Here is a 57671-nt window from a genome sequence, read left to right on the forward strand (position 1 = left end):
AAAGATTACCCGCAACAATCGGGTTAATGGGATCATCTTTACTCGTCTCATTTGTAATCGCAATACCGCTTGGATTATTTACAGGTGTGAAAAAGAACTCGTTCTTTGATCGCATTGTGAACTTCATCTCCTATGTGGGAATCTCAATGCCAGTCTTTTGGTTCGCGTTACTATTAATCTACTTATTCTCTTTAAAGTTGAACATGCTTCCGAGTATGGGTATGCGCACAGTCGGTCAAGATTCCTTCTGGGATATTGTCCAGCACGGCATTTTACCTTGCATGGTGCTAGCGTTCCAAAACATCTCTGTCTATATGAGATATATTCGCTCAAGTACAATTCAGCAATTAGAAGAAGATTACGTACAAATTCAATATGCGTACGGTGCTTCACAGAAAACAGTTTTATTTAATCACGTACTTCGAAACGTATTAATACCGATCATTACAATTTTCGGATTATCCATTCCAAGTTTAGTAGGCGGAGCGTTCATTACGGAAACAGTATTCTCATGGCCGGGACTTGGTTCACTCGGGGTGAATGCTATTTTTAGATTTGATTATCCAATTATTATGGCAATCACATTATTATCATCGTTCATGTTAATTCTCGGTAATTTAATTGCTGATATTTTATATGGCGTAGTAGATCCACGCATTCGAATGAGGGGGTGATTTGGAATGAACAATAGGAGATTTCAAACGATAAAAAATAGTTTTACAAAAAATAAGTTTGTAGTAATGGGAGTTATTATACTGGGTGTTTTAACAATCGCGTCTCTTTTCGCATTCATATCACCGTACGATCCTAGTAAAATGTCGATTCCAGATCGTTTACAAGAACCAAGTATGAGTCATCCGTTCGGCACAGATGATTACGGAAGGGATTACTTAACGAGAGCGTTATATGGCGGACGAGTTTCCCTTGCGGTTGGTTTTCTAGCGATGGTCGTTTCCATTACAATCGGAACCGCAGTCGGAACAATAAGTGGATACTTTGGCGGAAAGTTAGACAACTTCTTAATGCGAATTGTTGAAGTTCTTATGTCAATTCCATCATTCTTTTTAATGCTGTTATTAAATGCTTATTTAAAACCAGGAATTACAACGCTTGTTCTTATTATCGGACTATTAACGTGGATGGATACCGCGCGTATCGTAAGGGCAGAAACGTTATCTGTAAAAGAGCGTGAGTACGTTTTATATGCAAAAGTATCTGGACAAAAATCATTGATGATTATTGTAAGGCACATCATTCCTAACATTTTATCAACTATTATAATCGCAGCGACATTAACAATTGCGACATCGATTTTAATGGAATCATCACTTAGCTTCTTAGGATTAGGTATTAGAGAACCAGATTCTTCTTGGGGCAGCATGCTAAATAATGCGCAAGGATACATAGGTGAAGCTTGGTATTTAACACTCTTCCCAGGGTTCCTTATTTTATTAACAGTACTAAGTTTTAACGTAATCGGTGAAGCGTTGAAAAAAGCTTTCGCGCCAAAAGGGGCTCATCATGAGAACTAATGCTTTAAGTGAGGGGGAGTGAAAAGCGTGTCTGAAAAACTATTAGAAGTGAAAAACTTAAAGACTTCTTTTTTCATAGAAGACGGCGAAGTAGAAGCGGTTCGCGGCGTTTCATTTAGCTTGAAAAAGGGTGAAGTCGTTGGGATTGTTGGCGAATCGGGAAGCGGAAAGAGCGTTATGGCGAAATCCGTTATGGCCCTCGTTACGCCTCCGGGGAAAGTGAAAGAAGGAGAGATTCTTTTTCAAAATGAAAACGTGCTTTCTAAATCGGAGAAAGAATTACGCTCTATTAGAGGAAATCAAATTTCACTTATCTCCCAAGATCCAATGTCGGCATTAAACCCAGTTGTGAAAATTGGTAAGCAAATGACAGAAGTAATTATAAGGCATCAAAAAGTGAAAAAGAAAGAAGCACAAAATATCGCGGTCAACTTACTAAAACAAGTCGGTCTTTCTTCACCGGAAGAAAGAGTAAAACAATATCCGCATGAACTAAGCGGCGGAATGAAACAACGGGTTATGATTGCGATGGCGATGTCTTGTAACCCAGACCTTCTCATTGCGGACGAACCGACGACAGCACTTGATGTAACGATACAAGCGCAAATACTAGACTTAATGAAAAACTTAAAAACGAAACGAATATGTCGTTACTTCTTATTACGCATGATCTTGGAATTGTTGCGCAAAACTGTACACGCGTCATCGTTATGTACGGTGGGCTTATTATGGAAGAAGGACATGTACTTGATATTTTCCAATCACCGAATCATCCATATACGAAAGGGCTATTAAACTCTCTGCCAAAAATATCGAACGGCGTAAAAGAAAGACTAGCGCCAATTCAAGGTGTAACGCCAAACTTACTACACCCGCCGAAAGGTTGCCCATTCGCAGAGCGTTGCCCACATAAAATGGACATTTGTGAAAAAGAACGTCCACCATATTTTGAAGTCGGAAACGGAAGACGCTCCATGTGCTGGCTAAACGATAGGGCGGTAGGTGATTCACATGCATGAAGAAAACTTAATTGAAGTTCGGAAATTAAAAAAGTATTTTCCTATTAAAAAAGGACTATTCGGCAGAAAAACAGAGCAATTAAAAGCAGTTGACGACCTAAGCTTCACAATTAAAAAGGGTGAAACATTCGGACTAGTAGGAGAATCAGGCTGCGGGAAATCAACGACAGGAAGAAGTATCATTCGCTTACACGATGTAACTTCAGGTAACATTCTATTCGACGGAAAAGATATCGCAGATCTAAAAGAAAATGAACTAAAAGAATATAGAAAAAGAATGCAAATCATTTTCCAAGACCCATACGCATCATTAAACCCGACAATGAACGTATTCCAAATTATTAGCGAACCGATGAACATTCATGGCTCTTACACAGCCGAAGAAAGAAAAGAAATCATTCTAGACCTTCTCAAAAAAGTAGGACTAAAAGAAGAACACCTATATCGCTACCCGCACGAATTTAGCGGAGGCCAAAGACAGCGCATTAGCATCGCACGCGCACTATCTGTAAAACCGGACTTCATCCTATGTGACGAACCAATCTCAGCACTAGATGTCTCAGTCCAAGCACAAGTCGTAAACATGCTGCAGGATATTCAAGAAGAAACAGGCGTCACATACTTATTCATCGCACATGACCTATCCATGGTAAGACACATATCAGATAGAATCGGAGTCATGTACTTAGGAAACATAGTAGAAATTGCCGACAGCGAAGACCTATACACAAAACCGGCACATCCATACACACAAGCACTACTCTCATCCATGCCAGAACCAGATCCAACAAAGACAGGCAAAGAACGGATTATTCTGCAAGGGGAAGTACCAAGCCCACTCAACTCACCATCCGGCTGCAAATTCAGAACGCGCTGCAAATTCGCCACTGAAAAATGCGCGCAGGAAGTACCGAAGATGGTGGAGATTGCGAAGGGGCATGAGGTGGCTTGTCATTTGTTTTAGATTTGAAGAAAAGCATTGGGGGAACCTGGTGGTATTTCAGTTGGTAATATGATAGCTGGTATAGCTTGTAGCGTTAAATAATTTATATAATAAACAATATCCTTTCAAAAAAATATTTAAGTCTATATTTATCCCGCTATTTGCCGGGCAGTAAAACTCCCACCCCAAAATTCAGGTGGAGCAAAGAAGTTAGGTGGGAGATCGACTGCCCGTAAACGCCCGATTGGTGAAGGCTAATAATCAGTGGGGGATGAACAAAACCCCCACTGATTAAAGTTTCACTTTATAATTTTTTCTATCTTAATGCATAAAGACAAGGAAGGATTATATTTAATTCCCTTCCATACTTCTGATGGGGTGGACATCAATGAGATGTGGTTTTTTGTTCACGGATTTTTAACATCTTTATTTACAGTGTTTTGAATGTAATAATAAAAAGTTTGCTTTCATATTAGAAAAGGTTAGTCCCTCACTTCACTCCAGTTAAAAACCTCACACCCAAAAACAAAGGGGAACTCAATTGTTCAAACTCATATAAAGTTTCAATCTTGTCTAAGCATCCATTAGGATATACAATTGATCATCTATTTTTCTTTACATAATCTCCAGATACAGTCCATATCAACTATAGATTCTTGTCTTATGCTAAATGTAATCAAAAAGCAAGTAGATAAAGATAATGACTAAAACATTAACTCTAGATACTTTTTTGATGAATATTACAAATAAACAGGAGGTAATGAAAAATGATTAAAACATTATTAGCGGGAGCACTTTTAAGTACAGGATTGGTAGCGGGAGGTGCAGTAGGTGCAGATGATGCGAAAATGGACAATTTAAAGTCAAATGAAAATAGTTCCAATCAAGTAATTACACAGAGTGCAGATGGAACAACGTCTTTCTCACAAAACTTTGATTTACCTAAAGATGCAGTGCCAGCAACTCCTAAAGGAGACGCAAAAACTGTTGAAAGAACAGAAGGTACAGGTTCTCAAGAAGGAAAAATGGTACCAGCAAAAGAAGGTGCAGATTCTCAATCTGGATTTGAAATGGGAGCCCCTGAAAAACCAGAGCATGCAAAAACTGTTGAAAGAACAGAGGGCACAGACTCTCAAGAAGGAAAAATGGTACCAACAAAAGAAGGTACAGATTCTCAGCCTGGATTTGAAATGGGAGCCCCTGAAAAACCAGAACATGCAAAAACTGTTGAAAGAACAGAGGGCACAGACTCTCAAGAAGGAAAAATGGTACCAACAAAAGAAGGAAATTAAATAATATATAGTTATAACGAAGAGCATCCAAAAAGTGGTGCTCTTTTTATATTATAGGGATCAACTGGTTTTACTGAATATAGAACTATAGGAGGAATTCAAGCTAGAATAGGGGTGACTGTCTCTTCAAATCATGGTGTTGGAAGCACTAGTTTTGGTGGTAACGTTACAACATAAACATTTTATTAGAGATTTTCTAAATTTACATACACTCTAGATAAACTACATATCAACTTCAGATACTTGTTTTATGATACAAGTAATCAAACAAAAGGAGGGCAATACAAAATGATTACAACAGTATTAACAGGGCACTCTTTTAAGTACAGGAGATTATTAACAGGTGGAGAAAATGTTGAAGATGTACAGACAGATAAACATATTCCATATGAACAAAATGAATTGCAGCAAACTCTAGAAAAGTACGATTCGAAGAAATTTGAGTTATAAAAAGAAAATAGATAAATATAGTGAAAATAGATAAATTGACAAGAGAAAAGCACTTTGTGTATATCACAGGTGCTTTTTATTTTCATTTTGATATAGGGCTTGAATTAAATTTTTACACTAAAATATATACGGCAAAAAGGGGGGAGTTCATTGCACAAAGTTATTTATGGAATATTAATTTTAATTTATACTTTGTATTCATTTTTTGTAAGTGATGGAAGTGAAGTAAGGTTTATTATGGTGTTAACTATAGTACTTATCTTTTCTGTAGTTTTAGAAAAAGGAAATGCAAACAAAACGACTGATTAAAGGTCTTTTTGTTTGCATTTTTTAGTTGGCTATTAAAGTCCAGATGTTTTAGGGACACTATCAAATTTTTATTTGATGAAAACACCCGCCTAAAATAGAAAACTTTTAACCTATTATCATTTATTCCGTAGCTTTTAAGGTATTTAACACGACTTTGGTTGCATCTGCAATAAGTTTATCATCGTATTTAGCATCTTCTTTATCATGATTAGAAAGTATAGCAAGAACAATCGGCTTTTTATTTGGTGGCCAAATAATTGCGATATCATTTCTTGTTCCGTAAGATCCCGCGCCTGTTTTATCAGCTACTTCCCAGCCTGTTGGTACGCCCGCACGAATCAATTTATCTCCAGTTGTATTTCTCTTCATCCAATCTACTAATAGTTCACGTTTTTCTATTGGAAGTGCAGTTCCTAATGTAAATGATTGAAGTGTCTTAGCTATCGCTTCTGGTGTACTGGTATCGTGTGTTTCTCCTGGATGCACTTCATTTAATTCAGGTTCAAATCGTTCTGAAGTAGTAACAGTATCTCCCATTTCTCTCAAGATTTTTTCAAATTCAGAGGGGCCCCCTAACTGTTTAAGAATCAAATTATGTGCTGTGCTGTCACTATATCGAACAGAAGCATCTGCAAGTTCTTTTAAAGTCATTCCTGTATCAACATGCTTTTCAGTAATTGGATTATAATTAGAAAGATCTTCATGAGTATACGTAATCCTTTGATCAAGAGCTTCTAATGAGTTCTTGCGTAAAAGAGCGCCCACAGCTAATGATTTGGATGTAGATGCAAATGCAAAACGATCATCTGAATGATAAGCAACAGTTTGATTCGTACCTGTGTCCAGTGCATAAATACCAAGCTTAGCATCATATTCTTTTTCAAGTTTAGCGAAAGATTGATTACCTGTATTTTCTTGTTTAATTTGATTAGCTTGATTCGTTTGTTTAGGTGGTTCAGATTGAGTGTTACTATTGGAACAACCTATAAGTGATACACATGAAAGTAATACTACAGGCACAATCTTTTTGTAATGTAAAATGTTAAAGAACTTGTTTAAAACGAACATAAATTTTCAACCTCTTTCAAGAATATATGGATTTTGTCTAGGTATTCTAAATACCAATGCAATTAAAGATGGCATAGGGTAACAATACTACTGTAGCTAAAATTTCACAGGTTAAAGGACATCCAAAACGTTTATCCCGCATCAACGGGCAGTAAGACCCCCACCTCAAAATTCAGCGGAAGCAAAGAAGTTAGGTAGGGATCGGGCTGCCCGTAAAAGCCCGATTGGAGAAGGCTAATAATCAGTGGGGGATGAACAAAACCCCCACTGATTAAAGTTTCACTTTATATGATTGATAAGTCACGGTTTGGGTTGTTTCTTTTTTGTTTTCACTTGTAATGGTTCACCTGTGAAAGTATTAAACTTGTAATACTTAACCGTAGTATTACAATACATATTTTTACTTTTGGGAATAATAAGTCCTTTCTTTTTTTTTGTAATACATAAAAATAGATGTCAAACGGGATATGTTGTATCCAATCTGGACAACTAATGTTAGAAATACACTTATTAGACACTCTAAGTAATAAATTTGTTCCACTTTAAGATGAGGAAGAATTTGGGGTTTGTAAAATAACGATGGAACTACGTGTTTTTTCGTCATACAAAAACCTCTACATATAAGTAGAGGTTTTTAAATTGCGTATTAGTGAATTATGCTTTTTCAGATAAACGAAGATCATAGAATACATAATTTTAACTAGATTTATTATTAGCTAGTTTATCCTCGCCACCAAGCTCCGCCTCAATTTGCGAAGTCTTCGATGACTCATCCATACGCCAATACGTAATAAAGCTTATCGCGATACATCCAGCTACGTAGAAATAGAATAGTGATTCCATTCCGATACTTTTTAGCCATAATGCGATGAACTCGGCTGTTCCGCCAAATATCGCAACAGTTAGTGCATATGGTAAACCTACGCCAAGTGCGCGAATTTCAGTTGGAAAGAGTTCGGCTTTTACAATCGCATTAATGGAAGTGTAACCAGTAACGATAATGAGGCCGACCATCATGAGTAAAAATGCTACCATTGGTTCTGTCGTTTTTTCCATAAAGAAGAAGATTGGTGCTGTTAGTAACGTTCCGAGAATACCGAAAGCCATTAATAGTGGGCGGCGTCCAATTTTATCGGATAATAGCCCTGCAATTGGTTGAAGTACAACGAATATAAGTAGTGCGGCAAAGTTAATCCAGCTTACAACTTCTTTCGGGAGACCAACTGTGTTTACCATGAACTTTTGTAAATATGTTGTGTACGTATAGAATGCAACAGTGCCTCCTAGTGTTAGGCCGACTACTGTTAATACTGCTTTCGGGTGTTTCATAAGAGCGCGAACGGTACCTGCGTTTTCGCGGTTTTTAGATTCCATTTTTGAGAACTGCTCCGATTCATCCATTGTGCGGCGAAGCCATAATACAGCTACTGCTCCCATTGCTCCAATAATGAATGGAATACGCCATCCCCAAGCTTTCATATCTGGTTCGCTTAGTAATTGCTGAAGAACAATTTGAACACCTAACGCAACCATCTGTCCAGCAACGAGCGTTACATATTGAAAACTTGAATAAAAACCACGGCGTCCACTACTAGCCATCTCAGATAAATATGTTGCGGAAGTTCCATACTCTCCGCCAAGTGATAACCCTTGAAGTAAACGAGCAAGAACTAAAATAATTGGCGCCATAATACCGATGCTTTCGTAACTAGGTGTACAGGCGATAATTAAAGAACCACCGGCCATAACTGTAATGGAAAGCGTTAATGCTGCCCGGCGACCGTGCCGATCTGCATAGCGTCCCATTAATAAACTTCCGATAGGGCGCATTAAAAATCCGACTGCGAAAATAGCTGCTGTGTTCAGTAACTGACTCGTTGGATCTCCTTTAGGAAAGAACTCTGCTGAGAAGTAAACAGCGAAAGCAGAGTAAACGTACCAGTCGTACCATTCAATTAGATTACCGACAGAACCTTTGAAGATATTGCCGGCGACTCGGTTAGATTTTGCTTGAGCCATAATAATTCCTCCTCTTGCTTATAAATAAAAGGTATATATGAAAGCGTGTTCAATGTAGTTGAATTGTACTGTTCTTTGATTAAAATCTCAATATTACGACAATTTTATTCTTTTTGTACTTTATGTACATGGAGAGTTTTAATAGTTGCTTCATTATTAGTTTTGTCATAATAATAGAAAAAGGAGATTGATAGTTTCGAATATTTTATCAAAGGATATGGAGTATGAAGAAATCACGTAAAGTGTCATTACAAACGAAAATAGTAAGCTTAATAATTACGTTAATTTTATTTGTTGTTCTTCTATTAGCGGGAATATTTGTTTACATTCAGTCCGTTGATACGAAGCGCCAAGTAGAACAGTTAGCTCTGCAAACGGCTAAATCTCTTTCTTTTATGCCAGCTATAAAAGATGCTTTTCAATACAACGAGCATAAAAGTACGATTCAATCCATTGCGGAACAAGTTCGTGAGCAAGCTGGTGCAGATTATGTAATTGTGGAAGATCGTTATGGGGTTATGTATTCGCATTCTAATTCGGATTTGATTGGTACAAAGAGTAACAATCCATATAACTATGAAGCACTTACTTTTGGAGGATATTATACGCTTGAAGGAAATGGTGAAAGTGGTCCAGCTTTAATGGCGAAAGCACCCATTATTGTTCATAACGGAGACTACGATCAAGTCGTAGGTGTTGTGACAGTAGAGTTTTTAATAAAAGGTATTGAATCTAACATACTGAGTAGAACGAAAGAAATCATACTCTTTTCTTTAGCGGTGTTACTAGTTGGAATTGTTGGCGGCATTCTTTTAGCGCGTAGTATTCGTAAAGATACACTCGGTTTAGAACCGAATGAAATTGCAGCGTTATACCGGGAACGAAGTGCGATACTACTATCCATAAAAGAAGGGATTATCGCTATTGATCAAAACGGTTTTATTACGATGATGAATACGTCGGCAGAAGAAATGCTGTATGTAAGTGATGACTATATGCAGCAGCACATTTCAAAAGTTTTACCGGGTTTTGATATGGAAAGAGTGTTAGAAAACGATCAAGAAATCGGGTTTCAAGATAAAGTGTTTATTTTAAACATGACACCGATACTTGAAAATAACAGTACGGTAGGCGTTGTATGTAGTTTTAGAGATAAAACAGAACTGCAAAACCTTGTTAATACAATATCTGAGGTAAGAAAGTATTCAGAGGACTTACGCGCTCAAACACATGAATTTACAAATAAGCTGTTCGTCTTATCAGGATTACTTCAGTTAGGGCATTACAAAGAAGCGATTGAATTTATTCAACAAGAATCTAATATTCATCAAAGCCAAAACCATATTTTATTCCATCAAATTCATGATGCGAAAGTACAAGCTATTTTATTAGGGAAAATTGGAACAGCATCTGAGAAGAAAATTGATTTTCATATTGAAGGAGATAGTGCGCTTCATCCATTACCAGACCATATAAAAGTTTCGCACCTTATTACGATCCTTGGAAACATAATCGACAATGCATTTGATGCGGTGAGTGAACGAGAGGGAAAGAGTGTTTCCTTCTTTGTTACGGATATTGGACACGATATTGTGTTTGAAGTGATAGATAGTGGAGCGGGAGTACCGGCAGAAAAAATCACGACCATTTTTCAAAAAGGGTTTTCAACGAAAGGAAATGATCGTGGTTACGGACTAGCAAACGTGAAAGAAATGGTAGATCTACTAGAAGGAACAATTGAAATTCAAAACGAGAAAAATGGAGGAGCTATTTTTACAATTTACCTTCCGAAAACATTGAAATAAAGTACATGACAAACAGGGGGATGGGCATATGTTGAAGGTTGCAATTGCAGAAGATGATTTCCGCGTAGCGCAAATTCAAGAGGAGTTTTTATCAAAAATAAAGGACGTAAAAGTGATCGGAAAAGCATTGAACGCAAAAGAAACGATGGAACTACTACAAAAGGAAGAAATCGATTTACTTCTATTAGATAATTATTTACCAGATGGAATTGGTACAGACTTATTGCCGAAAATCCATGCTGACTTTCCAAACGTCGACGTCATTATGGTTACAGCGGCGAATGAAAACCATATGTTAGAAAAAGCAATTCGAAACGGCGTAAGCAACTATCTTATAAAACCGGTCACGTTAGATAAATTTGTTCGCACAATTGAAGACTATAAAAGAAAGAAGCAACTGTTACATAGTAACAATGAAGTAAATCAAGCACTAATCGATAATTTTTTCGGCACTTCGCAAATACAAGACATGAAAAACTTACCGACAGGTGTTGATCCACTAACACTTCAAAAGGTGAAAGGGATTATAAAAGGATTCGAGGAGGGAATTACAATAGAAGAAATGGGAGAACAAATGGGAGCCTCCAGAACAACCGCAAGAAGATATTTAGAATACTTAGTAGCGACAAACGAATGTACAGTAGAGTACACATACGGCATTATCGGACGACCAGAACGAAAATATCGCATAGGACGAGGACTATGAAAAAAAGATTATTACTAAGTATATGGATCATGACAGGAGTAATAGCTGGTTGTTCCGTAGAAAAAACGCACACAAATAAAGTGAACATAGAAGAAGTAGAAATCGTTGCACCAAACGTTCAAGGAGCAGGGTGGGACTTAACAGCACGGGCGATGCAAAAAACACTAACAGAAGAAAAAATCTTCACAAAACCAATCACTGTCACAAACAAAGTAGGTGGCAGCGGTGATGTCGGATGGAAATATACGAAACAAAAAGGCGGTCACGTACTTGCGATTAACTCAAGCTTACTCATAACGAACAACCTACTAGGCCACAGTAAACTAACATATAAAGACTTCACACCGCTCGCAACACTCGCATCGGACTGGGAAGTCGTTGTCGTATCAAAAGAATCAAACATAGAAAACGCAAACGAACTCATGGAACAACTAAAACAAGACAAGAAAAACTTCAAAATCGGCGTTGCCCCCGGCCTAGGAAACGACGATCACCTTTCCTTCGTACAAGTAAGCAAAGCATTTGGCATAAACCCTGCCGAACTACAATTCTTCGTCTACGAAAACAAAGAAAAAATCATAAACGCCCTAACGAACAAACAAATCAAAGCCGCAACAATGACCCTATCCGAAGCCGAAAAACAATACAAAGCCGGCAAAATAAAAATACTAGCCGTATCCGCACCAAAACGGCTAGACCGACTACCGGAAATCCCGACTTGGAAAGAACAAGGAATTGATGTTGTATTTCAGCACTGGAAAGGGATTATGGGCCCGAAAGATATGACGGAGGAAGAGGTAGCTTACTGGGATGATGTGGTTAAGAGGATGGTGGAGAGTGAGAGTTGGAAGGGGATTTTGAGGGAGCGGGGTTGGAATTCTTTTTATAAGAATAGTGGAGAGAGTAGGGTGTTTCTTGAGGAAAGTAGTCAGGAATATGGGGAGCTAGTGGGGAATAATAGAAATTATTAAATCATGCGGTATGGCGTATGATTTTTCTTTTATACATAGTTTGGTAAAATAGTAGTAATTGTAATTTATTGTAACGGTGGGGATGAAAATGTTAGAGCAACTCATAATTGAATTGGCTAAATCAACGAAGCAAGTTGAAAATATCCAGGGTGATAAAAATTATTTAATTATAAACAAGGATGATGAAGGATTAGACGTTGAGATTAAACTTTCAAGCGAGCAATATGAAAAAGAAGAGGAAGTGTCGTCTTATTTTAAAGTGAGCTTTGAACTTCTTAAGAATGCTTGGGGAAAATTTATCAATATGCGTACTGTAAAGAGTGAGGATTTCGGACAAGCAAGTGAAAGTAATACTTTCTTGGTAGCTTTCTTCTCGCAGATTTCATTTGTGAATGTAACGGAATCGGGAGCTCTTACATTTAAAGAGTTCCAAACTGATAACCTACCAAGTGAAAAATATGATAAAGTCATGCTCTTTTTAGAAGAGATAATGAATGGTACATATAATCCAAGTACGTTACGTGAACAAACGGATGAGAATTTATATAGAGTAAAATCGAACGCACGCCAAGATTTGAGATTATTAGGATTTTTGAATGAATCTCATGAAATGAATGAGCTTTTATTAAATGAATATGTTCAATCGGAAGATAAGAATGTCTATATTGCACAGCTAGTTTTAAAACAGGAATATTTCCGTCATGCTTTATTTGTTCTGGGAGTGTTAGAGAACTATTTAAAGGATGAAAAGAAAGAAGCTTTAGTAGATTTAGGAATGGCGATTGTCCGAAATTCATTAGGGGATAATTTGATGGTTGAATCAGTAGCGAAGCGGCGTACGAATAATTTACTAGATTGGCTTGAACAAGTAGGACTAGTTAATGATGAATGGATTCCTGATGAACGATATGTAAAAGATGATGGAGAAAAGGGCGGTAGTATGAACAGTAATTTACGTGAAAAGTTTTTAATGGTGATGAATGAGTATTTACAGGCAAGAACAGAAAGGTTTGCGGGCCATAAAATGGGATCGGTTGTTAGGCATGAAATGACGACGGAAATAACGAGGTTACCATTTATTGATCATAATCAGTATGGTGTCACAGGATCAGTTGGACAAGGGAATTGGGCTGCTGTTCCGTGGCTTGCGATTATGAATAAAGATATTACAACATCCACACAGAGAGGGTATTATATCGTTTATTTATTTAGTGAAGATATGGAGCGATTATATTTAACGCTGGCCCAAGGTGTAACAGAAACAACTAAAGAAGAGATGCAAGAAATTAAAGAAGAGATTCGTGAACAAATACATATGTCCCAAAAGGTGAAAAAAGATGATGAGATTTTCCTAGGTACAAGTCCAAAAGCAAAGGGATATTCGAATTCAACTGCGGCTTATATTGCATACGATGCTAATAAAATGCCAAGTGAAAAAGAGTTAGTAGAAGATCTAGAAGAAATGCTTCGTTATTATGAGGGATTTATTGCTTACAAAGAGGAAGGGACGAAATATGAAATGATTTATGAGAGGAAAGAAGTGTATTTAGATCAACAATCCATTATCGATCATGTGTCTTCTTATATTCAAAGTAAAGGTTTCTTTTATGAGAAAAAGGATCTTATTAATTTCTTCCTTTCATTAAAGACGAAGCCGTTTGTGATTTTATCAGGTATTTCAGGTACAGGGAAAACGAAAATTGTTCAGTGGTTTGCGGAGAGCTTAGGAGCAACGGAAGAGAATGGACAATTTACGCTTATTCCGGTTCGACCTGATTGGAGTGATAGTTCTGATTTGCTTGGGTATGTGAACCTTCAAGGGGAGTTTCAAGAAAGACCGTTAATTAAAGTTCTTGAAAATGCAGATGCAAATCCAAACAGACCTTATTTTGTAGTGTTGGATGAAATGAATTTAGCTCGAGTGGAATACTACTTTAGTGATTTTTTAAGTGTAATTGAAAGTCGTAAATGGAAAGATGGAAAAATTGTTACGTCACCAGTACTTCCAGAATCAATAACGAATAAGCATCTTACGATTCCATCAAATGTATATATTATTGGAACTGTAAATATGGATGAAACGACACATCCGTTAAGTAAAAAAGTATTAGATCGTGCGAATACAATTGAATTTAATACCGTTAACTTAGATTATTTTAATTTCTTAATGGATATAGAAGAGAAAGAGGCTGAAATTGTTTCTAATCGTTCTTTAGCAACCGAGTATCTTCATTTAAAAGAATGTTTTAAAGAAAACGAAGATCTTGTGAGAAACATATCAAATATTCTAATAGAAATAAATAAAACCCTTGAATCAGTTGGAGCCCAAGTTGGATATCGTATACGAGATGAAATTTGCTTCTATATGGCATACAACGAAAAAGGAAAGTTATTGTCATTCGATGAAGCACTTGATTATCAAATATATCAAAAGATTTTACCGCGTCTTGCAGGGAGCGATGGACGAACAGAAGAGGTATTAAAGCAGTTGTATGTATTATGTGCAAATGAAGAATATGATAGTGGCAATAATGACGCTTCATATGCTAAGTATCCTCGTTCAGCTAACAAGCTGTCTTATATGTTAAGGAGGTTCGAGTATGATGGTTTCACCTCTTTCTGGATCTAATAATGAGATAGAGCTAGTTAAGATTGAAACAGAGGAGCTATCATTGACGATTAAAGGAAATCCTTATCATGAAAAATACGAGAGTTTAAAAGAATATCACGCTATGAACGCGGATGAAATGATGTATTTTCATGTAGATGGGAAGACGGAATCCGTTTCTGTATTTGATGCGAGATTGCAGAGGCTAGATGAATGGAATGAACATCCGCCAATCTTTTTTGAAAATAGAAGTTATCAGCTTGTTGTTGTTCCGAAAAATAACAGGCAGCTTTCCTTTTATCATGAACATCCGGGATTTCGAAAGCAAGTTAGTTCTATTCAAATGGGGTCACTTCATGTGTTAATGGGGAATCTTTCATTTCCAAATGAAGTAGGTAATACAAGGTTTGAAATTAAAGATGATAAAGATACTTTATTAACTGTTACATTTGAAGTTTTCCCGGCAAAGCTTGATTATAAGGATGATTACAGGGCCTTATTAGATGAAGTAAATGATGAAATTTATAATTTAGCATTTCATTTACTAAAGAGAACTTATTTAGGAGCATCTGCGATTTACGCTACAAATCCATCGAAGAGTGAGTTTTATCGTATTTTAAATGATTCCTTTGAGCGTTTTATGAAGTCGATCTCTCATATTAAAAGACAACCGCATCATACGCTTATGACTAGGCATCAACTAGTACGAGGAGAAAAAATTCGTAAATTGGATTCTGTCGGAATGAACTATTTGCGAAAGCGACCACACTTGTTGCAAGGAGAAAACAGTATACCAACCAAAGGTATTACAGCTTATAAGGAAGTGTCTTATGATACGCTGGAAAATCGATTTGTTAAATGGATGATTCAAAGAGTCGTACATAAAATAGATGATTTACTTAAGGCATTAGAGCAAAGATCTAGATTTGGGCGTGATGTAATTGATGAGGATTTGCTAGAACGTGTAAAGAATATGAAGTATCGAATGAAAAATGAATTGAACGATCCATTTTGGAGAGGAATCGGAAAATTAGATCGCTCAGTCTTTTCACTCGTTATCCAGATGGCGGCAGGCTATAGAGATGCGTATCAAATCTTCTTAATGCTATCGCGAGGTTTAACATTACGAGGACAAATTTTCAAAATGTCGGTAAAAGATGTCGCTAGATTATACGAATACTGGACGTATTTAAAGCTTGGACAAATTCTATCAAAGAAATATATACCGCTTCACCAAGACGTTATTCAAGTTAAACAAGACGGTTTATACGTAACGCTTGATGAAAGTAAAACTGCAAAAAGAACGTTCAAACATCCGGAGACAGATGAGGTAATAGAACTTTACTTCCAGAAAAGAAACGGCTTACTGCCAACAGTTACACAAAAGCCAGATACGATGCTCGCTATTGAGAAAAAGGGAAAGAGCTATCAATATCAATACATTTTTGATGCGAAATATCGAATTGATTTTGCTGAAAAAACTCATTACAAAAGGAAGTATGGTACGCCTGGTCCGATGGAAGAAGACATTAACACAATGCACCGTTACAGAGATGCACTAGTAGTAGAACAAGAAGGACCATTTGAACGAACAGCTTACGGAGCGTACGTACTATTCCCGTGGAACCAAGAGGAAGCATATGAGAATCATCCATTTTATAAAAGTATTGAAAAAGTAAATATCGGCGGCTTCCCGTTCTTACCAAACGCAACAAGACTAGTCGAACAATTTTTAGATCACCTTATTGAAAAGAGCCCAGAAGAAATTATAAGAGAAGGTATTCTTCCAAGAGGAACAAAAGAAGAATGGCACTCCTCATTAGAAGAACAAGTATTAGTGGGCAGCGTGAAAACTGAAAGTGACTATGAAACATATAGAAAAAATGGCTTATATCAGCTACCGGTCACACAACTAAAACCAGGATGGCAAGAGGCGAAGTACATAGCATTATATGCACCGAAAAAATGGCACGGAGAAAAAGGTGGCATTCAATACGTAGCGAAAATCAAACACATTCAAATGCAACCAAACGATGACTATGTACATTTCGAACTAGAGCCATGGAAAAAACTAGACCACCTCATCTGCCCAGTAGGATACGGCATTCAAACATACACAATAACAACTATGTCGTTATTAAAAGAAGTACAAGAACTCCCGGAACTCTTCATGAAATCAAAGGAAGAACGAATTCTTTGGAAAACACTACGCCGTTTTACGAAGCAGGTTAAAGTTGAGTTGGATCATCGCAATTTAGATGAGGCTTCTGCTATTAAGAGTTATTATGTGCAGGATGTTCAGATTTGGGTTGATTATGAGAATGGGGTTGTTATGGTGGGGAGAGATGGGCGAGTTAAGGAAGTTCCTTTGGAGTTGGTTGTTGGTAGGAGTTCGGTGTTGTTTAGGGAGGTTTTAGAAGTGCTAAATGTTAAGGAATAGCACTTAGATACAAAGGTGATTAAGTCATGGATAAAGGCCAAATTTATTTTTGCATGGAACTAATGATTTTAGGTGAAGTGGAGAAACATTTAAATATTATAGATAAATATTAGTTGAATAAAGTGTATTGTTAGCTATGGGAAGAAGAGCATATGAGGTATATGCTCTTCTTTTTATTTGTAAATAAAGTGGATGTAAAATTAAAATGATGACCTCCACCCTGTCAAGGTAAAGGTCATATTTTATTTATATTGGTGTTACTAAATTTAATCTATATAATCCTCTTGCACCTCCCCCAACGTCACCCCCTAACCTAAAGAAGACAAATCAAAAAGGGGGGACCAAACCAATCATGAAAACCACCACAAAAGAAAAAAGAAATACCATCATCATGTTACTACTATCAGCCGCAATAGGAATTTTTTCACCACTATTCATGTACATCACACTGGCACGTAAAAATGAAGTGTACAAATACCATTGCCGAAAGGCGTTCAACTTTCATTTTTTAATCTTTCTTCTATTTAATATTAGTTCGCGTATTAGTGAAGTTTTATTTTGGATTGTATTTGCCTTAGAGGTCGTTCAAGTGATCATTGTTGCGTGGAAAGTAATACGCGACGAGCCATATCGTTATTTCATTCGAGTTCCTTTATTTAAAGAAGATAAGTATATAGTGGAAGGAGAATAGGTGATGAAACAAGAAGTGGAGATAAGGGGAAAGCGAATTTTTATTATGGCCGCAGTGTTGTTTATTGCGATTTATATTATTTTACGAAAAAGAAAGTATGAGTACTTTTATGACGGTATTAGTGAGTATGAACATCGTTATAGAAGGAATGTTCCTTTTGTATTGCTTGTTGTAGGTTTGTTTCAATATTGTAGGCGGAATGAGATGAGCTTTTCTTATATGCTTCAGTATGTGAAAGAGAAGTTCGCGGAGTAGGTGATGATATGGCGTGGATGATTAGTGAGTTTGCAAGTGTTGGGGATGTTACGGTGCGGACGCTTCGTTATTATGACAAGATTAATTTATTAAAACCGAGCGATTATACTGAGGGTGGGCATCGGTTATATACGAAAGATGATTTGTATGTGCTGCAGCAAATTCAATCGTTTAAGCATCTCGGTTTTTCGCTTGGGGAAATTCAAAATATTATATTGCAGCGTGATATTGAGGCGGAAGATTTTTTAAGACAAATGCATTTTCAAAGAGGATTGCTCTTGGCAGAGCAAGAAAGAATTGCGAAGGTGCTTTCGCATATGGATGAGATGACGAAGAAATTTCAAAAGGAAGAGCGAGTGGACGTTGCTTTGTTTTCTTCTTTTCTGCAAACTTTTATATGGGAGAAAGAAAATAAAGAATGGTTAGAGGAACACTTTTCAAAGGATAGTGTTCAAGCGTTTTATAATGATAAGAAATTAAAAGAAAATTTTGATCGACGTTTTATGGATGTGATAGGGAAGTTGAAAAAGTATAAGGAAGAGGAGAAGAATCCGAGTCATCATGACGTTCAAGTTGCCTTGAAGGAATTTTTCAATGTAATAGAAGAGGTAACGAACTATCTTGATACACCTCAAAGTGATATAGAGGATATAATCCAAAAATCAAACCTTCCACTATCCGAATTCCCAACCCTCTTCACAATCGAAGAAGAAAACTATATAAAAGAAGCAACAAAGCAGTTTAACACCTAGTTAAACTGCTTTTCCATTATAATAGAAGAAAAACCTAACGGAGGAAAATCCCATGCCAACCTACAACAGACTAATCCGAAACAAAATCCCACAAATAATAAAATCCAACGGAAAAACACCCACAACAAGAATCCTACCTGAAGATGAATACATAAAAGAAATCTGCAAAAAAACAGAAGAAGAACTAACCGAATACTTAGAAGCAACAACAAAATCCCATAAACTCGAAGAACTATCCGACCTACTAGAACTAATAAACGCCCTAGCCGAACACGAAGGCACAACACTAGAAGAAATCAACAACATCCGAAAAAAGAAGGCAAAAGAACGAGGCGGCTTCTCAGATCGAGTGTTTCTAATCGAAGTAACCGATAACTAACCCCTCATAAGCCCCTTGCAAGCCCCTACCAAGTAATAAATCACTAAGAAAAAACACAACAAAACAAAAACACCAACAAACACCGTAGTAGGAGTCGAAAAAAATTTGAAATAACACGCCAAAAACCCGGCCCTCCTCCCATATATATTATGAAGAGGTTTTCACTTTTGAACGGAGACGGGAGGAATTAGGATGGCGGTGTATCGTAATGTGCAGGTGAATTTTTGGCAGGATGATTTTGTTTTGGATTTGACGCCGGAGGAGCGGTATTTTTATGTGTATTTGTTAACTTGTTCGAAGACTACGCAGTGCGGGATTTTTCCGTTTCCGAAGCGGTTAGCTGAGATGGAGACGGGTTATAACAGGGGGACTGTTGATAAGCTTGTGCAGCGCTTCATTGATTATGGAAAGATTCTGTATGATGCGGAGACGCGGGAGTTATTTATTTTAAATTGGCTTCGTTATAATCCCGTGACGAATACGAATGTGGAGAAGTGTGTACTTCGTGAGCTGAAGGGTGTGAAGAATAAGGAGTTTGTACATATGTTTCTTCAGAAGTGTGTAGAGGAGGAGCTGAATGTTCCGATGCTTTTAGCACATTTCGGTATGCCGAGTGATTTGGCTATGGATGATGTAGAGCCAGTTTGTGAAGATGCGGAAGAAGAGGTTATAGAGGAAGAGACGGGAAGCCGTGTGTTTTCTTTTTATGAGCAACATTTCGGTAGTTTGTCTCCTCATACTGTGGAGGAACTGAGTGCGTGGATGGAAGATTTGTCAGAGGAGCTTGTGCTGAAGGCTCTTCAAATTGCATTTGAGAATAATAAGCGGACGGTTGCTTATGTGAAGGGGATTTTGAGGGGCTGGCACGGGAAAGGGTTTACGAAAGTGTCTGAGGTTGAGGCGGATACGACTCAGTTTAGGAAGAAGGAGTCGTCTGTTAGTACTGGGGAGACGGAGGAGTTTTTGACGAGGTGCGAGGAGTGGGAGAAGAATGCACTGTCAGAGGAAGAGTTGCAGCGGTTTTTAGCGGAACGTGGGTGGCGTCCATGAGTATTCAAAATGTGGAGGCGGAAAAGACGGTGTTAGGTTCTCTTTTAATTGATGGAGAGCTTATTAAGGAGTGCCGTTTGACGGAGCATTATTTTTCTATGCCGGTGCATAAGTCTATATTTCGGTTAATGCGAAAAATTGAAGATGAGGGGCAACCAATTGATCTTGTGACGCTCGTTTCTCGGATGAATCCAAATTTTTTGGAGAATATCGGGGGGATGGAGTATTTTATAGCATTAATAGAGGGTGTGCCTACAACTAGCAACTTTTCTTATTATGAGGGGCTTGTTCGCGGTGCATGGAAAATGTATCAGGCCGGTGTTCTCGGGCACAAGATGGGAGAGCGTCTTATTGCCGAGAAGAATGAGAAAATTATTGGTGAGACGATTACGGCGCTTTGTGAGCTAGAGGAAAAGGACTGTGTATGTGAGTTTGATTTGAAGGATGCGTTAGTTGGTTTGTATGAGGAGCTTCATCAAGATACGAAAGAGAATACTGGTATTGAGACTGGTTATACATCGTTAAATAAGATGACGTGCGGATTGCAGGAAGGTGATTTTGTTGTTCTTGGTGCGCGTCCTTCTATGGGGAAGACTGCGTTTGCGCTAAATGTAGGGCTACATGCGGCGAAGTCTGGAGCGGCAGTTGGGCTGTTTTCATTAGAGATGAGTAGTAAGCAACTGCTAAAAAGGATGGCGTCTTGCGCGGGCGAAGTGTCAGGAGGTAGGCTGAAAAATCCGAAGCATCGTTTTACGATAGAGGACTGGGAAAAGGTGAGTAAGGCGTTTGCGGAGATTGGTGAGTTACCGCTTGAGATTTATGATAAGGCCGGTGTTACAATGCAGGATATTTGGATGCAGACTCGTAAGTTAAAGCGGAAGCATGGCGATAAAAAGTTGTTAGTTATTGTAGATTATTTACAGCTTATTACGGGCGATCCAAAGCATAAGGGTAATCGATTTCAAGAGATTAGTGAAATTTCTCGTAAGCTTAAGTTGTTAGCGCGTGATTTAAATGTTTGTATAGTAGCATTGTCGCAATTGTCTCGTTCCGTAGAGTCACGTCAAGATAAGCGACCACTTTTATCTGATTTAAGAGAGACAGGACAAATTGAGCAAGACGCGGATGTCATTATGCTTATGTATCGAGAGGATTATTACGATAAGGAAACGATGCAGAAAGAGATGACGGAGATCCATGTGGCGAAGCATCGGAATGGGCCTGTGGGTATTTTTAAGCTGAGATTTTTGAAGGAGTTTGGAAGGTTTGTGGAGATTGGATGATAAAATAGAAGAAGGCATATAAAAAGGTAAAGGAGTGGTTACGGTTGACAAAAGTAGGTCGTTTATCCCGCATTAACGGGCAGTAAAACTCCCACCTCAAAATTCGGCTGGAGCAAAGGAGTTAGGTGGGAGATCAACTGCCCGTAAACGCCCGATTGGTTCAACTAATAATCAGTGGGGGATGAACAAACCCCCCACTGATTAAACTTTCACTTTATATGAGCAAGAGAAGCAAGAAGAAATAGATAAAGCACTTTCGGCAGCTGGAATGCTCTTTAAGGGAATGAGTATAGAGGAAGTGGCTAAGAAATTAGATGTAACAATTGAGACGGTGAAAGAGTGGGAGAAGCGTTTATCTCATTAATCGCTGGGTTAATGGGAATATTCCGCAAAGGGAAAATGGCAGCGTCTGTATAAATTTATATAAAAATAGCCGACTATTTACTATATAATAGTCAGCTATTTTTGTACGGAGAAGTTGTTAGGTTTAATACGCAAATTTTTTGATTTGCTCTTGAATATGTTTCTTATTTTTCCATAAAGAAGGATTTTCTCTCTGTAGTAATCCATTGCTCCAAATCATCTTGGCTACGTTGTACAAGTCGATTCACTAAAACATCATGCCATACATAATCCTCTAATAGGTATATATGAACGGGATCATCTGTATAAAAAGCAATATTACGCTCCTCAAGTGATGGTCCATAAATCATCTCTTTAGAATCTATCGATAAAATAAACCAATGTTCTGTAGACAGAGTTTCTGTATAAGGTGTTATACGATGGGCTTCTAGATTTTTAATGGGATTTTCAACATGCAGGGTAATACCTTGTACTGTAACTTTATCAGCTACCTCAGATAGTTCCTCTTTTAACGCTTTATACATCTCATCCCACATTGAAATGACAATACGTTTTTGGGCTTTTTTTATTAATGCCTGACAGTAGCTAATTATTGTTTTATTGTCTTTTAAAGTAATCACTCGATTATCCGTTTTTTCTTCGAAAGTTTCTAGTTTTTTTAATGAATCACTGATTACTTCATAAGTAGACTGCCATTCTGATTGCGCCTTTTGTAAAAAGATTTCAACAGGTAGAGGTGAATAGCGAGTGGTGTCATTTATTTCTTCCTTCATGACAATTCCTTTTTCTACAAGGTTACCCAAAATTTCATAAATTCGCGCTCTTGGGATACCCGAATCCTTACTCACTTGGTAGGCAGTGACAGGTCCCTGTTTAACAAGAGATACATAAGATTTAGCTTCATATTCATTAAAACCAATTTTTTTAAGCTGTTGCACTATGTAGTCCACTTTTTTCGTCCTCCGATGTTTGCTTTTATATTTCAACGTTACAATAACTGTTTACATTTAGCAAATTATTAGTTACTATTCGAATAGTGACTAAAGGGGAGGTTAATAGTATGGATTTTTATTTAGACCCATCAGTATTAATTATTTTGATTGCTTTTGGATTTTTAGCTGCATTTATTGATTCAGTTGTAGGTGGTGGAGGACTCATTGCCTTACCCGCTTTATTATTTACAGGACTGAATCCAGCAAGTGCAGTAGCTACGAATAAACTAGCGTCGACAATGGGGTGTGCAACTAGTAATATTGTGTTTTATCGTTCTGGTAATCTTGATTTGAAATCGGCGTTTAAATTAGTTCCACTCACTTTCGTAGGTTCCATAATAGGGGCATGGACCGTTCATTTAATGAACCGAGAAGTACTGAAGCCATTGATGCTGATTATGCTTGGTGCGGTTGCTATTTATACGATATTCAAAAAGGATTGGGGTAGTATTTCCACTCATAAGAAATTGTCTGGTCGACACGTCATTATTTTTACTTTTTTTGTTTTTACTATTGGTTTTTATGATGGATTTTTAGGTCCTGGCACAGGTTCATTTTTAATGTTTTCTCTTTTATTTATTGGGTATGATTTTTTAAAAGCAGCAGGTAATGCGAAGCTTCTTAATTTAGGAAGTAATGTTGGTGCATTGTTGATGTTTATGTATGTAGGGCAAGTAAACTATGTGTATGGTTTTATAATGGGGATTGCTCAAATTGCTGGAGGGATTGTTGGCTCCAAATTTGCTATAAAAAAAGGAAGCGGGTATGTTCGTGCTCTTTTCATTACAGTAACTTGTTTATTGTTAGCGAAAAATCTGTATGACTATATTCAGTAAGTAATTTTGAACATCTTCACTTCAAAGAACGTAGAAAAGGTCAAATATGAAGGCTACATAAAATATAAGAAGATACTAGGGGCAAATTTCTTTTAACATTTTTTAGATGCTACCTTATTCGAAGATAGCATCTAAAAAAGTCTCATTTAAAAGAAAATCTAAGTGAAGAGAATGATATAAACTCATATTTTTCTGGGGTATGTTTATTGATCATAGTGAAATGTTTACTCTATATTCTTCTTATAATTAGGCCGCAACAAACCCTTAAAATCCACCTCAGCAATCAACACACTTAACAATATAAGCGTCGCCCCTAAATATCCTTTCCCTGTGAGCGTTTCGCCTGTGAAAACAAAGGCAAAGCCTGCTGAAAAGACAGGTTCTAATGAAAAAATAAGTCCTGTATGTGTAGGCGTAGTGTATTGCTGGGCGATAACTTGAACGATGAATGCGACTGCGGTGCAAAATATACTTAAGGCTAAGATGATTAGCCATGAGTCGATAGTGCCAGGAAGTTTTGGGGTTTCCATCACTAATGAAAAAATAAGACTAAATAGGCCGACAAAACCAAGTTGTACTACCCCAAGTGCAATTGAATTCACATGTTTCGTTACGCTTCCAGTAATGATGACGTGAATCGCATAAAATAAGGCAGACAGTATGCAAAATATATCGCCGTTACCGATCTTGAATTCACTAGTTAATGTTAGTAATCCGATTCCTATTATCGTTAACACAATTCCTAATATAACTTTCTTTTCAGGAATGTGTTTTAAAAATATAGCTGATAATATCGGAATGAAAATGACAGTGAGACATAGTAAGAAACCGGCATTAGACACACTCGTGTACTTTGTACCGAAAGTCGCGAAAATATAGACGATAAATAAAACGGAAGCTAGTATAAAAGCATATTTTATAGTTTTAAAATCGACTTTGAATAAATGTTTGTAAAATATTAAACCTGATAAAAGAAAGGCAATAATAAATCGTAATGCGATTAAATTATATTCTTCTATGCCATCAAGTCCAAGCTTTGTAAGTAGGATGGATGCACCCCAAAAAAATGTAACTAGTAGTAGCATTAAATCAGCTTTTAATTGAATTTTCATTTCTATTCCCTCGTTATGTATAATTTATGATTCCATACCCCTATCCCTATCGTTTATTTTAATATCAATTCTGAATATTTGGAACAAAAATTTATCGACGCTTTTTTCTCCATTCAATTATTGAAAGTTCGGATTTGAAGAAAATCGATATGTGAGTTTCTAAAGTGAATAGAAATAATGAAAAAGAACCCAATTTCTCTATTTGATCCCGCATTAACGGGCAGTAAGACTCCCACCTCAAAATTCGGTGAATGCGAGGAAGTTAGGTGGGAGATAACTGCCCGTAAAAGCCCGATTGGTGAAGGCTAATAATCAGTGGGGGATGGACAAAACCCCCACTGATTAAAGTTTCACTTTATATGGAGAAGTTGGGTTCTTTCGTTTTGGAATAATTATGAGAAAAATTTTAGATGTTTCTCATATATTCATCATGTTTCTTTCATCCTCTTCTCACGTCTAAGTTTTACACTCATATGTATCAAAGGTAAAGGGAGGTAATACATTTTTTACTTATCTCAAAACGAATGATAGATGGTGGTGAACAGATGAAAAAGAATAAACGTAAAAAATGGCGTTGGTTAAAATGGGTTTTGATCCTTCCATTACTTCTGGCATTACTATTGTTTGGATTACATAGTATGAAGTTTGAAAGGTGGGACCATGAGAAGCATAAGCAAGCGGCATATACTGTTTCTCACGATAAAGAAAGAGAAGCTTTCGTTACACAAAAAGAAAAGTTTAATAACTTTGAGCGAAATCAGCATCATGAAAAACACCATGAAAAAGAGTTTGAAGGTTTATTCTTTATACCATTCCTGTTAGCGTTTGGATTTGTTCTTTTCGGCTGGTTTATGATTCGTAAGTCTGAAGGGAATGCGATTAAAAAATGGACAGGCATATTGCTCCTAGTTATTGGTTTATTACCAGCCCTTCCGATGATTGCATTAGTTGCAATGATTGTTTGGGCATATAAAAAATTAAAAGAAAAAAGAATGGCAACTGATATAGATGTATACAGCGACTTTCAAGTACAAAAACAAGTAGATATTTTAGATCAATGGGAACGCAATATTCGTAAGGAGGAGAAGTAATAATGGGTATTTTAAAACGTATTAAAAATATTGTAGTGGCGGATGTGCACCAAACGTTAGATAAGATAGAAAAACCTGTTAGCATGTTGAAGCAATATCTTCGCGAAACAGAACAGCAAATTACGAAGGCTGAAAAAGCACTTTCTCATCAATATTATTTAGAAAAGAAATATGAAGCATTAATTTCAGAAACGGATAGTCTTATTGCGAAGAGAACTCGTCAAGCTGAGCTTGCCGTATCACGCGAAGAAGATCAAATGGCGCAGTTAGCCCTGCAAGAAAAGATTGTAAATGAGAAAAAAGCGGAACTATATCGTAAGCAGTACGAAATAACAAAAGAGCAAACAGCGACGCTTTATGAACAAATTGACAAATTGCAAAAGAAATATGGAGAGTTGCAATATAAAGAACTAGTTCTTGTTTCACGGTTAAATGCAGCGCAAGCGATCAAAGAAAGCAACAGAGCAATTGATTCGTTCCATACAGAAAGTACAGCGAAAGGCTTTGCGCGCATTGAATCGTATGTGCAAAAACTAGAAGCAGAAACAGCTGCTAGTAACTATTTTTATAATTTGAAGTCTCCGAATCAACAAGAAGTGCTAGATCAAAATTTACAAGAAGAAGTGAAGCGGGAGTTAGAGAAGTTAAAAGAGAATAAATAGTATGCAAAAAGCCCATTTTCATAGGGCTTTTTTATATGTAAAATTTCATTTATTTTGTTTACATAATATCTTTACAATCATTTGATAGAATAAAGTTAACTGCATATTGTGAGGGTGGATGGTTATCCCTTCTTTCTATTCGGAAGGAAAGGAGGTGATAATATGGAGTTTTTGTTTGAGCTTGTAAAAGAATTTGTCAAAGCGACTGTACGTGAAGTTTTAGCGTATTTTTTGCGGAAGCAACTTCTGGATAAGGACAACAAAAAACCCACTCAGCGCCGTCACAAGCAAAAGGGTGGGTTCCGCAAAAAGAAATAACTTATAATAACCACCACCCTAGGCGGTAGCAGTTAGGGAAGAGATGTTAGCGCATCTCTTCTTTTATTATACGCAATTTCATTCGATGTCACACTTATATAGTATTCTACCGAAAATATATCATATTCTTATTTTATGGTCAATTTGATTACATGATTGAAAAGGTGTAATACTATTCCTTTTCAAACTGAAAAATATCCCGGTTAATAAGTTGGTGAAGATATTGGTCCATTTCAGCAGCAGAAACGCTTCTTTCATTTTTAAACCACCACGCACTTAATGAGGTGATTGCCCCTGAATAAAATTCAATGGTTAAATCATTTGGCATCGTATGATTTTTACACAGTTGATTTAACGCTTCTATTTCTTGTTTTCTTGTTTCGTGACTTAAATACTGTGTCCGGCTAATAAATTGTTCATCAGACATTTGTGTCTCTAATATTTTACCGATTTCTTCATGGTGTAGAAATTGTTCCATTACTTGAAATGGTTTACTTAATCGATCTGAAACCGGTATTTCAGCAATCATCTTGCCATAGCGTTTAAATCCAAATGCTAATAAAGCATCTTTATCTTCAAAATGTTTATAAAAGGTTGTTCGGTGTACCATTGCGCGATCACAAATTTGGTTAATCGTGATAGTACTATATTTCTGTTTTGATTGCGTCATTAATTCAAATAAGGAATCCCACAATAATTTATGTGTACGTCTAATACGTAAATCAAGCTGTTTTTCATTATCATTCATCTACAATTCTCCTTTTTTGTAGATTAAATATACAATGGCTGAAAATTGATTCTCCCTTTTTAATCTACATATGTATATTATATTACATGTGTTCCGGTGTATTTAAAGCTTTTTAAGTAAGAAACAGGAGGAGAATTTGTAAATGAATATAACAACTAAGAGCCCTGCAAGTGGCAAAGTTGATACTTCTAATATGAAACATACCCCGATTTTAATTGCATTACTTTTAGGGGCAATGGTTGCATTATTAAACGAAACATTACTTGGTAATGCGTTAACTGTATTAATGAAAGAATTTGACGTAACAGCTTCAACTATTCAATGGCTTTCTACAGCTTACATGTTGGTGGTTGGGGTTTTAGTCCCGATTACAGCGTTACTTCAGCAATGGCTCACAACGAGACAAATGTTTTTGATCGCTATGGTAACGTTTTTAGTCGGTACATTAATTGCGGGATTTGCACCGACATTTTCCGTTTTATTAGTCGGTCGTATCGTCCAAGCAGTAGCGACGGGGTTAATTTCACCGTTATTAATGAATACGATTTTAATTATTTGCCCGCCTGAAAAACGTGGTGCCACGATGGGGTTAATCGCACTTGTGATGATGGCAGCTCCAGCAATTGGTCCTACATTATCAGGAGTAATTGTTGATTCATTAAATTGGCGCTGGTTATTCTACATTGTTATTCCTATCGTGATCATTTCAATTGTAATTGGAATGAAGTACATCCAAAATGTTACAGAGTTAACAAGGCCAAAAGTAGATTATCCATCAATTCTTTTATCAACATTAGGATTTGGTGGGCTTGTGTATAGCTTTAGCGCATCAGGTGATTTAGGATGGTCCGATGCGAAAGTGTATGGTGCCTTAATTGTTGGGCTTATATCATTATGTATTTTTGTCGTTCGACAATTGAAAATTGAGAATCCAATTTTAGAATTACGAGCATTTAAAGTTCCGATGTTTACAATATCAGTTGGATTAATCGTCATTGTGATGATGTCGTTATTTTCAACGATGACTTTATTACCGATGTTCCTGCAAACAGTTTTACTCGTTACAGCATTTAAATCAGGACTAATAATGCTTCCGGGAAGTATTATTAGCGCCATAATGGGACCAATCGCAGGTAAACTATTTGATAAATTTAGCCCGAAAGTTGTTATCGTTCCCGGTATTGTGTTAGTAGGTATTGCAATGTTCTTATTTAAAGGCATTACTCCTGACACATCAATGGTACAAATTATTGTCATGCATAGCGTATTAATGGTTGGACTCATGTTCGTAATGACAGCACAAACATATGGATTAAATCAATTAACACCAGATTTATATCCGCACGGAACAGCACTGTTTAATACGTTACAGCAAGTAGCTGGCGCAATTGGTACAGCTATCTTTATTTCGAAAATGTCTTCAGGAACAACTAAGTATATGGAAAGCTCAGCAAATCCAATGGACCCAGTAGAGAAGTTAAACGGTTTAACATCTGGATTCCAAGGCGCATTTACACTTGGATTAATCTTTATCGTTATTGCTTTTATCGTATCGTTGTTCTTAAAAGAAGAGAAAAAGGGAGTAAAGGCAGCGAGGGTTTTACAGAACGAGAATTAAGGTTCATAGTAAAAAGACATCTTTATGATTAAAGATGTCTTTTTACATTTCTTTCGTAATATCATACTGCAGCAATTGCTTTTGATCGTAAAATTTCTCGAAAATAATGCCCATTACGTAGAAGAACAATAGTCCGAAGCAAATGTGAATGAGCGTGAAGGTAGCTCCGAATGAAGAAAATTCATATACCATAATCGGTAATTTCGCAGTTGTCCAAACGCCTAAGAAAAATACGATGTACCTAATGCTGGCGCCTTTTTTTAATAGTAGTGCTGCAATCGGAAAGGCAACATAGAGGGGACCAGCTGCAATACCGCCTAATAATAGAGAGAATAATATTCCATATATGCCGGACTTTTCTCCCATGTATTTCATTAGCGTTTCTTTCTTCACCCACTGATCAAGTAACCCTACAAATACTAGGACAGGGGGGAGTAGAAACAACATATCTAAAATGCTATTCCCCGTTAATTGTAATGCGCTCCATCCTAAAGATTGGTTTATAAAAGTTAGTATGATAAGTCCAATCAGCAAAATGAAAAAGAAGCGATATCTTTTTAGTTCATTCATACCATCACCACCCAAATGATATATGAGAATAAGAGTGACATGAGTAATGCAGATGCATTACGAGCGTAAGCAAAGCTTCGTCCGAATATCTTTTGTTCCATAGGCAAGGTTGTAATTCCTACTGACATTAGTGTAGACATGAGTGCCGCAACTTGAGGAAGACCTGCGCCGTGCTGTACTAACGTATTACCAAGTGGGAACACGATAAAGCTTGGGATAAGTGCCACAGATCCGAGTAGTGCTGAATAAATAATACCTAAAAATCCAGACTGTTCTCCAATGATGGAAGAGATGAAGGACGGCGTTAAGATAGAAAGTGATAGTCCAACGAAAAGCATAATGGAGAGCATGGCAGGGAGGAGGTTTTGAAATATTTTCCATGATTTTAATAGGGCAGCTTTCGTTTTATTCCGATCCTTCATAAAAGAAATCCCCGTAAGAATAATGGCCAAAGTGTAAAGGATAGCACCATTAATCATGATTAGATTCCTTTAAGTCTTTATATTTGTCTAAGAAAAATGATAAGTTTTTCATTTTTTCCTCAATATCCATTTGAAAATCCGCTAATTGTTCTTTTCCGGCTATAGTAATTTTGTACATCTTTCTCGGCTTATCTGGAACGGATGTACTTACATAAGATTCAATCGCACCTTCGTTTTCTAATTTCTTCAGCGTGCGGTAAAGGATGGCACTATCGATTGGATTGACCGGAAGTTCTTCGTCACATTTCTGAAGTAGCTGCCCGCCATAGTTATCGCCTTCTGCTAAAAATAACAAAAGAAATGCACCTGTATGTCTTCCTGTATGCTTCATAAGTATACCTCCTAGAATATATACTGTTAATGACAGTATACTGTTGTTAACAGTATATGGTGCATGAAGTGCTATGTCAATTTTAATGTTACATGTACTGAAAAGGTTTAAGAAAACGTGTTACGAGGAAAGCATAAATGAGAATGAAATAAAGGAAGGGGAGGATATTTAAAATGAAGCTTACGACAGAATTTGGTATGGGGTTTATTGAATGTACATCTATGGAGGCATCTTATGCGATAGGGGGAATAGCGCTTATAGGTAAATAAGAAATAGAAATACTTCATTATCTGGTGAAATTCTATTTAATTGTTTATTCTCAAAGACTAGGAGTTCCAAGTACATAGGAAGGTTATGGATTAATTCAATTCAAATAAATAAAAAAGGCACCTTTGTATGCCTTTTTTATTACCGCACTATGATATGTACTTAATAATAAACTAATAAATTTCTTCATTTCTCTCTTTGTTGGCAAACATAGTTTTTCTAATATTGAATGTTATGAATGCAAGTATAGAAATAATAACAATATTAGTAAGCTCACTGAAAAACTTATTATTTAATAACTGCGGTAAATTTCCTATCAAGATAATACAGATTGTTGTATATACTAAAAATGTTCCAATCCAAGAAATAATGTAATTAATTAATGCGGCTAGTCTAGGAAAGTTAATAACTAGATAATTTAAAACAATGTAATATAGGACACAGGAAACGATAAAAAATAGAATATCCCAAAAATAAATGGCGTACCCACTGGCTATTTTTACCGATACAGTTTTATGCAATGAATAAGCAGTGAATCCTCCTAAAAATAAAAAATCAACTAAAACAGCTACGGTTCTACTAACCATTTTAGAAATTTTAACAAGGATTATTAATAAGAATAATAACAGTATAGGTAATAATAGTATCATTATTTTTTCACCTCCAATTTATTTATATAAAATAATTATAGCAAATATAGAAAAATTAACCAGATAAATAGAATGAATTTTTATAATTATCAATTATATTCAATGCCGTATTTAGGTGGGAAAATACGAAAGGTTCTTATCCGTCTGTTCCACATTCTACAGAAGATAGGAGCTATACATCAAAAAACACAAAAAAAAGACACTCTCAAGAGTGCCTCTTATTAGCAGCCGAATCCGCCGCCCCAACAGCTAGCTCCAACGATGATTAATAAGATAAAGAGCACAACAAGTAAGGCGAATCCACCGCCAAAACCACAGCCTCCACCACAACTACCACCATAGCCTCCACAACTACCACCATAGCCCATATTAACTCCTCCTTCCATAAAGTCCATATATTAATGGATTTATATCACTTTATGTTTTTACGGATAAACTTGAGCAGGTCCTTTTGAAAAAATAAAAGTACTCGGTATTTTAAAAGAGTTGCCGAACTTATTTTTGTCACGAGTATTCCGCTTATTACATATGGTATTTTATTCTGTGCATTGGGGGAAAGGAGATCGTTATGGCTAATTCTGAGATGATATTACGTTTACTTACGGATTTAAAGATTGAGCAGCAAGCTTTAAAAGAACAGCTGGAGAAAATGCAAACAGCTTTGAGTATTCTTGAAGAAAAACCAACTATTCTTGAAGAGAAATCAACTACTCTTCAAGAGAAACCAGTTGTTACAAAGCAACGTGGACATTCTGGGTTTCCAACATCTTTTCGTGATTGGAGAGCATCTTCTCAAAAGAACTAAGGAATCCTATTATAGTGAGTTATACAAAATCATAAATGAAAAAGTACAGTCTACTGTAGTTAATACAGAGGCTGTACTTTTTGTTATGTTAGTATAAGTTGTGATAGGTGGTTTGTATTTTCTTTGACTATTCCACCTTTAACTCGATCCCTTCACCCAGCATATCTCCATTAATTTTTAACGTTAATCCTTGCGTATTTTTCGGAACATCTAATGAATCGGCAGAGCGTATTGATATGTATACATCAGAAGAATCTCCCTGGGTGGGAAGTTCTTTTTGAGGATCTTTGTTGCTAAGTCCATCATTTTTTGTTTCTTTAGAAGTCTCCTGTTCGTTTTTCGTGTTACTGCTAGATGTATCATGTGAACTGCAAGCTGATAATCCAAATAAGAATGTGCTACATAATAATGATGTTACTAACTTTTTGTTCATAGTTTGTTCCTCCGAAATAAAAGTACTTTCATGGGTGCCATAATGATTTAATAAATCTATACTTTTCTTTATATGTATTAAATGTTACATTTTATTATATTTATTTTGGAATAAAAAGGAAAATCAATACAAATAAACAAGACACTTTGCAGTGTCTTGTTTATTTAAGTTATGCGCATTACTTAATAAGACGTTAGTTACTCATCCTGAACATGAGTAACTATGTAAGATGGTTTGATTATAACATTTTAACCAGTAATGGGTCTATATGGAATTTAAATAATGGGTACGTTTTGTTATTTGGAATGCGAGATGTTGTATATTATGTTGGGATTTGATCCATTAAAAGCAGTAGACAAGGTAAATGAGCATACCTTATTTCATAATTTACACAAATTGTGTAGAAAAGTATGGAGCTATATTTCCCTTTACACGAACATAAAGGTATAATATAGTTTAGTTAAGTTAACTAAACTATATTACGAAACGAAATAACAGCATGACTGGAGGAAGAATGCTATGACTAGATCGTATAAAGAAGTAATTAATGAAATGAATCGAGCCTACAATGACTTCTACATTTTACTATTTCAGGAGTTAAAGGATGAGTTCGGTCTTACAGGGCAGCAAGAGAGCATGCTATTTTATATCAATTTAAATGAAAACACGACAGCAAATAACATTGCGAGTACTTTTAATATATCGAAAAGTGCTGTGAGCCAAGTTTTATCGAAATTGGAAAAACAGAAGATGATTTCAAAACAAGTAAACCCTAATAATAAACGGGAGTATTTCCTTACACTTGGTTCAAACGGTAGTAAGTATATAGAGCGGTTGTCTGAGTTAGATGACGTATTAATTGAGAAATACTTTTCTAAAATCGATATAAATGCTTTAGAGCAAATGACTGATACGTTAACGAAAATAAATAAAGTTATATTGGAAGAAAAACAGAAGGCTATTGATTCTAATGAGTAAGAAAGTCTACATGAAGGGATTATTAGAAAGGAGGAAAATCCTGTTATGAGTTACATACCAAATATGATCACGATAGCAAATTTTGTATGTGGGCTTTTGGCTATTTATGCTGTTTTCGTTCACGATATGTATTTGGGAGCAGTTTTTATTATTACAGGAATGTTATTTGATTTTTTTGATGGCATGGTCGCTCGGAAACTTGATGCTGTTTCGGAAATAGGTGGAGAGTTAGACTCATTTGCGGATTTAGTTACTTTTGGTGTAGCACCGTCTATTCTTGCATATAGTGTCGCTTTAAAAGATTTGCAGTCCATCGGGATGTTATGTGCGCTTGCTTACAGTGTTTGTGGCATGCTTCGACTTGCGAGATTTAACACGCAACAAAGCAAACTTCCGACATTTATCGGAATGCCCATTCCATTTGCGGCAATGTGTCTTCTCATTTTATGCTTTTTGAATAATCCAGTTTCCGTGGCGTTTGGCACATGCATACTCGCTTATTTAATGGTGAGTAAAATAAAATTCCCTCATTTTAAAAAAGATATATCGGAAAGCTTGAAGTCCGAAAGATGGGATTGATGATACGGAAATATAATGAGAAAGATAAGGAGCGTAACATGATTCGTATGGCACTAAGATCATTTAACATACAAATATATTGTTTGCTAGGCGTGATGTTACTGGGATGGTTGATGATACCTTTTCGAGCCCAGTTTGTAGGGATAAGCATCGGCCTTTTAGTTAGTATGTACTGCGTATGGATTTTAGGGAGGCGTATTGAAAAGTTCGGAGATAGCATTGTAAAAAAAGAAAAAGCACCGATGCTTGGAATGATGAATCGGTTTGCAGCAGCGATACTCGGTGCGATTATTATGTATGAAATTGAACACCATGATTTCATGTGGACATTTGCTGCTGGAATTATGGGTGGGTATTTCTTAATTATTATTAATTTAGGGTATTACAGTATGAGAGATGTGGAGGAATAAAGAGCTGTGTAAATAACTAATTTGAATGATTTGAATGTAAAAACCTAAAAACCTAAAAACCTAAAAACCTAAAAACCTTCCTTTATAGAGAGCTTTTTATTACAAAGAAAAGACACCCATATAAGAGTGTCTTTTCCGATAGTTTTTTAGCAGAAGCAAGAAGCTCCAACAATGATCAATAAAATAAACAATACAACTAGTAAAGCAAAGCCGCCGCCACAACTACTACAACTACCACCAAATCCCATAATAGTTCCTCCTTTAATAAGAGGGGAAACAAGGGGTCACTCATGTATTTTAACGGATTCAATTTACTTTATGTTTTTTACGCAATAATTGAGCAGGTCCTTTTGAAAATAAAGAAAAGACACCCTAAGGTGCCTTTCTCCGACTTGAACCATCTTAATTTTAATAATATTGGACTCCCGTCCAAATATTATTTTACCATGTTAATTTGTTTTTGGAAATATTCCATATCGATAATTACAATACACGTTTTAGTTTTTGAATTATTTATCTTTCTAAAAGTTGAAATTAATAAGAACCCCATAAATGATAAACCATTCCACTAACGAAAAACACTAATCCTAAAAACAAAACAATTAAAGCAAGTACTCCATTTTGATTATGTTCCATAAAACTAGCTCCTTTTAGATTTATAGTTGTTTATTCTTTCATACAAAAAAGCCTTTAGTCGTAATTATGGCTAAAGGCTTTGATCATTATACTTTTTAGTTTATAAAATTTGAAACTGAAAATGTACTAGCTTGATAATGAAGCTTGGCTATTAGAATTGAAAAATTTTAGTTTTATTATAATTAATAGAAATGAGAGTAGTGTGAATATGAATCCGCTCCAAATAAGCTGGTGAATACCTAAGTTTGAAATGAACCAGCCTCCAATAGTTGTTCCTAAAGTAATTCCGAGATTTGAGAATGAAACGAATAGGCTATTACCGAATTCAGGCGCTTCTTTTGCTTCGCTTATTAACCATGTTTGACCAACAATTAATCCACCAGCATGTACGATTCCCCAAATGAATACGATAAAAATCATTGGAACAAGGTAGGAACCTAAATAATAAACCAATATGTAAACAATAGAGTATAGGATAGGGAATAATATTACTGTATTTACTATACTTTTTTGCAGGAGACTACCAAATAAATGATTACCTAAAATCATAACTATACCAAATATGAATAGCATGATACTGATGAGAGATCCATTCATGGAAGTTATTTTTGCAAGGTATTCAGCGAAGTAGCTGTATACGGAAAACATGGCTGCAAAAAGGAATGTGACGGTTAAAATATTTAACCATAATCCTGGTTTGCCGAGTATACGAATTTGTTTGCCGAAAGACATTTTTTCTTTAACAGGCATAGAAGGAAGTAGGATTAGTATTCCAATGAATGCAAGAGTGTTAACAAGCGCTCCGAATAAGAAAGCAATTTCGAGTGAAAATTGGTCTGCAAGGTAAGAGGTTAGTGGTACACCTAGAGCAAAGCCAACAGTAATTCCCATGAAAACTTTTGTAACTGCTTGACCGCTCTTTTCTGGAGGGACAAGTTTAGCAGCTGTTACAAGAGCGATTGAAAAGAAGAGTGGATGAAGCGCTGCCGGTAAAATACGAAAAATAAGCATGATTTCAAATTGTGTTGTATAAGCGTAGATTATATTTGAAATAACAAATGCAAAAATTGCTGATAATAAAATTATTTTGCGATTAATACTAGAGACGAGCAGAATTAAAAACGGACCAGAAATAGCAACAACTAGTGCAAATATACTTACTAAAAATCCAGCTTGTGTAGTTGAAATTCCAAATTTTTGAGTGATTTGTGGTAATACGCCGACAATCCCCATCTCGGTAGTAATAATTCCGAACACACCTATTGCGAGTGTCAGAATAAGTAAAGGATTTACTTTTTTCATTTATAAAACTCTCCATTCGTATCAGTATTTTGAAAGTAAATTCATTAAAAAAGAAGCATTATTACAAACATGATTGGATGCCAATTTTATCGGTACTATGTAATTTTAAATACAATAACAGATATCTAAATAACTAGATACGATATATTTAAAAAATTTCTCCTTTCTATGTTTCTTGCTTTTATAGGTAGTGCAATCTTATAAAAAGTAATTGGATACCTGTAAAAAAGCAGAATGTGTGAAAGCTAATAATCAATTGATATGCAGATTGATTATTAGCTTTCATTTTATAATTCGTTTTGAACGTATTCAGAAAACTCTCGTATTGTTTTTTCATTTCGGCGATAGTATGTCCATTTTCCAATTCGGTCAGATTGTAGCAAGCCTGCTTTTTTCATAGTTAATAAATAACTAGAAATAACCGATTGGGCTAAGCCAGTTTTAAGCTGGATATCTCCTACGCACACTCCAACTTGAAAGCTAAGGCCTTGCTCTAGATAAGGTTTTTCATCGAAATGGTTTTCTGGATTTTTCAACCATGATAAAATTTGACATCTTGTTTCATTTGACAATGCTTTATAAATTAATAAAGGTTCCATAAGGATATTATATCTACTTTTATAGATTTGTAAATGGGTTTTGGTGATTTTAAGGGGAGAAGGTATATGTGATCCCCTTAAATAGGAATGAGGTGCTCTTAATCTGTACCCTTTGTAAAGGACATTCTAAAAAAAGTTAGGCAACCTAAAAAAGATGATTTCTGTATGCAAACAGGAGTCATCTTCTTTAAATTCTATTGATAGCAAGAGTGATTATAGTACGTCATATATTTCTTAATTTCATGTTTTAACTGAACAAACGATTCACATGATTTTATATATGCTTCATCGGTTAAAGTACTACGAGGATTACGTGCAAAAATGATAATATTGTTAGGTTTAAGCATGTTGTTGCCTAGCTATCAATGGCGGATTCCTAAGAAGAGTAATAATAAAACCTAACTGAAGATTTAAGAAAATTTTTATGTTTACCCCACTTTTTATTTTAAAAGTTTTTCCTACCCTATAAATGAGTTACATCAAGAAGGATACTAAAAACGACAAAGTCATAGATGAAAATGTAAAGTTAGGGGATTCTACATGCATACAGGAGTTTTGATGAGTTATTTGTATACTTATTTTTTTACTATTATTTTTTGTGTAGTGTTTCAAATTGGATTGTATTCTAAAGCGAAAGGAAATGTATCTATTCGGCATTTTCTATGGGTATATATTTTTCTGTTCTATCTTTCGCTAGTGTATAAGGTGACTCAGATCGCGACTGTATGGGATATAAGTCGATATGAAACGTGGATTCGTGTAAATCAAATTAATTTGACTCTATTTGATACGGCAGGTAGTACGACGTATCTTTTGAATATTGTACTGTTTATGCCGTTCGGTTTTTTATTACCTACTATTTGGCCGCAGTTTAGAAAAATGAAAAACACCGTATGTGCGGGATTCTTTTTTTCATTGGCAATTGAGTTAAATCAATTACTAAATAATAGAATTACAGATATTGATGATTTATTTACGAATACCCTCGGGGCGATTGTTGGGTATGTATTATATACAGCATTATTTAAAATGATATTAAAAAGAGAGGAAAAAAAGCTTGATACGAACTCTCCTTTAGTCATAAAATACGAGGCTGTTTTTTGTTTAATGTGTTCATTTGTAGGTGCGATGTTCATTTATTATCCTGGAGACCTGTAAGCTACGATATCATTTATAAAATGATTCTAGTTCTCTTCGCTTAAACACGGTAAAATGTGAATGGTTCATCCTTTTTTCTAACTTAATAGATACAGTTTATGTATTACAGGATAGGTAGGTGTAAATGTGTTACATGTTCAATTATCTCAATACTTACTAAAAGAATCTAAACCAGTTCTTCATACAGCTGGAAAAAGAGTGTATATGTTAAAAGATGAAGGGGTATCACCTTATCCTATCTATTCCAATTCTCCTATTATGATAGGAGTGGGAACGAATTGGGATCAGCATACAGGATTTGAAGAAATTATTAAAGGATTTATAGGTGCAAATAACAAATTTCCTATGTATATGTTATTTGAAACTTATTTGCGCGGTGACTTTATTGAAGGATTTTTAGAAGAGAATAAATTCACGTTTGAGCTAGTTTTTACTAATAAGAAAAGAGATACGAACTTTTTTAATGTGTTCATTACTAGTAGTGATGATATAACCACACTTATGAAGTGTTTCTTCCAATCAGCACAAGATTCTCTCTATACGTTATTAAGTTATTCAGCAGACTGTAAAATTATCAGCAATAATACTGGTGAGATTGGATTAAAGGCTGACAGTTTCTATCCAAGCTTTTCATTTATGTATGATGCGCAAGAATTATTTATTATTGGTGGGGAAGAAAAGTGGTCAGATATCCATTATATAAAAAGATTTTTCCATCTTGAGCAGATTACAGATGAGCTAACTATTGATGTAAGAAAATGAATTTAATGATGATGTGTTAAAGTTTTTACCAAGGTGATAAGTTGATAAACTTATATTAATATTTTCTGATTTAAGAATAGGTGTATTAATTAGTGATGGGTGTTTTAATTATATAAGTTTTGGATCTAAGGAATTAAAGTTAGTTGAGCAACTTTGTGTAGGGGAAGGATTATTTGTATGTCACACTAAAGACCGAAAGTGATAAGGTGCTGTATAAATAACTAATTTGGATGACTTGAATGTATAAACTTAAAAACTTTCCTTTATGGAGAGTTTTTTATTACAAAGAAAAGACACCCATATAAGAGTGTCTTTTCCGATAGTTTGTTTAGCAGAAGCAAGAAGCTCCAACTATGATTAATAAAATAAACAATACTACTAATAAAGCAAAGCCGCCAGAAAATCCACAGCCGCCACAACTACCACCAAATCCCATAATAGTTCCTCCTTTAATAAGAGGGGAAAACAAGGGGTCACTCATGTATTTTAACGGATTCAATTTACTTTATGTTTTTTACGCAATAATTGAGCAGGTCCTTTTGAAAATAAAAAAAAGACACATTAAAGTGCCTTTCTCCGACTGGATAACCGCATTTCGAAACTGGTGGATAACTTGCAAATAGTATGTATGCTTCGATTTATTTACAGATACCTAAGATTTATACATTCTTCCATATAAGTCAGTACTTTTGATTACTAAACGTTCAATCATCATAATGTTTAGTTTATTGTTACCAACCACTCGCTCCAACATCCGTCTTCAACCACTTCACCCAATCCGAATCTTCTATTTTAAGCAAACTGAGCGAAACACCTTTCATATCTAAAGAAGTGAGAAGGGTACCAACCTTTACGAACTTCACATGTAAGCTTTCCAGCTCACATAAACGGCGAATATCGTTTGCGAAAATGTATTGTTCCATTAATGGTGTCGCACCGAGTCCGTTAATGAGGATGGCGAAGTTGTCACCTTTTCTCCAGCGATAAATGCTTTTTAGTTTGTTCATAAGTTCGATCGCTAATATTTCAGAAGAGGATAGCGCTTCTTTGCGGTAACCTTTTTCGCTATGAATGCCGACGCCGTAAAAGACTTCATCGTCGTTTAATGTGAAGGAAGCTTTTCCTTGTACTGGGTCATTCGCAGGTGAAAGGGCGACTCCTAATGTATGTAAGTTTTTGATGACAGATTGGCCAAGTGCTGTTAGTTCTTCTAAAGAATGACCGCTCTCAGCGGCCGCGCCTACTATTTTTTGAATGAAAACAGTGCCAGCTACGCCGCGTCTTCTTTTGTTAAAAGAAGCATCATCTTCAATTGAAACGTCGTCATTTACGATGATGTGGTCAACCTGTCTTCCTTCTTCTTTGGCGATTTGTTCTGCCGCTAGAAAGTTTGCTACGTCATCTTTAAAGTTTTTAATGATGAATAAAATACTCTTATCTTTTGGTATTAAGCGAGTTGCCGCCACAATTTGTTCGACTGTAGGGGGAGTGAAGATACTGCCGTTTACTGCCGCTGTAAGCATACCTTTTCCTACATAGCCAATATCGGCTGGTTCGTGTCCGCTACCACCGCCGCTTATAATGACAGCGTTTTGCTTCATTTCTGCGATATCTTTTACATAAATGATGTTATTTGTTTCGTCGTAATTTACTTTGTCGTTATGTTCAAAATAAAAGCCATGCAGCATATCTTGAACAATATTTTCTACATCATTCATAATCTTTTTCATTGCTTTTGCCACCCTTTAATTACTTTGCTGATTGCTCAAGTAAAAGTAGTAATTGATTGTTTATCATGTTTTTCATGAGTGAAGACATAATGGATGGATCTACTTCACACTTACTTTCAATCCAATCTTTGATCGTTCCAACGAAGCCGTGACTATAAAAGGAGGCAATCGTATTTTTTGTCTCATTCGAAAGGCTGAATCTACAGCTCATCGATAGTTCATCAATAATCTTCATATATAAGTTTTTCGTATGCTCAAATAAATAGTGATTAAACGAGTTTTGCTCAATGACTTTAAAAGCATTTCGGTAAAATTTTTGATTTTCATAAAAGTAATCAAATAATAAATCGAAAATGTTTTCCCATGTTTCATAGTCGAGAAAGTCTATAATATTTTCCTTCGTTTCTTCTCTATAAATCCAGCTTAATAGTTCAAATTTATCTTTAAAATGATAATAAAAAGTTTGTCTGCGCATTTGACAGTGTAACATGATATCGCTCACTGATATTTTATGAAACGATTCCGTTTCCATTAAATGTTTCAATGAGTTCGCGATTATCTTTTTAGAAATTATAGAAGAGGTCATCTTAATCATCCCTAGAATGTAGTAATATGAAAATCCTATCTATAAATGAGAGCGGTGTCTTTAGACAGATTGTCCATTTTGTCCGTTTACTATAAAACGCTTTCATTTTAACATGAGTAGTAAGAAGAAGATTTCAAATATATCACAATATATTAAAGGAATTGAGGGAGAATCACAATGAAAAAGATTATAAACAAACCAGAAACATTAGTAATGGAAATGTGCAACGGAATGGTTATGGCTCACCCAGAGCTTGAGCTTTTGAAAAAATATAAAGTTATTAAGAAGAAAGAAATGAACGAAAATAAAGTAACGTTAATTAGTGGCGGCGGTAGTGGTCATGAGCCAGCGCATGCAGGTCTAGTCGGAAAAGGAATGTTAGATGCGGCAGTGTGCGGAGATGTGTTTGCTTCTCCTTCGCAAATTCAGGTCTATCAAGCAATTAAAGAAACAGCTAGTAAAAAAGGTACGTTATTAATTATTAAAAATTATAGCGGCGATATTATGAATTTCAAAAACGGTGCACATTTAGCGACTGAAGATGGAATTGAAGTCGACTACGTAAAAGTAGACGATGATATTGCGGTAGAAGATAGCCTGTATACAGTAGGACGCCGCGGTGTTGCGGGAGTTATTTTAGTGCATAAAATTGCCGGCGCAGCAGCGGAAGAAGGAATGGATTTAGGAGCGGTGAAAGCTGTAGCGGAAAAAGCAGCGGCTAACGTGCGTACAATCGGTTTAGCGTTAACTTCTTGTACAGTACCAGCGAGCGGATCACCTACTTTCACACTTGCGGAAGATGAAATGGAATACGGCGTAGGTATTCACGGTGAACCAGGTATTAAACGTGAAAAAACGATGTCAGCAGATGAATTAGCTAACCGTATGACAAATGATTTAATAAAAGATTTAGGAGTAAAAGATGGTGAGGAAATCGCACTTCTAGTAAATGGTTTTGGCGGCACACCACTGCAAGAACTTTACCTATTTAATAACGCAGTTACGAGAGAATTAGCTGCTAGAAACATTAAAATTAATAGAGTATTCGTCGGTAATTATATGACGAGTATCGATATGGCTGGTATGTCTTTAACAGTGATGAAGTTAGATGACGAGCTAAAAACGTTGTTATCGAAAGAGTGTAATACACCAGCGTTTAAAGTAGATGGACCAGTTGAAAGTGTAGAGTACGTGAATGTGCTTGAAGATGTAGAAGAGAAGGAAGTTTCCTTCGAAATAGAAACAGCGGAAGAGCACGCTGTTATTAAAGATAATGTCATTACATTAAATAACATGATTTATCTCGTTGATAAAATGAGTGACATTATTATTAAAAATGAAGTACCGTTCTGTGAGTTAGATACACATGCAGGTGACGGAGACTTCGGAATGAGTGTTGCAAAAGGATTTAAGCAATTAAAGCGTGAGTGGCATTCTATTGTAGATCAAGAGAATGTAACGATCGGATCATTCCTTGACGGTTGTTCAATGATTATTATGGAACATTGCGGCGGCGCTTCTGGTCCAATTTGGGGCGGTGCATTCCGCGCAGCTAGTAAAGCAGCAGGCGAAAAACGTGAGTTAACAGCTAAAGAGTTCGCTGAAATATTGCAAGCGGCACTTCAAGGCATACAATCTATCGGTGAAAGATCGTTCGGTAGAGGAGCGGTAGTTGGTGATAAAACACTTGTTGATGCACTTGCTCCATGTGTAGACTCTTGGTTAAATAGCGCTTCAAACGAAGAAGATATGAAAAATGCCTTTGAAAAAGGAGCAGAAGCAGCGGTTAAAGGAGCAGAGTATACGAAAGAAATCGTAGCTCGTATGGGCCGCGCTGGTACAGTTGGTGAAAGAAGCTTAGGCTATCCAGATGCAGGTGCACATGCGCTTGGGGTTATCTTTACGGAGATTGCGGGTAGTTTGAAATAAGGGTGATACAATTTTCGCTCCACAGTAATTTTCTTACTGTGGAGCGAATTTTAAATTATGATTTAATTGTTTTTTTATAAAATAAAAAGCTATCTTCACTCGTGTATTTTGATTGGAGCAGTATGTAATCATGTTAATTGTGTACAAACCTTATTAAAAGCTAAATATCATAATTGTATTTAAATCGATGATAGCATATCTTTTAAAAAGGTGAACCGTTGGCGTGGCTTTTCTTTAAGTCCTTTTAGAAAAATATTTAACTCCCCAATAATTGTAACTTCCTTTTTAGCACGAGTAATCGCTGTGTATAATAAGTTGCGATTCATCATAAGTGTATACGAGCTTGAAATTGGAAGCAGAACATGGGGGAATTCAGATCCTTGAGATTTGTGAACTGAGAAGCAATAAGCTAATGCAAGTTCATCTAGTTCTTCTTTATCATAAAAAACTTCTTTTTCACCGAAATCAATGATTAATTTTTCTGGTTCTTCAATTGTTTCTTCATTATTTTGTACTAGTGTGCTTGCTGGCAGAATACCACTCACTATTCCTATGTCCCCGTTTAATACATCTTTATTACTATCGTTTTTTAATTGTATCACTCGGTCACCTAAATAAAATTCATACTGCTTATTGGCATATCCTGTTTCCGTAAAGGAATTAGAGGATGGGATTGTTTGTGTAACTAATAAATTTTGCATATGTTTATTAATATTAGTAATCCCTTGTTCTCCTCGATGAATAGGGGCTATAATCTGAATATCTTCAAATGGAATACCACGTTCAAGGATAGAAAATACTTCGGATTCAATTGTTTTTACAATGTCATCTTTAGTTGTTGGAAGCCATTTTACATCGTCGCTAGTTTTAATGAATTTTTTTGAAATATCACCTTTCCGAATAGTTGCAGCTAAATCAATTATCATTGAGTGCTGTTGCTGACGAAATGTAGTGTCCAATTCAATTGTTGGAAAAGCATTAGACTTAATAATATCTTCAAATACATTTCCAGCTTTTATAGGAGGAAGTTGTTCTTTATCACCCACTAATATAATTTGATCTCCTTTGTGCAATTGTTCAAGGAAACGGCTCATAGTAGAAATGTCCATCATTGACATTTCATCGATAATAAAGAGCCGGTTCTCAGTATTTTTATCATCTGATTGTTGGTTTAATAAGAAGTGATGAATTGTTTGAGCTGGAATTTCTGTGATTTCTGTCATTCTTTTTGCAGCTCGACCAGTTGGAGCTAGTAAAACAACCTTATTTAAAAGTTGATGAAAGTCATAGATTTCGAAAAAACGATTATATAGCATTAAAATAGCTTTTATAATTGTACTTTTACCTGTCCCTGGTCCTCCTGTAATAACAAGTACATTGTTGCGCATGGATTCAATAATTGCTATTTGTTGTTCATCAGATAAATTGAAAGGTAACCTTCCGTGTATATTAATAAAGTGATCTAATAATATAGTAGTATCCTCTTCCGTTAGTTGTGTTTTGAAAGAGCATAGAAGGGATAATTTTTCTGCAATAGTTTGCTCGTAGCTATGATATCTTGCTAAATAAATACGTTTTTCAATTTGACGAATTTGACCAATTTCAGTTGTGAAATCTTCTAATTCATTTACATCGGTAGAAATAAGCTCAGTCAAATTTTCATCTATTACTTCTGGGGGATATTGTACACCATCTTGATTGAATAAAATTTGCCTTGTCTTCTGTATAACATATGCTTTCATTGCAAAAGTACTTCCATCATGTTCGTAAATTTCATGTAGGGCGTACTCAATAGCGCCTTTAATACGGCGATTATCTGTTCCTCGTATGTTAATTTTCTCTGCAATTTCATCTGCCCTTTTAAAACTAATACCGCGTATTGTATTTGCAAGACAATATGGATTTTCCATAATCCTTTGTACGGATGCATCTCCATATAACTGGAAAATTTTCTTTGCTAGATTCAAAGAAATTCTCCATTCATGAAGTTTAGTAATAATCTTTTGCATACCTAAATTTTCGATAATAGTTTCTTGAATTGTTGCAATTGTTCTTTGGGGGATACCTTTAATTTGGCTCAACAATTCAGGTGAATTAACAATTTTAATTAAACAATCCTCTCCTAACATTTCTACAATCTGCTCTGCTCGTTTTCTTTTAATCCCTTTGAAAAGACCAGAGCTTAAAAACTCTATGACATGAGCTGAGTTTATAGGAATATCACGAATATATGTATCGCATTTGAAAGACATACCGTATTTTTTACTAATTTCAACAATGCCAAAAAATTTATATGTTTGGTCTTTCTCTGGGGGTGTGGAATGAAAAATAACTCGTATTTTATCTTGACTTACATCTATATTTGTTTCTTGGATAAATACATCACAGATACAGTAGGGTGATAGCGGGTTTTTATAATTAGCGTAGACTGTATCTGTAAATGTGCCAATAATGTATTTAATTTTTTCAGCGTAAATTTCTTGCATTAAAAAATTCTCCTTTACAGTAAAATACTTGTTGTTTAAAAACTATTTAATAAAAAATTAATAGTAAAGAATTTTTTTAATATACGAAGTAAAACTTCTTTGATCTATTAATTCTTTTAAATTATATCAGTATAACATTGATATAAATATAAATTTTTGAAATTTATTATATCATTCTAAAAATTTGAATTGTATAATGTTTTCTCCTATATTCATAGATTTTTAGGAGGAGAAACTAGAAATAAAAAATGAAATGGGATTTCTTTATAATTTAGCTAAATGCTCTCTGCGCAAAGGCATGTATGTATATGAATACTGAGAGAAGAATTTTAAAAGAAGCAACGTGAGTTCCTATAAATATGGGATTCAGGCTGTTTAATTGTGTTTTGGAAAACTTCCCAATCGATAAAAATGACTTCAAAAGGTGGTATGTATTGTTTTGTGTTTCAAAATTATGGTTGGATACCTTATGGAGTACTTTGGGTAGGATAAATAGATTTTTCTATAAGGTGTACCTTTTGGAAGGCGTTCACTTTTTTAGTAATTAAGCCTAACTTCCATTTTGGGGGAATTGAGCGAAAACACACGATTAAATGTATGGTTGAAAAGATGTAATGAATAATGGGGAAATCCTACTTTTATTAAACTCTCGTTTAACAAACTTTTAATTATAAGTTTGTTAAATGGGACTTATAATTAAAAGTTGACTTATAATAATTTTGATGTTATATTGAATTCAATAAAAGAAAACTTGGAAGTAGGAGGAAGATGACATGGCAGACACAGTAACAGTAACTTTCGAGCACGCATTGCGAGCAATAAAAGAAAACTTGGAGGTAGGAAGAGATTACAAGCAAAAGGATATTCGAGAAGTGTTAGAGAAGGATTTTCCGAATATTAACCCTAATCAGATCTCTGGACTTATGACTCGCTTTATCAATAAATCGTTTTTCGATGTAAAGAGAGAAATAGGACATCGTAATACTTACGTCTTTACAGGTGGGAAAGAGATGGATGGCTTAGGGAGTAATGGACTCACAGTGAAAGACTATGTGAAACATACGCTTCAAACGAGTATCGCAAGCCTGAAAACGATATCATTTGGGGATATCAAAAGTGCAGAAGACTTTAAATTACTGAAAAATACGGAAGAGAAGTTGCAGGAGATGTTAAAGGAACTTTAAGGCAGAGGTGCATTCTCAACTTTTTCTTGCTACCTCCCAGTGGTAGTAGTTGAAGGAAATTAGAAGCAAATCATTCGAGGCATTTACATTATTATTTGGAAAACGAAAAGATGCGGCTTAAAACAAAAACTAGGAGGGAAATAGAATGGGGCATGAAATAAACAATTGGATTTCAGAAATGAATAAACAAGGGATTTCAAATCAACATATTGAATCGATGAAAAATAGGGTTCTACAGGGGGAGTCCGAGTATCGTTTGTATTATGATGAAGTAAGTAAGGATACCAAATCCACTCTTGTTAAAGTTGGTAGGATTAAAGGGATTAATACAGGATGGTGTACAGAAAACAGATCAGTTTATGAATTGTTTTTTTCTGCTACGGGTGAAATTACAACGAGTGTGCAAAATTTACATACTTCTCGTATTGAAGAAAACCTTAATTGGCTTATAAAGGTAGGCCGGGAAGAACAAAATAAATTTTATGCAAATGCTAAAGAAACCCATTTGAGGGACGGTCTTCCTAATTTTAACTATTATCAAAATGATGAAATTTACTTTTCAGATGCGACGCATAGGACAGTCAGTGCTATAATGTTTGATGCTCCGAAGATGATGGGATATGTTACTACCTATAGGAAGAATAGTGATAAATACAATAATTATTTAATACATAAAAATTCTATGCAGAAATGGGAACAACTAAATGCGGAGTTTAAGTGCATTAATATAATTCGTATGGACAAAGATACGTATGGTATATTGAATGGTAAAAAAGACGAGTATAAAATTCAATTGAAAGAGTTTCCTAATAAACAGTTGTATTTCCGTTTTGATACACCTATTGTTGAAGTTAATAATCAAAATATGATAGATACAAAGAGAATTGAAGAAGAAAGAGACAGTGTAGATGCTTTAATTCAAAAGTTACAACAAATAGATGATTATTTATTTGCAAATTCAAAAAAACTAGGGAAATTACCGTTATCATTACGTTTAATGAAGAAAGTGAATTTCAACTTGGGATATTTCCTTTTCTATGAGTTATATAAAAAAGAAGTGTATTTTGATATAGATGATTCATCTGATGTTATAGGGTGGAAAATACAAAAGATGATTCTTAACGATGTGATGGCTGACAATCAGCCGAAGAAACGGTGGACTTAATGTTGTTATTATCTTAAAAAAAATCCTATTCTATTTTACGTCTATTATATTCAAAAAATGTAGTGTCATCTTATTATAAAAAGCATCTGTGCATATAACAGCGCTATTTGATGGATCAATACCAACAACAGTTATATGGCTAGAGAGCAAATAACCATTCTCATAATACGTAATTAGTATTTCTTCTTCAGATAATAAGGGACATAACAACATGCTTTCAATTAGTTCTTTTTCTCCTTGATGATTTCACGAATGCCAGCAAACTGTTTATGATTTCTGCCCCTATTAGTGTGTTTCCGTATCTAGCTGTAGCACATCTGGTCCAATTTGGGGCGGAGCATTCCGCGCAGCTAGTAAAGCAGCAGGCGAAAAACGTGAGTTAACAGCTAAAGAGTTCGCTGAAATATTGCAAGCGGCACTTCAAGGCATACAATCTATCGGTGAAAGATCGTTCGGTAGAGGAGCGGTAGTTGGTGATAAAACACTTGTTGATGCACTTGCTCCATGTGTAGACTCTTGGTTAGCTAGCGCTTCAAACGAAGTAGACGTGAAAACTGCCTTTGAAAAAGGAGCAGAAGCAGCGGTTAAAGGCGCAGAGTATACGAAAGAAATCGTAGCTCGCATGGGCCGCGCTGGTACAGTTGGTGAAAGAAGCTTAGGCTATCCAGATGCAGGTGCACATGCGCTTGGGGTTATCTTTACGGAGATTGCGGGTAGTCTGAAATAGGAATTAGAAAGTCCCTCTGCCTTAGGGCGGAGGGACTTTTATATATTCTTCATTTGTATCTATATCAAATTTTTCATTGCTTTTTGCTTATTTGAGACTTAGTTTTTTTGTGATTGCAGCTTATCGATTTTCCAGTGTGCTCCTAGAGATTCTAAAGAGCTTTCAATATAAAACATATATTCATCTGCGGTACTTGTTACTTCAAAAGCTATTTTTAATTCTACCGTTTCATTTGGTTTAACTTGTATATCAGAAGGGTTTTGGTCAAGCACCTTGCCTTCATAGGCCTTTCCGTCTTTTTCATCTTTTAAGTTATATTTTAATTCTGATAGTCCAATCATTTGACCTCGTACATTTTTTACAGAGACATTAACAACGACGGAATCGTTGTTAGCATTTAAATATGCACTTTGAACGGTGGCCAAGTAATAGCCTCCTTTAACACTCTCACCAACTAATAAAATACCTTGTTCTAAGCGGCTCATATCTTCTTTTTCTTCAAAATTTATTAATTCTTCATTTTCATTTTTTGCGGTTGGTTCTTCTATTGGACCATTTTCAACGGCACTATCTTTTTTATCTTGTGTACAAGCAGCCGTAACACTGGCTAATACTAGAATTAAAGTAAGTAATATGAATAATTTCCTCATAAAATTTATCTGTCTCCTTAAGTTTCTCAATTTTGTGCAACTATACATATTATAAAGAGATTCTATTAAGATTAACATAATGTCTCATTATTGGCTCAAAATAGGGGGTCTTTTAGACACCTTATTCTTGTTTTTTATTAATATGATTGGTGTATTTACTCTAGTTGTAGCGAAATCGTCCGTTGTTATCATTCCTACTGTAAATATGTAATTAGTATTATTTTATTCTTTAAATATCTCTGGTCTTTCAACTCTAAATGATTGCACCTCACCGCACTCTAAACAAAATGTGGTTAATAGTTTGGAACGTTTCCCTCCTGAAAAGAATCTACTAGATTCATCCTCACAAACATATGCATGATAAGCAGATCCAACTCTTCCTTCTTTAAATGTAGTAGAACCACAATTCTCGCATCGTTTATTTTTCATGTTACTAACACCTCATTTGATTGATATTTATTTTGCTGTGTTTTTAAGATAGAAGTAAAGCAACTTGGTTATAAATGATGTTTTCGACATGATACAACATAGCCCTTTATATATCCGCAAGTAAAACAACATAATACCCTATAAATCTCTATAACAATATGATTTTTCATATATCATTTAATGTTTATCGGAAAAATAAGTATTAAAGTATTGAGTTTTATTATTCTGATGATTATAATAAATGAAAAACAAACAATTCTTATGTTGAGAAGTGGAGGGACGGGCCCTATGAAACTTCGGCAACCTCGTTTTAGACGAAAGGTGCCAAATCCTGCAGGTGAAAAAACACCTGAAAGATAAGAGCGGTTCACTTAGTCAAGAAGGCTACTCTTATTTCAATAAGAGTAGCTTTTTTTATGACTAAAAGATAAAGGGGGAATATGTAGTGGAGTATGGTTTTTGGTTACCGATTTTTGGGGGATGGCTTCGAAATGTAGATGATGAATCTATGCCGCCTACGTTTGAATATGCAAAACAAACAGCGCAAGCGGCAGAACAATTAGGTTTTTCAACAACACTTATTGCAGAATTAAATTTAAATGATATAAAAGGTGTTTCAGCACCAAGTTTAGAGGCGTGGACAACTGCGGCAGCACTTGCTGCAGTAACGGATAGATTAGAGATTATGACAGCTGTAAGACCTGGATTCCATAATCCAGCAGTTACAGCGAAAATGGCAGCAAATATTGATCAATTAAGTAATGGTCGTTTTACATTGAATGTAGTTTCAGCATGGTGGGAAGAAGAAGCGAGACAGTATGGCGGAGTATTTACCGCACATGATGAAAGGTATGATCGCACAGAGGAATTTGTAACAGTTCTGAAAGGGCTTTGGAAAGAAGAAGAGTTTTCTTATAAAGGGAACTTTTATGAGCTTCATAATACACATTTAAGTCCAAAACCTGTGCAGAAACAAGGCATTAAGATCTATGCAGGTGGTGAGAGTGAGCGAGGAAAAGAAGTAATTGTAAATCACGCGGATGCATATGTAATGCATGGCGGAACAGTGGAAGAAGTATCTGTGAAAATAGAAGATATGAAGAATCGTAGAAAGAAAGTCACAGAGGAGCCATTGCAGTCATTCGGGCTCGCGGCTTACGTCATTTGTCGTGATACAGAAGAAGAGGCGTTAGAGGAATGGAGACGCATAACGGATGTGAAAGACGATGCTTTAGGTTACGCGGGTTACCAAGATTTTATTAGTAAATCGCATTTGGAACAGCAAGTGAAGCTAAATGATTATTCCGTATCTAATCGCGGGTTACGTCCTAATTTAATCGGAACACCAGAACAAATTGCAGAAAGGATACTCGCTTTTGAAAAAGTGGGTGTTACGTTATTACTTTTACAATTTTCGCCACAGCTTGAAGAGATGAAACGATTTTCTGAAAAAGTGATGCCATTAGTTGAAGCAAAAAGAAAGGAATTGATTACAAATGAGTAAAATTTACATATTACATGAGAATAAGGAATGGACGGATCATTTGGTGAAAAGATTGGAAGAACTGGAGTTACCTTATGAGGAATGGTTTTTAAATGAAGGAACACTTTCGTTAGAAAAAGAACCTCCCCAAGGTGTTTTTTATAGCCGTATGAGTGCTTCTTCACATACGAGAGGGCATCGATATGCACCTGAATTGACTGAAGGAGTTCTTGCTTGGTTAGAGGGATACGGACGAACAGTATTTAATGGGTCTCGTGCATTACGCCTTGAAGTAAGTAAATTGAATCAATATGCAGCATTAAGAAATTTTGGGATACAAGTGCCGAAAACAATTGGTGCTGTTGGCCGTGATAATATAGTAAAAGCAGCAAAGGAGTTAGGGGAAGTACCGTTCATTACAAAGCATAACCGTGCAGGTAAAGGCCTTGGTGTTCAACTGTTTCATTCCATTGATGCTTTAGAACAATATTTGGATGGTCCGACGTTTGAAGAGCCCATTGATGGAATTACTTTAATCCAGCAATCTATTGAAGCGCCAGAACCATATATTACACGTTGTGAGTTTGTAGGCGGTCAGTTTGTATATGCAGTTAAAGTAGATACATCAGAAGGATTTGAGCTTTGCCCGGCAGATGCCTGCTCTATTCAGGATGCTTTTTGCCCAGTAGGAGAAGAGAGTAAGAAAGAGTCGTCAACAAAATTTGAAATTATATCGGACTTCCAAGAGCCAATTATTGAACAATACAAAGAATTTTTGAAAGAAAATGAAATTACCGTTGCTGGTATTGAATTTATTCGTAGTGCGGATGGAACAATTTATACGTATGATATTAATACAAACACAAACTATAATTCTGACGCAGAGTCTGTAGCGAATCAATTTGGTATGCTTGAGCTTGCTAAATTCCTTGGAAGAGAATTAGAGAAACAAGTAGAGTCAGTTAAATAATGTTGATTAAAAAATAAGGTTTTGGTGCAAACCTTTGCTAAATTAATAGTATCAGTATGTCCAAATTTAAGAGCGTACTTACAAGGTTTTTAGAGTTTTTGCACCAGCAAGAAAAGTATCAGTTTTTATGTTGTATTTTTTTTCCTTTCCTAGCACTACTCCATCGCATCAAGATAAAAGAACGAGTGATTCCATTGTATGGTTATGTGCAAAACATAAACTAGTAGAAGTTTTGTATTTTTTATCCTACGTATCCCACCCTGCACAAAAAAATATTTCTCAACATTTTATTTGTTGAAAAAGATTGAATATTCTCTATAAAGAGAATATTATGTTTCTATCGGCAAAAAAAACGATAATTCGCAGACACTGGGGAGGAAATGCATTGAAAAAGAATAAGAAGTTAAAACCATTATCAGTTTTAGCAACAGCAGCAGTACTAAGTAGTAGTTTTGCTTTTGGAAGTCATGCAGCGTATGCTGATTCGCCATCATCTCTACCAATAGATGAGCATTTAATACCGGAGGAGCGTTTGGCAGAAGCGCTAAAACAACGGGGCGTAATTGATCAATCTGCATCACAAGCTGAGACGTCAAAGGCTGTCGAGAAATATGTTGAGAAAAAGAAAGGGGAAAACCCTGGTAAAGAAATCTTGACAGGAGATAGTCTTACGCAAGAAGCTTCTGATTTTATGAAAAAAGTAAAAGATGCAAAAATGAAGGAAAATGAACAGGCGCAGCAGCCAACAGTAGGGCCAGTAGCTGGACAAGGTGCAGGATTGAATTCTAGTAAATTAAATGGAAAAGTACCTACTGCACCAGCGAAGCAAGAAGAGTACAACGGTGCTGTTCGAAAAGATAAAGTACTTGTTTTACTTGTAGAATTTAGCGATTTTAAGCATAACAATATTGATCAAGAGCCAGGATATATGTATTCTAAGGACTTCAATCGTGAACATTATCAAAAAATGTTATTTGGTAATGAACCATTTACGTTATTTGATGGATCGAAGATTAACACATTTAAACAATATTATGAAGAACAATCTGGCGGGAGCTACACAGTTGATGGAACTGTAACGGAATGGCTTACTGTTCCAGGAAAAGCTTCAGATTATGGTGCGGATGCAGGTACTGGTCATGATAACAAAGGTCCTTTAGGGCCACGCGATCTTGTGAAAGAAGCATTAAAAGCAGCGGTAGCAAAAGGAATTAATTTAGCAGACTATGATCAATTTGATCAATACGATCAAAATGGTGATGGAAATAAAAACGAGCCAGATGGCATTATTGATCATTTAATGGTTGTACATGCGGGCGTTGGTCAAGAAGCTGGCGGCGGTAAATTGAAAGATGATGCGATTTGGTCTCATCGTTCAAAACTTGGATCAAAACCATATGCGATTGATGGCACAAAATCTTCTGTTTCAAATTGGGGCGGAAAGATGGCTGCATACGATTATACAATCGAGCCTGAGGACGGAGCAGTTGGTGTGTTTGCGCATGAGTATGGTCATGATTTAGGCTTACCAGATGAGTACGATACAAAGTACTCAGGACAAGGTGAACCTGTTGAGTCATGGTCTATTATGAGCGGCGGCAGCTGGGCTGGAAAAATTGCAGGAACAGAGCCAACAAGTTTCTCACCACAAAATAAAGAGTTTTTCCAAAAGAATATGAATGGTAACTGGGCGAATATCGTTGAGGTAGATTATGATAAACTTCGCACAGGAGTCGGTGTTGCAACATATTTAGATCAAAGTGTTACAAAATCAAAACGACCAGGAATCGTTCGTGTTAACTTGCCGGACAAAGATATTAAAAATATCGAGTCAGCATTTGGTAAGAAGTTTTATTACAGCACAAAAGGAAATGACATTCATACAACACTTGAAACACCAGTATTTGACTTAACAAATGCAAAGGATGCTAAGTTCGATTATAAGGCATTCTACGAACTTGAAGCGAAGTATGATTTCCTTGACGTATATGCGATTGCAGAAGACGGAACGAAGACACGTATTGATAGAATGGGCGAAAAAGATGTAAAAGGCGGCGTGGATACAACTGATGGTAAGTGGGTTGATAAATCATATGATTTAAGCCAATTCAAAGGGAAAAAAGTAAAACTGCAATTTGAGTATTTAACAGATATTGCAGTAGCTTATAAAGGATTTGCGTTAGATAATGCAGCATTAACTGTCGATGGCAAATTTGTTTTCTCGGATGATGCAGAAGGACAGCCAGCAATGACATTAAAAGGATTTACTGTATCTAACGGATTGGAACAGAAAAAAAATAACTACTACGTAGAGTGGAGAAATTACGCTGGTTCTGACACGGCGTTACAACATGCGCGTGGTCCAGTGTTTAATACAGGAATGGTTGTATGGTATGCGGATCAAAGCTTTACAGATAACTGGGTAGGCGTTCATCCAGGTGAAGGATTCTTAGGAGTAGTAGATTCTCATCCAGAGGCAATCGTAGGAACATTAAACGGACAACCGACTGTGAAGAGCAGTACGCGTTATCAAATTGCCGATGCGGCATTCTCATTTGATCAAGCGCCAGCATGGAGAGTAGACTCGCCAACTCGCGGTATCTTTGACTATAAAGGATTACCAGGAGTTGCAAAATTTGATGATTCTAAGCAGTACATCAACAGCGCTATTCCAGATGCAGGACGTAAGTTGCCGAAACTAGGATTGAAGTTTGAAGTAGTAGGTCAAGCTGAAGACAAATCTGCAGGTGCAGTTTGGATTCATCGATAGAATAAGGTGAAACTATGAGAGCTGTCCATAAGTTGGTGAAACTGACTTATGGACAGCTCTTTTCTTATTCTAGAAACGTTGCAGTTTAGTTTAGGAACCAGTTCATTGGAAAGGAAGATATAAAATTTATTTTCAATAAAAACGAGAAATGATATCTCTAGAAAATTTCCTTTTCCTTCCACATACGAGGTATAAAACAAAGGGAGAAAGTCAGTAGCGGTCCTGTTATATTCTGCATAGCAGCGATTTATATGTCGAGAAATCAAAATAGATTTATGTAGCATGCCGCTTTAGTTTTAAAAGTAGAAATAAATCAATAAATTACAATGTAGCATGATTCAAATTAATTGAAATGCATGAGCAAAAATACATTCTCATACGAAATTTTTATTAAATTACAAAATACTTATCAGATTTGATTGTAAGAAATGATAAGTATAATTGATTTTTTATGATGTACAGAAAAAATTAATTATCACATCCCTTTATTTTCACACTAGAACCTAAAAAGAGGTTCTGTTACAAAGTTTTTTAACAAGAAAAAGTTATGTTGCAAAAAGGGTTGTGCCTATTAATTATATGAAGAGAGGCATGTAGTGTGTTACTAGACAAAAATACTTGATACACCAATGTTACCTTCACTCACCCTCCTCATTATTATAAGCTAATAGTGGTTCGTACATCATTATAGCGTGATTCTCCGTTACATATTGGTCTTCTATAAACTGTTTCTGTTGAGTATATACTTTACGTTGAATAACATTATGTCGTATATAACCACCCCAGTATGCAGATTGGATTGAGTGTTCTTTTTCATATACTTCATATTGATAAAGCTGCGGATGGGCAATTCTCCACTCACCGACTAAATGCTTATCTGTAATATAAAGGTGAAGTTGATACGATTGGTCCGTTTCATTTTTGATTTGTAAATCCAAATAATTATAAGAACAAGTCGCTCCACTTCCAAATGGTTGGGTCCGCTTGGAATCAGGAAAGACATCAAAACTATGACGATATCGCTCTGTTACTGTCAATGGTGTATGTAAGGTCATCCAATATATTAAATTTGAAAGCTGACAAAGCCCTCCTCCAATGCCTGCTTGAAAAGATCCATAGTGTAGTATCATGCCCTCTACATACCCTTTTCTCCTCGTAGGCTTACCTATTAAACGCCAGTAAGAGAATGTTTCTCCCGGTCTAATGACGATACCATTTAGTTGTTTAATAGCAATCTTCAAATTAACAACTTTATTCTGTTGATACCACATATCTACATCTTTGAGCTTACGAAGTAGTATCGTTCGATGCTGAATCGCTGTATAGGGTAACTTTTCTTGTTGAAACGTTTTTGCATATGTTTTTCCATCTGCTAACCACTGAATGTACCTCTTTGTAGAGTAATACCATGTCCCTAGTAGAATGCGATACTTAGACCGCTGTTTAGGGCGTAAGTTCACTAAATTCATTTTATTTCCTCTCTCCATCGTTTTCATATGTTACCATTTCCGTAATTACGATCCCAATCAATTGTCTTATTAATGCCTTTGAATTTACCCAAGTTTTCCCGCACAGAACTGTAATATTAATTGTCGCATTCTCTCGTTTTTTAACTACATTCTTATATGTATATCCATCAATAAATTGTACTTTTCTTAGCTGCATAGTAATTAACATAAATAGATAAAAGACGCAAAAAAACAGTATAATTAATCTAATGGGGACCTTGTTTTTTCCATTTTTCGAATTGCTTATAGTCATGTGAAACTCTGCCTCAATATGATAAATTCAAATAAACACATTATAAATATAAAGGATAACCTTAAATAAAGAATAATGAAAATTAAAGAAATTCTAAAGAATCAATATATTTTTACTAAATATTGATTGATAATAAGTTGTTTTTTGAGACTTTACTAGGTTCTGTTGCAAAGTTTCTTAGCAAATAAAAAGTTAAGTTAATTACAATGAATCATGTTAAAAGGTATGTTCTCAGGATTATATTGTGATTTTAATGGAGATAGCATTGTTTTTTAGGCTACATTTTAGCGAAATAAAAGCTCAAAAAGCGATATGTATATTTACAATGTTACATTAGTATTTTTCTTTTTATTTATCCCGCTATTTGTGGGCAGTAAAACTCCCACCTTAAAATGCGGCTGGAGCAAAGAAGTTAGGTGGGAGATCAACTGCCCGTAAACCCCCACTGATTATTAGCCTTCACTTTATATATTCGCAAGTAAAATAGCATAATATCAGTATGAATCCCTATAGTGATATGAATTTTT

General features: G+C 35.7%; 56 protein-coding genes, 5 pseudogenes and 1 riboswitch (1 of these 62 only partly in view). Of the genes and pseudogenes, 37 read left to right on the plus strand and 24 right to left on the minus strand.

Going from position 1 to position 57671, the window contains the following annotated elements; translation table 11 throughout:
* The 7 genes and pseudogenes from MR066_RS18610 to MR066_RS18640 form a co-directional block, all read left to right on the plus strand.
* Window positions 1-674, plus strand: the 3' portion of a protein-coding gene (locus MR066_RS18610) for an ABC transporter permease (RefSeq protein WP_002035186.1). The gene continues 277 nt to the left of window position 1, outside the view; the window shows 674 of its 951 coding nt (coding positions 278-951); its start codon lies off the left edge, out of view; the stop codon is at window positions 672-674.
* Between the two features lie 6 nt (window positions 675-680).
* Window positions 681-1532, plus strand: coding sequence for an ABC transporter permease (locus MR066_RS18615; RefSeq protein WP_219301369.1), 852 nt, complete (start codon window positions 681-683; stop codon window positions 1530-1532).
* A gap of 27 nt (window positions 1533-1559) precedes the next feature.
* Window positions 1560-2551: pseudogene (locus MR066_RS18620) on the plus strand (ABC transporter ATP-binding protein).
* Window positions 2544-3515, plus strand: coding sequence for an ABC transporter ATP-binding protein (locus MR066_RS18625; RefSeq protein WP_242248133.1), 972 nt, complete (start codon window positions 2544-2546; stop codon window positions 3513-3515). The pseudogene MR066_RS18620 and the gene MR066_RS18625 overlap by 8 nt, the downstream one beginning before the upstream one ends.
* 746 nt (window positions 3516-4261) lie before the next feature.
* On the plus strand, window positions 4262-4786 hold the full coding sequence (locus tag MR066_RS18630; RefSeq protein ID WP_242248135.1) for a hypothetical protein: 525 nt from the start codon (window positions 4262-4264) through the stop codon (window positions 4784-4786).
* Window positions 4787-5074: 288 nt separating this feature from the next.
* On the plus strand, window positions 5075-5236 hold the full coding sequence (locus MR066_RS18635; RefSeq protein WP_002150223.1) for a hypothetical protein: 162 nt from the start codon (window positions 5075-5077) through the stop codon (window positions 5234-5236).
* A gap of 150 nt (window positions 5237-5386) precedes the next feature.
* Window positions 5387-5545 carry a hypothetical protein gene (locus MR066_RS18640; RefSeq protein ID WP_002087303.1) on the plus strand — a complete coding sequence of 53 codons (159 nt, stop codon included), beginning with the start codon at window positions 5387-5389 and terminating at the stop codon, window positions 5543-5545.
* A gap of 120 nt (window positions 5546-5665) precedes the next feature.
* Here the strand turns inward: MR066_RS18640 and blaIII are convergent, their stop codons facing one another.
* Window positions 5666-6613: a class A beta-lactamase BlaIII gene (gene blaIII, locus MR066_RS18645; protein ID WP_242248137.1), complete on the minus strand. Its 948-nt coding sequence runs from the start codon at window positions 6611-6613 to the stop codon at window positions 5666-5668.
* Window positions 6614-7309: 696 nt separating this feature from the next.
* The gene (locus MR066_RS18650) at window positions 7310-8632 is read right to left on the minus strand and encodes an MFS transporter (protein ID WP_242248139.1); all 1323 of its coding nucleotides are present in this window, start codon (window positions 8630-8632) and stop codon (window positions 7310-7312) included.
* 224 nt (window positions 8633-8856) lie between these two features.
* On the opposite strand from MR066_RS18650, the gene MR066_RS18655 reads away from it, so the two are divergent.
* The 12 genes from MR066_RS18655 to MR066_RS18710 all read left to right on the plus strand — a co-directional run bounded on the left by MR066_RS18655 (window position 8857) and on the right by MR066_RS18710 (window position 21936).
* On the plus strand, window positions 8857-10437 hold the full coding sequence (locus tag MR066_RS18655; protein ID WP_242248140.1) for an ATP-binding protein: 1581 nt from the start codon (window positions 8857-8859) through the stop codon (window positions 10435-10437).
* Between the two features lie 28 nt (window positions 10438-10465).
* The gene (locus MR066_RS18660) at window positions 10466-11143 is read left to right on the plus strand and encodes a response regulator (protein WP_242248141.1); all 678 of its coding nucleotides are present in this window, start codon (window positions 10466-10468) and stop codon (window positions 11141-11143) included.
* On the plus strand, window positions 11140-12114 hold the full coding sequence (locus MR066_RS18665) for a tripartite tricarboxylate transporter substrate binding protein (RefSeq protein WP_242248142.1): 975 nt from the start codon (window positions 11140-11142) through the stop codon (window positions 12112-12114). The genes MR066_RS18660 and MR066_RS18665 overlap by 4 nt, the downstream gene beginning before the upstream one ends.
* Before the next feature lie 88 nt (window positions 12115-12202).
* The gene (locus tag MR066_RS18670) at window positions 12203-14743 is read left to right on the plus strand and encodes an MrcB family domain-containing protein (protein WP_242248143.1); all 2541 of its coding nucleotides are present in this window, start codon (window positions 12203-12205) and stop codon (window positions 14741-14743) included.
* Window positions 14718-17162 carry a restriction endonuclease-like protein gene (locus MR066_RS18675; RefSeq protein ID WP_242248215.1) on the plus strand — a complete coding sequence of 815 codons (2445 nt, stop codon included), beginning with the start codon at window positions 14718-14720 and terminating at the stop codon, window positions 17160-17162. The genes MR066_RS18670 and MR066_RS18675 overlap by 26 nt, the downstream gene beginning before the upstream one ends.
* 352 nt (window positions 17163-17514) lie before the next feature.
* Window positions 17515-17853: a magnetosome magnetite crystal formation protein family gene (locus MR066_RS18680; protein ID WP_242248144.1), complete on the plus strand. Its 339-nt coding sequence runs from the start codon at window positions 17515-17517 to the stop codon at window positions 17851-17853.
* A gap of 3 nt (window positions 17854-17856) precedes the next feature.
* On the plus strand, window positions 17857-18108 hold the full coding sequence (locus MR066_RS18685; protein WP_113733421.1) for a hypothetical protein: 252 nt from the start codon (window positions 17857-17859) through the stop codon (window positions 18106-18108).
* A gap of 8 nt (window positions 18109-18116) precedes the next feature.
* On the plus strand, window positions 18117-18860 hold the full coding sequence (locus MR066_RS18690; protein ID WP_242248145.1) for a MerR family transcriptional regulator: 744 nt from the start codon (window positions 18117-18119) through the stop codon (window positions 18858-18860).
* Window positions 18861-18912: 52 nt separating this feature from the next.
* Complete coding sequence (locus MR066_RS18695) at window positions 18913-19239, plus strand: nucleoside triphosphate pyrophosphohydrolase (RefSeq protein ID WP_242248147.1); 327 nt, start codon at window positions 18913-18915, stop codon at window positions 19237-19239.
* A gap of 192 nt (window positions 19240-19431) precedes the next feature.
* On the plus strand, window positions 19432-20289 hold the full coding sequence (locus tag MR066_RS18700) for a DnaD domain-containing protein (protein WP_215560209.1): 858 nt from the start codon (window positions 19432-19434) through the stop codon (window positions 20287-20289).
* Window positions 20286-21572: a replicative DNA helicase gene (dnaB, locus tag MR066_RS18705; RefSeq protein ID WP_242248149.1), complete on the plus strand. Its 1287-nt coding sequence runs from the start codon at window positions 20286-20288 to the stop codon at window positions 21570-21572. Before MR066_RS18700 ends, dnaB begins: the two co-directional genes overlap by 4 nt.
* A 241-nt stretch (window positions 21573-21813) precedes the next feature.
* Window positions 21814-21936 carry a MerR family transcriptional regulator gene (locus MR066_RS18710; protein WP_242248217.1) on the plus strand — a complete coding sequence of 41 codons (123 nt, stop codon included), beginning with the start codon at window positions 21814-21816 and terminating at the stop codon, window positions 21934-21936.
* A gap of 163 nt (window positions 21937-22099) precedes the next feature.
* On the opposite strand, the gene MR066_RS18715 is transcribed toward MR066_RS18710, so the two are convergent.
* Window positions 22100-22885, minus strand: coding sequence for a TrmB family transcriptional regulator (locus MR066_RS18715; protein WP_242248151.1), 786 nt, complete (start codon window positions 22883-22885; stop codon window positions 22100-22102).
* Between the two features lie 110 nt (window positions 22886-22995).
* Here MR066_RS18715 and MR066_RS18720 point away from each other — a divergent pair, with 110 nt between their 5' ends.
* Entirely contained in the window at window positions 22996-23763 is a 768-nt protein-coding gene (locus MR066_RS18720; protein ID WP_242248153.1) for a TSUP family transporter, read from the plus strand.
* Window positions 23764-23987: 224 nt separating this feature from the next.
* On the opposite strand, the gene MR066_RS18725 is transcribed toward MR066_RS18720, so the two are convergent.
* A complete protein-coding gene (locus tag MR066_RS18725; RefSeq protein WP_242248154.1) occupies window positions 23988-24875 on the minus strand; it encodes a DMT family transporter in 888 nt (295 codons plus the stop codon).
* 545 nt (window positions 24876-25420) lie between these two features.
* Here MR066_RS18725 and MR066_RS18730 point away from each other — a divergent pair.
* The 3 genes from MR066_RS18730 (at window position 25421) to MR066_RS18740 (ending at window position 26946) form a co-directional block, all read left to right on the plus strand.
* On the plus strand, window positions 25421-25966 hold the full coding sequence (locus MR066_RS18730) for a hypothetical protein (RefSeq protein ID WP_242248155.1): 546 nt from the start codon (window positions 25421-25423) through the stop codon (window positions 25964-25966).
* Window positions 25967-25968: 2 nt separating this feature from the next.
* Window positions 25969-26628, plus strand: a complete 660-nt coding sequence (locus tag MR066_RS18735; protein ID WP_242248156.1) for a PspA/IM30 family protein — start codon at window positions 25969-25971, stop codon at window positions 26626-26628.
* Between the two features lie 162 nt (window positions 26629-26790).
* Window positions 26791-26946 (plus strand): hypothetical protein, encoded by a 156-nt coding sequence (locus MR066_RS18740; RefSeq protein WP_002064058.1) that lies wholly within the window; start codon window positions 26791-26793, stop codon window positions 26944-26946.
* A 172-nt stretch (window positions 26947-27118) separates the two neighbouring features.
* Here MR066_RS18740 and MR066_RS18745 read toward each other — a convergent pair whose 3' ends face one another.
* On the minus strand, window positions 27119-27694 hold the full coding sequence (locus MR066_RS18745) for a TetR/AcrR family transcriptional regulator (protein WP_242248157.1): 576 nt from the start codon (window positions 27692-27694) through the stop codon (window positions 27119-27121).
* Between the two features lie 142 nt (window positions 27695-27836).
* Here MR066_RS18745 and MR066_RS18750 point away from each other — a divergent pair, with 142 nt between their 5' ends.
* Window positions 27837-29312 (plus strand): MDR family MFS transporter, encoded by a 1476-nt coding sequence (locus tag MR066_RS18750; protein WP_242248158.1) that lies wholly within the window; start codon window positions 27837-27839, stop codon window positions 29310-29312.
* 42 nt (window positions 29313-29354) lie between these two features.
* On the opposite strand, the gene MR066_RS18755 is transcribed toward MR066_RS18750, so the two are convergent.
* The 5 genes from MR066_RS18755 to MR066_RS18775 form a co-directional block, all read right to left on the minus strand.
* Entirely contained in the window at window positions 29355-29882 is a 528-nt protein-coding gene (locus MR066_RS18755) for a permease (RefSeq protein WP_199692836.1), read from the minus strand.
* Window positions 29879-30361, minus strand: a complete 483-nt coding sequence (locus tag MR066_RS18760; RefSeq protein ID WP_002140612.1) for a hypothetical protein — start codon at window positions 30359-30361, stop codon at window positions 29879-29881. The genes MR066_RS18755 and MR066_RS18760 overlap by 4 nt, the downstream gene beginning before the upstream one ends.
* Entirely contained in the window at window positions 30354-30695 is a 342-nt protein-coding gene (locus MR066_RS18765) for a PadR family transcriptional regulator (protein ID WP_242248159.1), read from the minus strand. The genes MR066_RS18760 and MR066_RS18765 overlap by 8 nt, the downstream gene beginning before the upstream one ends.
* Window positions 30696-31135: 440 nt before the next feature.
* On the minus strand, window positions 31136-31612 hold the full coding sequence (locus MR066_RS18770) for a hypothetical protein (RefSeq protein WP_048545501.1): 477 nt from the start codon (window positions 31610-31612) through the stop codon (window positions 31136-31138).
* 221 nt (window positions 31613-31833) lie between these two features.
* Window positions 31834-31980 carry a YjcZ family sporulation protein gene (locus MR066_RS18775; RefSeq protein ID WP_000540380.1) on the minus strand — a complete coding sequence of 49 codons (147 nt, stop codon included), beginning with the start codon at window positions 31978-31980 and terminating at the stop codon, window positions 31834-31836.
* Window positions 31981-32180: 200 nt separating this feature from the next.
* Between MR066_RS18775 and MR066_RS18780 the strand changes: the two genes are divergently transcribed.
* Entirely contained in the window at window positions 32181-32417 is a 237-nt protein-coding gene (locus MR066_RS18780; protein WP_002087264.1) for a hypothetical protein, read from the plus strand.
* Window positions 32418-32544: 127 nt separating this feature from the next.
* On the opposite strand, the gene MR066_RS18785 is transcribed toward MR066_RS18780, so the two are convergent.
* On the minus strand, window positions 32545-32850 hold the full coding sequence (locus tag MR066_RS18785; protein ID WP_242248160.1) for a hypothetical protein: 306 nt from the start codon (window positions 32848-32850) through the stop codon (window positions 32545-32547).
* Between the two features lie 519 nt (window positions 32851-33369).
* Between MR066_RS18785 and MR066_RS18790 the strand changes: the two genes are divergently transcribed.
* From MR066_RS18790 to MR066_RS18800, 3 genes are read left to right on the plus strand one after another with little or no spacing between them, the layout of a single operon-like run.
* On the plus strand, window positions 33370-33828 hold the full coding sequence (locus MR066_RS18790; protein ID WP_242248161.1) for a MarR family winged helix-turn-helix transcriptional regulator: 459 nt from the start codon (window positions 33370-33372) through the stop codon (window positions 33826-33828).
* A gap of 45 nt (window positions 33829-33873) precedes the next feature.
* Window positions 33874-34407, plus strand: a complete 534-nt coding sequence (pssA, locus tag MR066_RS18795; RefSeq protein ID WP_002125668.1) for a CDP-diacylglycerol--serine O-phosphatidyltransferase — start codon at window positions 33874-33876, stop codon at window positions 34405-34407.
* A gap of 38 nt (window positions 34408-34445) precedes the next feature.
* Window positions 34446-34817 (plus strand): ATP synthase subunit I, encoded by a 372-nt coding sequence (locus tag MR066_RS18800; protein WP_242248219.1) that lies wholly within the window; start codon window positions 34446-34448, stop codon window positions 34815-34817.
* Window positions 34818-34963: 146 nt separating this feature from the next.
* Here MR066_RS18800 and MR066_RS18805 read toward each other — a convergent pair whose 3' ends face one another.
* From MR066_RS18805 to MR066_RS18820, 4 genes and pseudogenes are all read right to left on the minus strand, one after another.
* Window positions 34964-35065, minus strand: a complete 102-nt coding sequence (locus MR066_RS18805) for a YjcZ family sporulation protein (protein ID WP_000505688.1) — start codon at window positions 35063-35065, stop codon at window positions 34964-34966.
* Between the two features lie 514 nt (window positions 35066-35579).
* The gene (locus tag MR066_RS18810) at window positions 35580-36755 is read right to left on the minus strand and encodes an MFS transporter (protein WP_242248163.1); all 1176 of its coding nucleotides are present in this window, start codon (window positions 36753-36755) and stop codon (window positions 35580-35582) included.
* A 287-nt stretch (window positions 36756-37042) separates the two neighbouring features.
* The gene (locus MR066_RS18815) at window positions 37043-37354 is read right to left on the minus strand and encodes an ArsR/SmtB family transcription factor (RefSeq protein ID WP_000433541.1); all 312 of its coding nucleotides are present in this window, start codon (window positions 37352-37354) and stop codon (window positions 37043-37045) included.
* A gap of 194 nt (window positions 37355-37548) precedes the next feature.
* Window positions 37549-37650: pseudogene (locus MR066_RS18820) on the minus strand (TetR family transcriptional regulator); the annotation flags it as partial.
* Between the two features lie 244 nt (window positions 37651-37894).
* Between MR066_RS18820 and MR066_RS18825 the strand changes: the two are divergent.
* Together MR066_RS18825 and MR066_RS18830 are read left to right on the plus strand one after the other, a co-directional pair.
* Window positions 37895-38512, plus strand: a complete 618-nt coding sequence (locus MR066_RS18825) for a VanZ family protein (protein ID WP_242248165.1) — start codon at window positions 37895-37897, stop codon at window positions 38510-38512.
* Between the two features lie 126 nt (window positions 38513-38638).
* Window positions 38639-39274 (plus strand): hypothetical protein, encoded by a 636-nt coding sequence (locus MR066_RS18830; protein ID WP_242248167.1) that lies wholly within the window; start codon window positions 38639-38641, stop codon window positions 39272-39274.
* A 328-nt stretch (window positions 39275-39602) separates the two neighbouring features.
* Here the strand turns inward: MR066_RS18830 and MR066_RS18835 are convergent, their stop codons facing one another.
* The 3 genes from MR066_RS18835 to dhaS form a co-directional block, all read right to left on the minus strand.
* Window positions 39603-39710 (minus strand): YjcZ family sporulation protein, encoded by a 108-nt coding sequence (locus MR066_RS18835; RefSeq protein ID WP_000505673.1) that lies wholly within the window; start codon window positions 39708-39710, stop codon window positions 39603-39605.
* 295 nt (window positions 39711-40005) lie between these two features.
* Window positions 40006-41004 (minus strand): DhaKLM operon coactivator DhaQ, encoded by a 999-nt coding sequence (dhaQ, locus tag MR066_RS18840; protein WP_242248169.1) that lies wholly within the window; start codon window positions 41002-41004, stop codon window positions 40006-40008.
* Between the two features lie 19 nt (window positions 41005-41023).
* Window positions 41024-41590, minus strand: coding sequence for a dihydroxyacetone kinase transcriptional activator DhaS (gene dhaS / locus MR066_RS18845; protein ID WP_212089433.1), 567 nt, complete (start codon window positions 41588-41590; stop codon window positions 41024-41026).
* Between the two features lie 177 nt (window positions 41591-41767).
* On the opposite strand from dhaS, the gene dhaK reads away from it, so the two are divergent.
* On the plus strand, window positions 41768-43519 hold the full coding sequence (dhaK, locus tag MR066_RS18850; RefSeq protein WP_242248170.1) for a dihydroxyacetone kinase subunit DhaK: 1752 nt from the start codon (window positions 41768-41770) through the stop codon (window positions 43517-43519).
* A 179-nt stretch (window positions 43520-43698) separates the two neighbouring features.
* Here the strand turns inward: dhaK and recD2 are convergent, their stop codons facing one another.
* A complete protein-coding gene (recD2, locus tag MR066_RS18855) occupies window positions 43699-46005 on the minus strand; it encodes an SF1B family DNA helicase RecD2 (RefSeq protein WP_242248172.1) in 2307 nt (768 codons plus the stop codon).
* A 773-nt stretch (window positions 46006-46778) separates the two neighbouring features.
* On the opposite strand from recD2, the gene MR066_RS18860 reads away from it, so the two are divergent.
* Together MR066_RS18860 and MR066_RS18865 are read left to right on the plus strand one after the other, a co-directional pair.
* The gene (locus MR066_RS18860; RefSeq protein WP_242248173.1) at window positions 46779-47189 is read left to right on the plus strand and encodes a hypothetical protein; all 411 of its coding nucleotides are present in this window, start codon (window positions 46779-46781) and stop codon (window positions 47187-47189) included.
* A gap of 145 nt (window positions 47190-47334) precedes the next feature.
* On the plus strand, window positions 47335-48354 hold the full coding sequence (locus MR066_RS18865) for a hypothetical protein (RefSeq protein ID WP_242248174.1): 1020 nt from the start codon (window positions 47335-47337) through the stop codon (window positions 48352-48354).
* Between the two features lie 30 nt (window positions 48355-48384).
* On the opposite strand, the pseudogene MR066_RS18870 reads toward MR066_RS18865, so the two are convergent.
* Window positions 48385-48608: pseudogene (locus MR066_RS18870) on the minus strand (YolD-like family protein).
* Between the two features lie 62 nt (window positions 48609-48670).
* Between MR066_RS18870 and MR066_RS18875 the strand changes: the two are divergent.
* A pseudogene (locus MR066_RS18875) lies at window positions 48671-49081 on the plus strand (DAK2 domain-containing protein); the annotation flags it as partial.
* Between the two features lie 98 nt (window positions 49082-49179).
* On the opposite strand, the gene MR066_RS18880 reads toward MR066_RS18875, so the two are convergent.
* Together MR066_RS18880 and MR066_RS18885 are read right to left on the minus strand one after the other, a co-directional pair.
* Window positions 49180-49731 carry a DUF4352 domain-containing protein gene (locus MR066_RS18880; RefSeq protein WP_061674076.1) on the minus strand — a complete coding sequence of 184 codons (552 nt, stop codon included), beginning with the start codon at window positions 49729-49731 and terminating at the stop codon, window positions 49180-49182.
* A gap of 222 nt (window positions 49732-49953) precedes the next feature.
* The gene (locus MR066_RS18885; RefSeq protein ID WP_242248175.1) at window positions 49954-50160 is read right to left on the minus strand and encodes a hypothetical protein; all 207 of its coding nucleotides are present in this window, start codon (window positions 50158-50160) and stop codon (window positions 49954-49956) included.
* A gap of 256 nt (window positions 50161-50416) precedes the next feature.
* Window positions 50417-50523: riboswitch (SAM riboswitch) on the plus strand.
* Window positions 50524-50605: 82 nt separating this feature from the next.
* On the opposite strand from MR066_RS18885, the gene MR066_RS18890 reads away from it, so the two are divergent.
* The 3 genes from MR066_RS18890 to MR066_RS18900 all read left to right on the plus strand — a co-directional run bounded on the left by MR066_RS18890 (window position 50606) and on the right by MR066_RS18900 (window position 55383).
* Entirely contained in the window at window positions 50606-51664 is a 1059-nt protein-coding gene (locus tag MR066_RS18890) for an LLM class flavin-dependent oxidoreductase (RefSeq protein ID WP_242248176.1), read from the plus strand.
* On the plus strand, window positions 51657-52613 hold the full coding sequence (locus tag MR066_RS18895; RefSeq protein ID WP_242248177.1) for an ATP-grasp domain-containing protein: 957 nt from the start codon (window positions 51657-51659) through the stop codon (window positions 52611-52613). Before MR066_RS18890 ends, MR066_RS18895 begins: the two co-directional genes overlap by 8 nt.
* 385 nt (window positions 52614-52998) lie before the next feature.
* A complete protein-coding gene (locus tag MR066_RS18900; protein WP_242248178.1) occupies window positions 52999-55383 on the plus strand; it encodes an immune inhibitor A domain-containing protein in 2385 nt (794 codons plus the stop codon).
* Between the two features lie 638 nt (window positions 55384-56021).
* On the opposite strand, the gene MR066_RS18905 is transcribed toward MR066_RS18900, so the two are convergent.
* Together MR066_RS18905 and MR066_RS27315 are read right to left on the minus strand one after the other, a co-directional pair.
* The gene (locus MR066_RS18905; RefSeq protein ID WP_002087231.1) at window positions 56022-56852 is read right to left on the minus strand and encodes a VanW family protein; all 831 of its coding nucleotides are present in this window, start codon (window positions 56850-56852) and stop codon (window positions 56022-56024) included.
* An 88-nt stretch (window positions 56853-56940) separates the two neighbouring features.
* Window positions 56941-57144, minus strand: a pseudogene (locus MR066_RS27315) (hypothetical protein); the annotation flags it as partial.
* Window positions 57145-57671: the final 527 nt, after the last annotated feature.

This window comes from Bacillus cereus group sp. BfR-BA-01523, assembly GCF_022662615.1.
Taxonomy (GTDB): Bacteria; Bacillota; Bacilli; order Bacillales; family Bacillaceae_G; genus Bacillus_A; species Bacillus_A mycoides.

What these genes read in the sequence shown, in the direction of transcription:
- MR066_RS18615 (WP_219301369.1), top strand. Translation starts at nt 681, where the DNA reads ATGAACAATAGGAGATTTCAAACGATAAAAAATAGTTTTACAAAAAAT.
- MR066_RS18625 (WP_242248133.1), top strand. Translation starts at nt 2,544, where the DNA reads ATGCATGAAGAAAACTTAATTGAAGTTCGGAAATTAAAAAAGTATTTT.
- MR066_RS18630 (WP_242248135.1), top strand. Translation starts at nt 4,262, where the DNA reads ATGATTAAAACATTATTAGCGGGAGCACTTTTAAGTACAGGATTGGTA.
- MR066_RS18635 (WP_002150223.1), top strand. Translation starts at nt 5,075, where the DNA reads ATGATTACAACAGTATTAACAGGGCACTCTTTTAAGTACAGGAGATTA.
- blaIII (WP_242248137.1), bottom strand. Translation starts at nt 6,613, where the DNA reads ATGTTCGTTTTAAACAAGTTCTTTAACATTTTACATTACAAAAAGATT.
- MR066_RS18650 (WP_242248139.1), bottom strand. Translation starts at nt 8,632, where the DNA reads ATGGCTCAAGCAAAATCTAACCGAGTCGCCGGCAATATCTTCAAAGGT.
- MR066_RS18655 (WP_242248140.1), top strand. Translation starts at nt 8,857, where the DNA reads ATGAAGAAATCACGTAAAGTGTCATTACAAACGAAAATAGTAAGCTTA.
- MR066_RS18660 (WP_242248141.1), top strand. Translation starts at nt 10,466, where the DNA reads ATGTTGAAGGTTGCAATTGCAGAAGATGATTTCCGCGTAGCGCAAATT.
- MR066_RS18665 (WP_242248142.1), top strand. Translation starts at nt 11,140, where the DNA reads ATGAAAAAAAGATTATTACTAAGTATATGGATCATGACAGGAGTAATA.
- MR066_RS18670 (WP_242248143.1), top strand. Translation starts at nt 12,203, where the DNA reads ATGTTAGAGCAACTCATAATTGAATTGGCTAAATCAACGAAGCAAGTT.
- MR066_RS18675 (WP_242248215.1), top strand. Translation starts at nt 14,718, where the DNA reads ATGGTTTCACCTCTTTCTGGATCTAATAATGAGATAGAGCTAGTTAAG.
- MR066_RS18680 (WP_242248144.1), top strand. Translation starts at nt 17,515, where the DNA reads ATGAAAACCACCACAAAAGAAAAAAGAAATACCATCATCATGTTACTA.
- MR066_RS18685 (WP_113733421.1), top strand. Translation starts at nt 17,857, where the DNA reads ATGAAACAAGAAGTGGAGATAAGGGGAAAGCGAATTTTTATTATGGCC.
- MR066_RS18690 (WP_242248145.1), top strand. Translation starts at nt 18,117, where the DNA reads ATGGCGTGGATGATTAGTGAGTTTGCAAGTGTTGGGGATGTTACGGTG.
- MR066_RS18695 (WP_242248147.1), top strand. Translation starts at nt 18,913, where the DNA reads ATGCCAACCTACAACAGACTAATCCGAAACAAAATCCCACAAATAATA.
- MR066_RS18700 (WP_215560209.1), top strand. Translation starts at nt 19,432, where the DNA reads ATGGCGGTGTATCGTAATGTGCAGGTGAATTTTTGGCAGGATGATTTT.
- dnaB (WP_242248149.1), top strand. Translation starts at nt 20,286, where the DNA reads ATGAGTATTCAAAATGTGGAGGCGGAAAAGACGGTGTTAGGTTCTCTT.
- MR066_RS18720 (WP_242248153.1), top strand. Translation starts at nt 22,996, where the DNA reads ATGGATTTTTATTTAGACCCATCAGTATTAATTATTTTGATTGCTTTT.
- MR066_RS18725 (WP_242248154.1), bottom strand. Translation starts at nt 24,875, where the DNA reads ATGAAAATTCAATTAAAAGCTGATTTAATGCTACTACTAGTTACATTT.
- MR066_RS18730 (WP_242248155.1), top strand. Translation starts at nt 25,421, where the DNA reads ATGAAAAAGAATAAACGTAAAAAATGGCGTTGGTTAAAATGGGTTTTG.
- MR066_RS18735 (WP_242248156.1), top strand. Translation starts at nt 25,969, where the DNA reads ATGGGTATTTTAAAACGTATTAAAAATATTGTAGTGGCGGATGTGCAC.
- MR066_RS18740 (WP_002064058.1), top strand. Translation starts at nt 26,791, where the DNA reads ATGGAGTTTTTGTTTGAGCTTGTAAAAGAATTTGTCAAAGCGACTGTA.
- MR066_RS18745 (WP_242248157.1), bottom strand. Translation starts at nt 27,694, where the DNA reads ATGAATGATAATGAAAAACAGCTTGATTTACGTATTAGACGTACACAT.
- MR066_RS18750 (WP_242248158.1), top strand. Translation starts at nt 27,837, where the DNA reads ATGAATATAACAACTAAGAGCCCTGCAAGTGGCAAAGTTGATACTTCT.
- MR066_RS18755 (WP_199692836.1), bottom strand. Translation starts at nt 29,882, where the DNA reads ATGAATGAACTAAAAAGATATCGCTTCTTTTTCATTTTGCTGATTGGA.
- MR066_RS18760 (WP_002140612.1), bottom strand. Translation starts at nt 30,361, where the DNA reads ATGATTAATGGTGCTATCCTTTACACTTTGGCCATTATTCTTACGGGG.
- MR066_RS18765 (WP_242248159.1), bottom strand. Translation starts at nt 30,695, where the DNA reads ATGAAGCATACAGGAAGACATACAGGTGCATTTCTTTTGTTATTTTTA.
- MR066_RS18770 (WP_048545501.1), bottom strand. Translation starts at nt 31,612, where the DNA reads ATGATACTATTATTACCTATACTGTTATTATTCTTATTAATAATCCTT.
- MR066_RS18775 (WP_000540380.1), bottom strand. Translation starts at nt 31,980, where the DNA reads ATGGGCTATGGTGGTAGTTGTGGAGGCTATGGTGGTAGTTGTGGTGGA.
- MR066_RS18780 (WP_002087264.1), top strand. Translation starts at nt 32,181, where the DNA reads ATGGCTAATTCTGAGATGATATTACGTTTACTTACGGATTTAAAGATT.
- MR066_RS18785 (WP_242248160.1), bottom strand. Translation starts at nt 32,850, where the DNA reads ATGAACAAAAAGTTAGTAACATCATTATTATGTAGCACATTCTTATTT.
- MR066_RS18790 (WP_242248161.1), top strand. Translation starts at nt 33,370, where the DNA reads ATGACTAGATCGTATAAAGAAGTAATTAATGAAATGAATCGAGCCTAC.
- pssA (WP_002125668.1), top strand. Translation starts at nt 33,874, where the DNA reads ATGAGTTACATACCAAATATGATCACGATAGCAAATTTTGTATGTGGG.
- MR066_RS18800 (WP_242248219.1), top strand. Translation starts at nt 34,446, where the DNA reads ATGATTCGTATGGCACTAAGATCATTTAACATACAAATATATTGTTTG.
- MR066_RS18805 (WP_000505688.1), bottom strand. Translation starts at nt 35,065, where the DNA reads ATGGGATTTGGTGGTAGTTGTAGTAGTTGTGGCGGCGGCTTTGCTTTA.
- MR066_RS18810 (WP_242248163.1), bottom strand. Translation starts at nt 36,755, where the DNA reads ATGAAAAAAGTAAATCCTTTACTTATTCTGACACTCGCAATAGGTGTG.
- MR066_RS18815 (WP_000433541.1), bottom strand. Translation starts at nt 37,354, where the DNA reads ATGGAACCTTTATTAATTTATAAAGCATTGTCAAATGAAACAAGATGT.
- MR066_RS18825 (WP_242248165.1), top strand. Translation starts at nt 37,895, where the DNA reads ATGCATACAGGAGTTTTGATGAGTTATTTGTATACTTATTTTTTTACT.
- MR066_RS18835 (WP_000505673.1), bottom strand. Translation starts at nt 39,710, where the DNA reads ATGGGATTTGGTGGTAGTTGTGGCGGCTGTGGATTTTCTGGCGGCTTT.
- dhaQ (WP_242248169.1), bottom strand. Translation starts at nt 41,004, where the DNA reads ATGAAAAAGATTATGAATGATGTAGAAAATATTGTTCAAGATATGCTG.
- dhaS (WP_212089433.1), bottom strand. Translation starts at nt 41,590, where the DNA reads ATGACCTCTTCTATAATTTCTAAAAAGATAATCGCGAACTCATTGAAA.
- dhaK (WP_242248170.1), top strand. Translation starts at nt 41,768, where the DNA reads ATGAAAAAGATTATAAACAAACCAGAAACATTAGTAATGGAAATGTGC.
- recD2 (WP_242248172.1), bottom strand. Translation starts at nt 46,005, where the DNA reads ATGCAAGAAATTTACGCTGAAAAAATTAAATACATTATTGGCACATTT.
- MR066_RS18860 (WP_242248173.1), top strand. Translation starts at nt 46,779, where the DNA reads ATGGCAGACACAGTAACAGTAACTTTCGAGCACGCATTGCGAGCAATA.
- MR066_RS18865 (WP_242248174.1), top strand. Translation starts at nt 47,335, where the DNA reads ATGGGGCATGAAATAAACAATTGGATTTCAGAAATGAATAAACAAGGG.
- MR066_RS18880 (WP_061674076.1), bottom strand. Translation starts at nt 49,731, where the DNA reads ATGAGGAAATTATTCATATTACTTACTTTAATTCTAGTATTAGCCAGT.
- MR066_RS18885 (WP_242248175.1), bottom strand. Translation starts at nt 50,160, where the DNA reads ATGAAAAATAAACGATGCGAGAATTGTGGTTCTACTACATTTAAAGAA.
- MR066_RS18895 (WP_242248177.1), top strand. Translation starts at nt 51,657, where the DNA reads ATGAGTAAAATTTACATATTACATGAGAATAAGGAATGGACGGATCAT.
- MR066_RS18905 (WP_002087231.1), bottom strand. Translation starts at nt 56,852, where the DNA reads ATGAATTTAGTGAACTTACGCCCTAAACAGCGGTCTAAGTATCGCATT.